The following is a 44914-nucleotide window of genomic DNA, read 5'->3' on the forward strand; positions in this document are numbered from 1 at the left end:
GAGCGATTTTGAAGCACACTTTCTAACTGGTTTTCTAACTCGGATACTTGAGATTGAAGTTGAGCTTGATTCTGATTAGCCGTCTCGATTTGACTTTGGGATTCCGAGAGTTGAGAAGTGAGTTGAGATTCCAATTCAGAGCGATTTTGAAGCACACTTTCTAACTGGTTTTCTAACTCGGATACTTGAGATTGAAGTTGAGCTTGATTCTGATTGGCCGTCTCGGCTTGACTTTGGATTTCCGAGAGTTGAGAATAAAGTTGCGAGCGTTCTGTGTTAGCAGTTTCTAGCTGAACTTCTAATTCTGAGCGAGTTTGACGCACACTATCTAGCTGAGCTTCTAAGTCGGATACCTGAGATTGAAGTTGAGTTGGGATCTGATTTGCTGTCTCGATTTGACTTTGCAATTGGGACAGTTGAGAATAAAGGTACGATCGTTCTGTGTTAGCAGTTTCTAATTCAGCTTGCAGTTCTGATAACTGAGACTGGAGTTGCGAGCTATCTCCCTCCTTGCGATGTATCTGAGACTCCAATTCTGACAACTCAGACAGCAGTCTTTCTCGCTCTACAACAACCATTTCGGATTGAAGTTGTACTTCATGAAGTTGAGAGTTTAACTGCATTTTCTCCAGATTAGCTGCGTCTAACTGTCTTTGCAGTTCTAATAATTCAAATGGAGGTTGCTTTGCTTGTTGGCGAGCGGTTTGCAATTGAGAGTTGAGTATTTCGCGTTCTTGCTCTGCACTCTCCAATTGAGCTTGTAGCTCTGACAATTCCGAAGTAAATTGCGATCGCTCTGCTTCGACTAATTGCAGTTGAGCTTGCACACCCGACAGTTGAGACTGAAGTTGCTCGCGCTCTTGAATGGAGCGATCGAACTTTATTTGAATTTCCGACAACTGGTACTGTACATGCAATCTGCTTTGAGTAGCCGTTTCCAACTGACTCTCAAATTCCGACAGCAGAGCGTGAAATTGAGAACGTTCTGCATCAACCGCCTCTAACTCTGCTTGCATTTCCAGCAATTGAGCGTTAAGTTGCGATCGCTCCTGATCCGCAACTTCTAACTGCTCTTGAAGTTCTGCCACTTCTGCTAACTGGGACTCAGCTTGTTGAGCATTTTCTAGCTGAAACTGCAAATCAGCAATCAGAGCATCAATTTGCGATCGATCCTGGGCAATTCCTGCCAAAAATTCTTCCATTTCCGACACTTGATTTTTTAACAATTCTTGCTCGCGAGTCACAGCTTCCAACCGACTTTGCAACTGAGCCAATTCTGAATTGAGCTGATTTTCATTCTGTACCTTTTGCCGCAATTCCGAAGTTCGGGCATCCAACTGAGCAGCCAAATTCGATATAGCCTCCTGCGAACCCTGCATCCGCACCAAATTGCGTGAATTTCGCTTATTCAAAATTAGCCAGCAGACTAAGGCTCCGCCTCCAAATCCTATGACTAAAAGTAATGCTTGCATTTGTTTTATCTAATTAATATAAATTGAGTGATTTTGATCCCGATCCAAAAATGGACATCCACAAATTGCTATCTTACTCAAAGCTATCACAACTTGCCAGCCTGTGTTTACTTGGCTCAACAATTTATATTTCTTTACAAATCCCTTTTGTTTACAGGTAAGGTGCAGCGCACCCTGCAAGTCCGATTAATGCAGCAAATCCACAATATGAGGAATAATTTCGATATGCTGAGTCAACAAATAATCCAACCTATCCGCCAATAAACTAAAAATTAAATCGTTATAACTCATCCCGTATTCCGCCAAACCTAAAGCTACCAAACTCGTCACATTTTCCCCCGGATGTTTCAGATCCGGTTTGGGATTTGCTTCTAAAACATAAAGCGAGCCATCAGCATCACTTCGGACATCAATCCGCACCAAGCTGTTCAAACTAAACTCCCAATAAATTTTTCTAGCTAACTCAATTAACTCTTGTTTGAGTTCAGGTTCCTCACTGCCCATCAACCGTCCTCGATCGGCCGTAATTGCTTTTTTATCCATAGAAGTAAAGATAAGTTCGTCAGGCTCCAGCACCCGCTCTATCGTGGAAAAAGCAAAAGGTTTTGTATCTTTACAAAAGCCGCCTTTAGCATATTTAACATATCCACAAGCTGCTACACAAAATTCTCGTCCCGGCAAATATTTTTCAAGTAAAGCAGTATTGTGAGTGGTTCGGTGAACTTCCGAAACCGCCTGAGACAAACCCTCAATTTTGTCTACAAAATGAACGTGCAGCGAAGCGCGACCGGATACGGGTTTAACAACAAACGGCCCTTGATAGTCACCAAAAGCAATGGCAAAACGCTGATGTAAATTAGGCTCAAAAATCCCTTGAGAAGGATGCCAAGTCATAAACGGAGCGGTTTTAATTCCGACTGATTGCAGTTCTCGTTTAAAAGCGTGTTTGTTATCTAAAGTTGAACTATTTAAAGGATTGTGACCGACATAAGGCATTCCCAACATTTCCAACAATGCGGGAGTGTGACAAACAGGATTGTAGCCCTGGACTCCGCCAGTATTCAGCCACACTAAATGAATGTTTTTTTGTTTGAGTTGTTCCGGCAAATTCATGTCATCAGGCATGACAAAGACTTGCTGAAAGCCAATTTCTGCTAAGGCTTTAGCAATCTCGCGGGCGACTACTTCGTAACTCTTCCAAGAGCGGGGATTGTGAGTTTTGTAAATCACTGAGCCGGGGCGATCGCAGTCGCCGCCGAACACCACAGCAATCCGCAATTTAGCAAACAGCACCTCCAAATATTGAGGCAGCAAACTAAAGTCGTAATGCCAGCGATTCAGGTTGATTGATGTTGGATTCATTTAAGTATTTTTTCCTTTTGGTTTCATTTTTTAGCCACAGAACCGCTAGATTTTCCCAAGTATATTCCCGCCAAAACCACACAAAAAGCAAACCAATTAAACAAGCTCAAACTTTCCGAAAACAGCACCCAAGCCATAATCGCCGTAATTACGGGTTCTAGCAGCAGGAAAAAAGCTACAAATTCCGACGACAAACTACCGAGACTGTGGATAAGCAGTCCCTGACCGAAAGCTTGGCAAATCACGGCCAAAGCAATTACAGTCAGCCATCCCTGCTCAGAATAAGGGAAAACTCGATCGCCCGCAAGCAGAACCAGTGGCAAAACCAAGATACTGCCCATAAAACAGCGCCACATCAATATAGTTGTCGCCGGAAACTTGGTTCGCAAATGTTCTGAAATTAGCAGATTTCCTGCATAAAACATCGCCGATAAAAGAGCAGCAACGTCGCCGACAAGATGGTCTCCCGCAGTTTGCAAATCGTCGATTCCGATCGCAATTGCGCCGGACAAAGCCACCGCCAGTCCCACCAAAAACCTGTTGTCAAAGCGTCGCCCCAACAGCAGCCATCCCCCCAAAGTAGTAAATAAAGGAGTTAAGTTTCGCAGTACAGTAGAATTAGCGACATTAGTCTGACTCAGTGACCAGGCCCAGAAACCCACAGAAGCAGAAGAAACCACGCCTACGGCTATTAACAGCATCACATCCTGCAGAGTGTAGTTCGATCGCTCTTTAACTTGGGCCCCAGACATTCGGCGGCGCGCAGCATCAGCACCATTCCACACTCCAAATACCACAGTTGCTATCCACAAACGGTTAAAAACAGTAGCATTCGGGCTGATTTCCCGTTCGCTCAACCTAATAAAAATCGCCGCCAGCGACACCGCTAGCAGCGCTGCCGACAGCGAAACGATCGCCCAAATTTTACCTTGACTGTCAGCTAATTCACCGTTTTTTAAACGGTCTGGCTTTCCCGAAACAATAGTTTTGTCTTCAGTTGTTAAGGCAGAGTTTAACTCGGTTTTTTCCAAAATATTGAGCTGAAGTTCAATATTTTGCTCTGGCAATCCCAGTTTTTTTGACATTATTAAAAGTTCCAATGAAGGCAGAAGGCAGTTGTGTAGGGTGCGTGATCAAAGAAAATTTGGGCGACGAATAAAGTGACTCAAAAGTCACGCACTCTACTTACTAAGGCTGCACCAACTATTTTTTATAGTTAACAGCAGCTTAGGTTGAAGGTTTAACAGAAAGCCTTGTCAAAGCCTCCTTCAGCACCGGCGGCAATTGCCGGATAATCTTGCCTTTGTCGCGATCGACACCAACCAAAGTTACCTGTGCTGTCACATATAACTCCTGAGTATCAGCCGATCGAATTTCGTAATCCCAAAGCAGCCGCACACCCTCGGTAGCAGCGATCCGCGTTCTGACTGCCACAGATTGACCCATTTGTACAGCCCGGTGGTAGCGCAGCGAAAGTTCCACCACGGGCAATTCCAAACCCTGCGCCACCCAGTCTGCATACTCGATGCCAAGAGAGCGCAAACTTTCCACCCTAGCTTCCTCCATCCAAGTAATATAAGTCCCGTGCCACACCACACCGCTGTAGTCAGTATGGTGAGGGTACACTCGCACCAAATATTCAAACCAGCCCTCAGAGTCCATCCCGCGCCGATTTTGAATAGCACCAGCCGGTGCGAGTTCTGGTTGAGTTCGATCGTTCTCTAACACTTTACAAATCGTTCCAAAACGCTACATTTCTACAAATCATAAGACAAACTTCAGGCTTATGCTTGACAGTAAGTAACTAGAGTACCAACGCCCTAGTTTAACGTCGCACAAGAAAACTCAACTGTTTTTACCGCCAAAAACCATGATAGAAAAAATTTTAGTAGCCGTCGCCGGTCGCGGCTTGTGCGAAGAGATGTTTAATATGTTGATGGACATCCCTTCCTTGCAACAAACCTCTGTCACCGTCTTGCACGTCGTGCCGCCGCAAGTAACCTCCGATGGCATGGCCGAGAAATTGGAAGAAGGAGGAAAGATTTTAGCACAAGCAGTCCAGTCTTTGAAAATAGATCCCAGCAAAGTCAATCCCCGGCTCAAACAGGGAGACCCGAAAACCACAGTTTGCCAAGTCGCAGAAGAAGAACAATCCGACTTAGTAATTATGGGTTCCCGGGGACTCGGACGGCTGCAATCGATTTTGGAAAACTCAGTCAGCCAGTACGTTTTCCAGCTAACATCCCGACCGATGTTGTTAGTAAAAGACGATATTTACGTCAAAAAAATCAAGCGCGTCATGGTGGCGGTAGACAAATCAGAAGCTGCCAAACAGTCATTACAGCTTGCGCTATCTTTGGTCAAAGAAGTCAGTGGCGGAGAGATAATTTTAGTACACGTCACCAAAGATTTGACGGGAAAATCCAGCACAGATTTAACAACAAGTGCTGAAAAAGACGCTGTATTGGCCCCAGCAGTAGCACTAACCAAACAAATGGGAGTTAGCTACCGCTGCGTGAGTGCTACAGGCAAGCCAGGGGAAGAAATTTGTCGGATTGCAGACGAGTTGAATGCCGACTTGTTGGTAATCGGTTCCCCGGATCGGCGACCCAGCGTTGCCAAAAACTTTGTGGATATCGATCGACTCCTGGGAAATTCGCTATCAGACTACGTGCGAGTTTATGCCAACTGTCCCGTCTTGCTAGCCCGCACAGTCGGCTAGAATCTCATCGTTAACAGTTAGCCGCCAACACTCAACAGTTAACAAAAAAGCGCCTCAGCAAAAAGCTGTTGGCGCTTTTTTTTGCAAGCAGCTTGCGCCAGACAGAAATAGCAGCAGTTGCTAATCTTTTCTACCTTGACGGCTAGCTGTTTGAATGTACAGAATGATTAGAAAAACACTGGGAACCAATACAAACAGAATGGTTGCCACAAACCCTAAATCGTTAACTTCCATGAAGACGCTCGCCTCTATCTAAAAATATGAAAATACACACAACCAGGATATCACTCAAAGGTAGAAGGCAAACTTGAATACAGCAGAAGCCAGCACTAGACAGTGGAATAGGTAAAAAATCAAAATTCAGAATCCAAGAATTTTTATTTCCTTTTGCCCACTGCCCAATGCCCTGTTTGCCCAATGCCCTGTTTGCCCAATGCCCTGTTTGCCCAATGCCCACTGGCAGTTAGGGTTTAGTCTTCACGCTCACCTGACCATTGACCATAGCTTGACAAGCCAAGCGATAGTTTTCGGGCTTTTTCTTGAGCTTGCGGTTCTCAAAGTCAGTGCGGGGCGACAGATTTTCACTGCCCTCGACAATTTCCACAATGCAGGTGCCGCATTGACCAATGCCCCCGCAATTCATGAGCTTGCCCGAAAAGCTGTACAAATCGATGCGGTTTTCTAGAGCTTTGAGCCTCAAATTGGCCCCGTCTGCGGCGATGACTTCCTGATTTTCCTTCACAAACTTGATATTGGCCATTGCCGATTCCTTAACGCAGTTGACATCGCATTCTATTACAAAATATTAACTAATGTGTCGGACGTTTAATACAGGATGTCCAATTGATCTGGTAATTAAAGCTCGCCCCAACCCAATCTCAAGGAGCATCCGAGAGGTTATTAGTCGGAAGATTGCTCACAGCGCGCTCAAGAGACGAAAGCCCCAGGTTGAAAGTGACAATTGCCGACAATCGGTTTCTCTGAGCCCTAGTCAAATCAGTTTCCGCCTGAATCACATCCGTCTGAGTACCCACGCCAGCTTGAAACCGCAGTCTCGCCAGACGCAGAGCTTCTATCGACTGCCTAACCCCCGCCTCAGAAGTTTCGATATTCTCAAAACTCGACTCTAAGCCAAAATAAGCTTGTTCCACTTCCCGGCGCACCTGATTGCGGAGCTGGTCGAATCGACTTTCGGCGATCGCAATATCAGCATCCCGTTGTTTTACCCTCGCGTTCGCCGCGCCCCCGTCGAAGATACTCCAAGTCAGACTCGCCCGGATCGAATAACCATCCGCCCACCCACGAGTAGCAAACGGGTTGGGGTCGTCAGGGTCTTGTCCCAGTACGTTGTAACTACCCCCAACGCTCAGTTGAGGCAAACGCCCCGCCTGAATCGATCGCCTCTGCTGCTTGCTGATATCCCTCTGCACCAACTGCTGTTCCAACTCGGGGCGATTCTTAAAAGCCTGCACGATACTCTCTTCCAAAGACAGCCTCCAAGAGCCCGCTTGCTCTACCGGGTCAGCCGCTGTCAAGTTCGCCGACTGGCTGATATTCAAAATCTCAGCCAGACGCCGCTGGGCAACTCGCTGGTCACGACGGGCAAGTGAGAGTTGTTGCTGTTCGTTAGCCAAATTTGCCTGAGCCTGCAACACCGCAAACCGGGTTCCCACCCCTGCGCGTTCCAAAGCTTCGGCATCCCGCAAACTTTGCTCGGCATTTCTCACCGAAGCTTGGCGGATGGCAACTTGTCCGTCCGCGTTTTGCAAGTTGTAGTAAGCCTCAGCAGTGTCGAAGCGCAGTTCCTCGGCTTGGCGTTCCACATCCAGTTCCCGAAGCCGCAACTGTTCCTCTGCCGCGCGAATGTTAGCCCGCCGTCTGCCGAACAAATCGATGTCATAGTTCAACTGCAAAGTGCTGTTGAGACTGTTGTTGCCTAAATTTTGCCGGGCTTGCTCGGCGGGCTGCCCGGTTCCGTTAGCCCGAGAGTTGTTGAAGCGCTGCTGAGCCCGGACTCCGAGTTCTCCGCCGGCAGTCACAGAGCGGCTGGCGTCCATTTGAAAATTCAGGTCTGGATAAAGAGCAGCTTGCTGTTCGCGCAAAGCGGATCTGCTTTGTTCCACTTGCTGTCCGGCGATTTGCAAAACTTGGCTGTTGCGGCGGGCGAGGTCGATCGCCTGTTGCAAGGTAATTGACTCTGTTTGCTCGATCCTGACATCCTCCGGGTTTGTCGGAAACAGCAGCGGATTCGGGTTGGGTTCCAGGGAAGTCGGAGGCTTGGTGTCTAAAATGCCCCTCGGAGGGAGAGGGGGGAAACTTTCGTTCGGAGTGCCCCGGAGAATTGGTACCGGGGAACTGGGCACAGGAACATTGTTGGGAGGGTTCGGGGAAGGCTGCTGAGTCTGTGTCGGTTCCAAGCCTCTAAGAGGCGTTGAACCGGCCTGAGACAGAGTTGATGGGGAAGCCGGAGCAGCCTGTTGAGGCTTTGATGCTTGCTCGTCGGGCCCGGTTGGGGGGTTAAGGGCGATCGACTGTTCGGCCTGTGATGCTGATTCTGCAGCTGTGTTCGAGGTCGATCGAACATTCTGCCCTAATTCGAGCTGATTGAAGCGGGCCAAACTGTCCTGAGATTGAGTCGGAGACTGTGCTGAAGCACTCTGTGCGGCGTTGCCCAAAGTAATTGCAGCGCCCACTCCGACTACGATGATTTGACGAAAAACACGCATAATTTTTTAATTACTCTGCAATCCTAGAGACAATTTTAGAGCAAGATTGAGGTCTCAAGTTTCTAGTCTGTAGCCTGAACTCGACGGTTACAAGTCACAATTACCATACTCATCTTAACTTTTGAATGTTCCATTCAAAATTTAGAATTTAACTTCAGCATTTGCCAGACCGATCGCCGCCGAGATTAGTTCCTCTACTCCGCTCACCGGCAAAATCCGGGTTTTTAGCGAGCTGGCGAGCTGTTCGAGGGTCATGTCGTCGAGAAAACGCGGTTCCCCCTGTTTTAGCATCACCGACGGCAGCAGGATGCCATCTTCCAAGTCTCGCCCCTGCAAAGCTTCGAGCAAATCTTGCCCGGTGAGCAAACCCGTGACAGTGATCGTTTGTCCCCAGTAGTTGCTGCACAGTGCTGCCATGTTGACGGACAAGCCGGGAATTTGGTTTAGTTGTTGTACGATCGGCTCAAAAGCTTTTTCTACAGCATTTCCCACTACCCAAACTAACTTGCGATCCGGCTCGACTTGCATCGGTTGCAGCTTCTCAAAAGCCGTTTCAAACTGCTGGATAAACTGGCGGATAGAACCCACACCATTACCAATTTGCGGATAATCTTCGTAATCAGCAGCCGACGGCAAATCTAAACCAGCTATTAAAAACCACTCATCAGCCAGCCAAATACAGCGCGATTTTGAATTCTTCCTTTTCGTCTTTGGGCTACCTTTTCCTGTACTCAAAAGCCCTTGAATTTTCTGAACTTGCTCGATTACTTCTCGCGCTTTTTCCGCAGTAACTGCGATCAGTTCATCTTCTGCAGGGCGAAAGCGAGTTAAACCCACCGGCACTACAGCCACCGATGCTACAGCCGGAATACTTCCAGTATGAAACTTGGCCAAATCTAACAAAGTGCGTTCTAAATGTTCCCCATCATTAATACCAGGACAAACAACTACTTGAGCGTGAATTTGCAAGCGGCGTTCTTGAAACCATTTGATTTGTTCGAGAATCTTCCCCGCGCGGAGATTTTTTAGCAACCGAATTCGCACTTCCGGTTCCGTAGCGTGTACGGAAACATAGAGAGGAGAAAGCCGCATTTGTTGGATTCTGTCCCACTCTTTTTGAGTCAGATTTGTGAGAGTGAGATAGCTACCATAAAGAAAGCTGAGGCGGTAGTCATCATCTTTGAGATAGAGAGTTTCCCGCTTTCCCGGTGGTTGTTGGTCAATAAAGCAAAAAGGACAGCGATTGTTGCACTGAATTAGTCCGTCAAAAAGAGCCGTCTCAAACTCTACTCCCAAGTCTTCGTCATACTCTTTTTCTATTTCTAATTTGTGACTTTTGCCTTTACTGTCTAATACTTCTAATTCGAGAAATTCATCCGCGCACAGGAATTGATAGTCAATTAAGTCGCGGGGTTTTTGACCGTTGACGGCGACGATTGAGTCTCCGGGTTCAAATCCCATTTCGGCGCAGATGCTGTCGGGGATAACTTTGGTGATTAGGGCGGGCCGGATTGATAAGTCGCTCATAAGTTCGCGATGATCTTTTTAGATTGAATAAATTATTATTTTTGAGATTTTTTGTATATTAGATCTAAATCTAATTATCATAAAAGCAGCTATTTGTCAAGTTTTTTCGCAGCATCTGGCGCAGTAATTTGTCAAAGTTTATATTTTTTTAGCGTCTTTTTTTGATTTTCACTGTACCGCTGTCTACAATCCGATCCAGGAATCATTTTGCTTGGATATTACCCGCACCAAAACGACTAACATAAGGTGAACCAACGCGCACAATCTATATCTGAGCAGTGGGGTAGTTTGTTCAGAGTCTGCTACAGGCTACTATGTCCTTACTATCTATCTCCCATGCACCTGTCGGAATATCGATCGCCACAATTTTACCTTTGTTACTCGGATCAACTTGCGATCGCACAGTACGATCGTAGATCTCATCCCCCAGTCGTGCCAACTCTTGCTTACTATAACGGGGTTTCAGAGTAGTCATCGCAGTTGCCTGTGGAACTAGACCTAATTATACACTTTTAATTTGCAATAAGGATGGTAATCAGGAGTTGGGAGCGATCGCACCTACTCGAATTCTGTCCTTGTTTGCTGCTAGCTTATAAGGCAGGAGCGATTTGAGTCACTCCTACCAAGTTTACTTCACCTATTAAATATTTTTCACTGCCCCACCTGCTATCGCCGTTAAAATGGCCACGCCAAAAGCTAGCCGATACAACACAAATATCCACATCTTTTGAGTTTGCAGGAACTTCATTAGCCACGCGATCGACAAATAAGAAAACACAAATGATGAAATCGTTCCGACTATCAAAGCTGCAACTCCAGCATCGCCGATTCCTTGTGCCAAATCACCCTTTAATTCCACTAATCCAGCCAGAGTAATTGCCGGAATTCCCAATAAAAAAGAAAACCGCGCGGCGGCAGGTCTTTCCAACCCCATAAACAATCCTGCTGTTAGGGTAGAGCCCGATCGCGAACACCCCGGAATCAATGCGATTGCTTGAGCTAATCCCATCAAAATACCGTCTAAGACAGTTAACTTTTCATAAGTGCGATTGCGCTTGCCAATTTTTTCTGCTGTTGCTAAAAGTAGCGACATCACGATCGAAGCAATGGCGATGCTGGCCAAACTCCTGAGTGGCGACTTGTCAAAATCTGGGACCAATGCCTTGATTAGCAGCCCAAAAAAGACTATAGGTATTGTTCCCAAAACCAGTGCTACCGCCATTTGAAATTCATGCGATTTGTAGTCGCGCTGCACCAGAGCTTCTACTGCACCAACAGTTATATTTGTCAAGTCTTTCCAGAAATACCAAAGCACTGCAATAATGCTGCCCAACTGAATAACAGCAGTATAAGCAACCCCCGGATCGCCCCATCCCAGGGCGATCGGCACTACCTTTAAATGAGCGCTGCTGCTGATGGGCAAAAACTCTGTTAATCCTTGTACAACTCCTAAAACAAGGGCCTGCACCAGATTGATTTGAGCTGACCCGGAAACATCAGCGGCGGGCGTTTGGGCGAAGAGTGCGTCAAGCAAAGCTATCATTAGTTGTAAATTCCCAGTTGTCAGTTTCTAGTAATCAGTTGAATTTAATATCTTGCACCCTTCTGGGAAGCTAGAAGCCTACCCCACCACAAATAAATTTTATTGTGGCGCGGACTGTTCCAGTCCGCCCCTGAAAAGGCGATCGCAAATAGTGATCTTCAGCCTGTCGAATCACCTTGTCGATCGCCACTATCAGCAATTTATGATCATCGAGCCGAAACTACTTTAACCTACTCAACAACATTTGCCTACATTTTCCTGATAAACTTAGGAAAGTTTTTGCATCTGATTTCGCTTTCCTTCCAGCAACTGCCCACAACCTATGATATTTACTGAGAACAAAAATTCAATCGTTACTGCTGCTTCTGGCATCCGCTGGCTGAGGCGAATCTTGTCAGCCACTCTTTTAACAGTGGCGATCGCATTTAGCTTCATACTGCTAAGCGGCACTGCGCCAGCCTTGGCTACTCTCACAGACGATCGCTTTGACGGTACAATATTTGCCCTCTACGCCGGCAACGGTTCCCTAGTTCCTCCTAAAGTCAAGATTACAGATTCTTTCAAACGCCATAAACCCGTACTGTTGGTTTTTTACACTGACGACAGCAGCGACTCCAAGCAATACGCGATCGTCGTCTCTCAACTCCAGGAATTTTACGGGCGCGAAGCCGATTTTATGCCCATAACAATTGACTCTTTGCCTCCGCAACCGTCACCCGAAATCACCGAACCAAGCCATTATTACGAAGGTTTCGTACCTCAAACTGTCATTTTAGACCAATCGGGAAAAGTGGTTTTCAATGAAAAAGGACAAATACCATTTGAACAGGTAGATGATGCTTTTCGGAAAGTATTTGACTTGCTGCCTAGAGAAAAATCAATTCCGCTCAAACGCCGTGTTGTGAACGAACTCAATATCGAATTGTCCAAGTAATAGGTAATGGCTAATTCCTAGTGGCTATAGCAATCTTCAATGATTCCTCAACCAGAGTTTTTCGGTCTTATATTGAATAAGGTATGCTGTGGCGCACCTTACATTGATCGTGATACTAATTGGATTGAAAAAGTGACAGGCAGAAGATAGAAGGTAGAATTAAAAATTAAGCTACGGGTAAAGACACGGCATTGCCGTGTCCCTACCAGTATCAAGGCAAAATAGATGTGAACAGTTTAAACTTTAAACAATGAGTAGAACCTTAATTCCTGTGATTCTGGCCGGCGGTAAAGGCGAACGTTTCTGGCCACTAAGTCGCAAGCAGCGGCCCAAGCAGTTTTTGAGTCTCGACGGTAGCGGCAAGAGTTTGCTGCAGGCTACTGCGGAAAGACTTTTGGAATTAGGTAACGGTTGGGACGATTTGTGGGTGGTAACGTCGGAAATGTTGGCTGCGGGGGTTCGCGAACAGTTGCCGCTGTTACCGCCGGAGAATTTACTGGCGGAACCGGAGGGCCGGGATACTGCGCCGGCGGTGGCCTGGACTGCTATAGAAACTGCGAAGCGTTACGGTGAGGATGCGGTTGTTGGTTTTTTCCCGGCGGATCACTGGATTGGGGAACCACAGGAGTTTATCAAGACTTTGGAGGCGGCGGCCGAGTTGGCGAAAAATCAGGATGCGATCGCGACTTTGGGAGTAAAACCAAGTTATGCTTCGACTGGTTACGGCTACATCGAACAAGGCGAGGAAATTGGCAGTTTTGGGGGTTTTCCCGCCTATCGGGTGGCGAGGTTTACGGAAAAGCCCGATCGCACAACTGCGGAAGAATTTGTAGCCAGCGGCAAGTTTAGCTGGAACGGCGGCATTTTTGTATTTCGAGTCGGAACAGTCTTGACAGAATTACGAAATCATGTACCGGAAATGATGGCAGCTTTGGAAGCAAAAGGCGCGCAGGCTTACTCGGAATTACCCAAAATTAGCATCGATTACGCGCTGATGGAGAAGACGCAAAAAGCCTGTGTTCTGCCCGTAGGCTTTAGCTGGGACGATTTAGGAGATTGGAATGCGATCGGCCGTTTGCTGCAAGGAGATAAGCCGAATGTCGAGTTAGCAAAACACATCGGAATTGATACCAAGGGCGGCATTTTTTATGCAGCAGATGAGAATGAGGTGATTGTCACCATTGGTTTAGAAGATGTCGTAGTTGTCAGAGATGGTAATGTGACTTTGATTGTGAAAAAAGACAGGACGCAGGAGATTAAACAGGTAATTAAGGTGTTGGGAGAAGATGAGAAATTGAAAGATTTATTGTAAGCAACCGAGGACATGGCAATGCCGTGTCCCTACCCCAAAATAATGAATTGTCGAGAAAAGGTACTGCCGTGTCCTGATTTTGGGTAATAGCCGAGCTCTGATTTTCGGTAATATATCGGGGGAGAATCTCATATTTGTAAAAACACTTCTTCTGACTCTTTCCTTCTGCCTCCTACCTCAAAACTCCAATTTCTCGCTTGACTGTAAAAGTGAGATGATCCCTATCTCGGCGGTTGAAACTGCGCCGACTAAGAAATAAAGAGCAGACTAAAGCTGAGTGCAACTTTTAGCAGCCTCCGCCTGTTGCCGCATCAGCTTAGCGGTGTTAACAACAGGTTGGGAAACTGTTAAATTCGATGTCCCTGGCCGCTCAGCCAACAACTGAGATGGTGGCTCTAAACTGATATTTTTAGGCTGTTTTTCTGCCGTTTTCGTCGAAAACTGCGGTGCTGATTGCAAAAATTTTTCGATCGGAATTCCCCAACTCGATCGCACCATTAACTCCCGCATTGGTTCACAGGGTTTCGAGCCATCCTGAAACACATATGGATCTCCCCAAAGTGGATAAGCGTGCATTCCGTTCACAGCGACCACCTCGCCACCAAAATTCAGCACAGGACCACCGCTCATGCCTTTTTCAATCTGATTGTCATAACCCAGTTGATAGCCGTCTTCGAGCGATTTTTCAGGTATGAGCGATACTCGTCCTGCAGTGAATTTCCATCCCCCTGGATTTGACTTGTCCGCGTCAAAAGGAAACCCGGCAGCATATACTTTGTCCCCTTCTTTAACCGTTGAAGAACTGCCCAATACACCTATTTTGTAGTCGGATTTGGTACTGGTAAACTGCAACAGTGCTAAATCTTTGCCTGCAAATTGAGTTGCTAAATATCGGGTAGCGGAGTAAATTTTACCGTCTGGAGTTTGGATGCGATATGTTTTTCCTGACTGCAATACGTGGTCGTTTGTGATCGCAGTATAAACTTGTGCTTGCCGCTGAATAATAATCCCCGAACCCCAACTATCTTCAGAAAGCACTTTTACCGTAATTGAACGAGCTTTTTGGAGCATTGCTTTTTCCAATAAATCTCCCGCCCTCTGGGGAATGGATTCTCCCTGGTTTTTCCCTGAGAATGGTTTTACGGGTTTTGCAGGCAAATTCAGCGGCTTAGTGGCTGGCGACTTCACAGGTGGCTTGCCTAGTTGAAATATAGATCCTTGAGGTTGCTGCGGTAAATTTGTGCGGACAATTTCTGCGACAGAGAAACCTCGATTGTGTACTTGAACTGCCACTCCGGTTAACAAACCAGCAGTACAAGTTAAGAAGGCTAGGGAAACCCAATTCATTAAAGTTACATAATTTAGGTAATACCAATTTAATAGGTCGTTGCACATATTCCGATACCCCTAAATCCCCCTTAATAAGGGGAGTAGGGGTTGACTTTGATCGGAATCTTGTCCACCCCCTACTCCCCCTTATTAAGGGGGGTTAGGGGGGATCAAATTTTATGCAGCCTCACAAAAAATTGGTATGAGTCTTACCAGACAGGAATATTATCAGATTGCGAATTTGGCTGATCTTCTACAGATGCCTGTTTGAGATATTCGCTCATATCTATATAAACACGAGATGTGCTTTCATTGAGCGGTCCAGAAGCGCGAACGCGCACAGCAAGTAGATTGTTTAATACTTGACTGGGATCGCTCCCTCGTTTTAGCGTGAACAGCAATCCAGTGCAATCACCTCCTTCTCGATCGGCAACGCAAATTACTTGCTGGTTGTTCATCATACCAGTAGTCAGGTAATTCAGTTTTTGATTTCGGAAGTATTGCTGAAATCTTGCAGATACTTCAATACAGCGCCGTTCTGGACTGTAACCTGCATCGCGGAAACGATCGGAAGTCCACCGAATCACGGGTACGTCACCCCGATTAGTCCGAGCAATGGTTGCGGGAGCGCCGTTGTTCGTGCCACAGACAAAGGATCTGGTTTGAAGGCTGGTTTGAGCGCTAGCATGAGTCCCGATCGCACTTACAGCAAGTGCGATCGATCCAGCGGCAATAATCGATCTCAATAGCTTGTATTTTTCAATCATTATCACAACTCCTTGTGTTCAAAATTAACAGTTAAAAAATTTAAGTTAGAAACAAGAGTTTTATTTAACCCTATCTTCTAAATCTCTAGTTTTATGCCTTGAAAAGTTACCATTCCTTTTCGGAAACAGGCGAGTTATTGGTTAGAGACTCAGGATTTCCTCCTGACTGCAGATTGCTCGTATCCACCGGCGACGTACCTGGGCGGCAAATCGGCTTCCCCTGAACGTAGAGGGGATCTGGCGGGCGGATGTTGCTGGCTTCATCGGTTTCGCAGACGATCGATACTGTGACAGGATTATTATTAGTAGCAGTTTCTGTCAAAAACACCGCTCCCACATAGGCTTTTTGACTGGGGTTAAGAGGAATAGCATAGTGATATGCTCCCCTAGTAGTGGTGTGAATGGCAAAGTTGAACTTCGACATCGGAAGTTGAATGTTAAAAGAGCGTTGGAGCAAACTGACAGTACCAGTAAATGCACCGTTGCGCGTGCGGAAGGTTTGCTGGCCGCGAATTAAGGATTGAATTGCTAATTCCGCTCCTGGCGATGCAGCTTGTCGCACCGCTTGAGGTGCTGGCTGACTGCGCGGCTCTGGTGTTGGCGTAGATGTGGCGGTTGGTTGCTTTGCTTCTAGGGAGTTATTGGGCGCTGGAGGTGTTTGGGGAAGAGTCGGGGTCGCCTGCTGTGGCTCCACTCTGGCAACTTGGTTTCTCGGCAAAGATATTCCCAGTCCGCTGTTGAGTGCCTGTTGGAAGCCGTCTTCATTCCCTGATGCTCCACTTAGAGATGCTGCTTTTTGAGCATCTTCATTGGCTCCTTCGCTGTCCCCGACTATGAGGCGCACTTCGCTGCGGCGGTTGTAGCCAACTGGGCTGTTGGGAGCTAGGCGGATGGCTTGGGCTATGTCGGCGTTGGCTCCTATGTAGTCTTTGATTTGAGCTCGGCTGACACCCCGCAGGCCGTAGGCATCTGCAAAGTTAGAATTGATTTGGATAGCTCGATCGAAGTCGGCGATCGCTTCTTTATGATTTCCCAATTGAGCGTTGCTAGCGCCACGAACGCGGTGAGCTTCGGCTAATTGGGGATTGTTTTGGATAGCTTTGATGGCATTTTCTAGAGCTGCTCTGTAATTTTTTTGAGCGAAGTTTGCGTAAGCTAAACCGTTGAAAACATCGGCAGAGTTTTGATTGAATCGCATTCCTTGGCTGAAGTCTGCGATCGCACCTTGATAATTTTGCCGTTTGAGTTTTTCTTTTCCCTGTTCCGCGTAAGCTTTAGGGGCGAGTTCGACAAAGGTGTTGATGGGAATTCCCAAGTTTACCCAGGCTTTCGTGATGGTATCTTCTGTGCTCCCCTCTGTACGTCCGTGAATGCCAATCACACGACCACGAAGATCAAGAATTGGCCCTCCGCTCATTCCCTGGCGAGTTGGGTTTGTATAGATTAATTCATAGCCCTCATTTACCCGTTCGCGAGCTGAAATTTGTCCTGCTGTCATCTGACGAATCTGTCTTGTAATAGTTTCGCCCGGTTTTGGCCAGCCGGAAACGTAGACTTGTTCTCCGACTGTGACTGTTTTAGAATCTCCCAATTGTGCTATCTCATAATTGTTCGAGCTGATAAATGGCACGATCGCCAAATCGACTCCCGGTAATTGGATAATGTTGTTGTTGTCCACTTGGTAGGAAGTGCGATCGGGCGCGACAATTTTTGCTTCGCCTCCTCCTGTTGTTACGTGTTTGGCAGTCAGTACATAATAGGTACTGCCTTCTCTAGCAATAATTATCCCTGAACCCTGATTTTGTCCTTCGATTAATACTGTAATTCTTTCGGCAATTTTGTTGACTTGTTCTGCTGTTTGTGCTACCGCTTTTTGCGTCTGCACGATCGCTATTGTTGCACCGATTAGCGCTGCTGAAAGTCCGTATTTAAACTTAATTGTCATAGGATGCTCCGTGTTTAATGTTAAGGAATAATTTTTGATTTTGAGCGACCTACTCATCGACATAATTTTCACCATAAAGGACGCTCCGGCTCAGGTTCGCCTTTGAGGCTACCGGGAGATGCGGGAGTCGCGAAAATATTTCGATCGCCTGGAACTGCTAGTGTCGCGGGAAATCCGTTTAGCCAAACATTCATCTGAATATAAACAGGAAATCTTGGCAATTTTTCATGGGATTGGGAAAGTTGAGTGTCCGAACCCCAAAGAGGTGGCAATTGCTCATACAAATCACTTCCTGATTCAGAATTCAACACCTTTTCTGGCGAGTAAATACCACCTTGAATGATGGTGCAACCAGCTATTTGCTGGCTGCGAGCGGTAGGTTGAATGCAATTTATTTGCAGTTTTTCAGCCATTTGTTCGCATTGCGTTCGAGAATTAATTCCTAAAACTTGCAATTCCTCGGATACCCACCTACTTACTAGTATATTGCTCTGGGCTGTTTGAGCTATGATTGCTGGCTCGTTATTAATTGTACCGCAAAAAAAACTTACTTCTTGAGCGTAGCTGGCACTACTAAAAGTAATTGTACTTGCCAATGTTAATGCTAATGTTGTCGGAATTAAATTCAATACCTGAAATTTCACAATTCACCTCCTTTCCAATCAAAAATTATCTCATGTTTCATGATTTTTGAGAAAAATTTTTTGAGGGGGCGGGTTTTTTGAAGAAGTTATCTGTTGTTGCATATCGACTTGCTCCCGTCTACCCGCCACTACCACCCAAAACTCATCTTAAAAAAGTGGGTTGCTAGCATCAGATTCCACAGACTGCGGGGATGCAGATTCGGCCGGTGGGTTTTTGAGATATTCGCCCATGTCGATGTAAAGTCGATCGTTCATTTCGACATCTACTCGGCTAGAATGCGCGCTTTCGTTGAGTGAATTTGTGCTAGCTCGATCCCGCAAATTCAACAGGCGTTTTAATGTATCTCGCGCATCGCTGCCCGGTTTAATTGTAAATAACAAGCCGTTGTTGGGCAAGTCGCGGGCACAATCGCCACCCTTGGTGTGGGCCACGCAAACTACAGGTTGTCGGTTGATAACTCCTGTTGTCAGGTATTTGAGCATTCCTGCTTTGTGATACTGTTGAAATCTGCCAGATACCAGTTCGCACCGGCGCTCAGCATCGAATCCAGAGTCTGAGAAACTATTAGAAACCCACTTAATTACTGTGACGTTGCCGCCTTCTGGTCTTTGCAAAATAGTTGCTGGCTGACCTCCACTTTTGCTACAGACGAAGCCTGTGGTTTGGGCGGCTGTCGGACTGCTAGCGACAATAGTGGTAGCAAAGGCGATCGCAGATGCAGTAATTAGCGATCTCAGTGAGTGAAGTTTCATTGGCAATTATTCCTTATTGATTTAATGGATTTCTGGGATGGAAATGATTGCTGATTCTGGGTAGGTGGATATTAAATCAAGCCGACTTGTCCCAGCGAGTTTTGGAATGGATGACTGATTCGCAGCAAACATCCTGATTCCCCCTGCTATCGTTTTCGACTGACTATTTTTGTATATCTGCCTGTTGAGTGTAATTATAAAGCAAAACTTAGAAATCAAATTTAAAGATTTAAGCAAGAACAGGACTGATATCAAGTCCGGTTGACTACTTATAAATACTGTAAGGGCATTGAACACTTGTACTGAGCGTAATATTACGCAATTCCTAAAATCCCCAATCTAAAATCCCCAATCTAAAATCCCCAATCTAAATTAGAAGAGGGGTTTGTCGTCTTTAGGAGTTGGAGAATTCGGGAGAGAGGGCGAAGGTTTTGGTGCTGGTGCGGGTTCAGTACCATCAGGTGAGAATCTAAAAAGGTCGTCTTTAGCAGTTGGTGTTACTTCGGGGCTGGGGGCTTCGGGGCTGGGGGCTTCGGGGCTTGAGGCTTCGGGGCTGGGGGCTTGGCGGAGGGAAATTTCAATGTCTTGAATTTGACGATCGCACTCTGCTAAACTAGCTTTCACTTTGTCAGCAACGAAGGAATCGGAAGCAATTGCTTTGAGTTTGTCTGCTGCTTGAGTCCACAGAGCTTTCTGTGTTGATAATTCGGTTTCTTTTGGCGCATCGGCTGCGATCGCCAGAGCTTCTTCTAATTGTTTCTGAGCTTGTTGTTCTCTTGTCAAATGCCCTTCCATCGCCGTCAGCTCGCTTTGATAGGAAGGCAAAAGCTTTTGGGCATCGGAGTATACTTTGGCCGTTGGCGGAATACTTGATAGTTGGTCGATCGCGTTTTTCAGGCGATCGCGAGCCGTCTGCAACTCTTGGTCTGTTTGAGCATTTTGCCCTAAAATACGGGCGTCAGCAGCCTGTTTGACGGCGCTGTTGTAACTTTCGTTAAAGGGTTTATCCGCTGCACAGTTGTTCACAATCCCGCACACAAAAGGGATGCGAGATGACTCCAGACTAACAATCGCACCTACTAGCAGCAGAGTTGGCAAGACAATTAGGGCGATCGTTTTCCATCGAGATGTATTATCAGGGATTGGAAGCTGTGGATTCCGATGATAATTTACAGGCTGGTATGGATTGCCTGTATTTTGACTCTCAGTAGAAAGTTGAGTCGGAGGTAGTCCAGGAGCGGAACTCACTTCAGTTTTTGATGAACTCATAATAGTTTTTCTTTGTGTTTGGCTATTATCGAGAGCATTTAATACTTCTCTCGCTGACTGATAGCGATCGCTCGGTTTGTCCTTCAACATTTTATCAAGTACCCCAGCCAGTTGGTCGTTGACATTCACGTGCGATCGCCAATCCCACTCCGAATCATAATTAATCAAATCATTCGGTTCTTTACCAGTTAACAAAACAATCGCCGTCACAGCCAAAGCATAAAGATCGCTGTTGGGGTAACACTCGCCGCCCCGCAACTGTTCAGAAGGAGCATAAGCTATTTTTCCCACCTGCGTAGGTGGATTTGAATTAGAAACACCCTGATTGCCAGTTGTGAGCTGTGTCTCCGCATATTTAACCACGCCGAAATCAATCAGAATCGGTTTGAGTTTACCATTTGGCAGCATGATATTATCCGGCGAAATATCTCGGTGAATAATCCCTTTTCCGTGAATATATTCGAGGACTTCCAGAAGATTACGCAACCATTGAACGATATCTTTTTCAGAAAAGGTTTGACTTTGCCGTAAATTCCAGTAAGTTTTACCGTTGACAAATTCCTGCACAATAAACAAGCGCCCATTTTCCTCAAACCAATCCAGAAACTCTGGGATTTGGCGGTGGTTGAGCTTAGATAAAATTTTTGCTTCTCGCTCAAATAGTTCCCGAGCTTTTTGTAATACTTCTGGCTTGGTATTGCTGGGAGCAAACTCCTTGAGAACGCAGTTATTTCCTTGTTGTTTATCTAAAGCTAAATAAGTGCGACCAAATCCACCTTGACCAATAATTCGGTCAATTAGATAGCGATTTTTAATCAAAGTTCCAGCGGATAGTTCTGGTATTATCACTATTTTATAATCCTGCTTCTATAGTTGCTTTCTCGCTCGAATTAATACCAACCTAGTCTAAATTTGTAGTAACTCATATCTTGCACCCTTTTCAAAACGTTGTAGGGGCGGGTTCACCGATAATAATTGCCTAAAACCGCCAATCTCGTAAACCCGCCCTCATATCTACTAGACATCTCCCATAATTATTTTGGAAAAGGCATCCTGCCTGTTCTTCACAGGCTTTTTGGGAGATGTCTACTAAAAAAACCTTTAACTAACTTGAGTCAGCCGCGTACCGCACTTAGCACAGAATTTCGAGCTAGTTGGATTCTTGTGTCCGCAGCTAGTACAAAATACAAAATCTTGTGCTGGTAAAGTCGGCGGTTGAATTGGCCGTGTCGAAATACCCCCAGGAGCATTAATGACAGTATCATCAGTATAAATTTTGTCCAATTCTGAACGTACTGCCATCCCATTTGGTTGAGGCTGCGAAGGAGTTACAGGATTAACTGGCGGCGGAGTTTGAATATTAAATGACCCAGGCTCCGGCTGAGGAAACTTGTAAGTTTCTATCACCTCTTGAATAATCTTCAGTTCTCGTTTATAAACTGGACTTTCATTTCCTCCCTCCTTGTCTAATTCGGTCTCCCGCGTGTCGAGATATGCCTTCAGTTGGCTGTATAACAGTTGTTTTTGCGGCACAGTTTCCGCCCCAGTCAGGATTGCTTTCACCTGTTTTTCAATCTCTTCTTTATCAGGACGACAGGCCACAACTTCCAAAAGTTGTAGCGTTTCTTCCCAGCTAGAAGCAAGATCTACATTCTCTTGACCCAGCACATTTTTTACCGTGTAGCGAATCACTTTTTCCTTGGTATTGCGGTTTTCTTCCCGTCGGACAACACCCAATGCTCGTGCTTGCACAACCAATTTTAAAATTTTTTCATCCTCTGGAAACACATCCCAAAAAGGCGCTTCTTTTTGAATGTGAACTGGAATAGGAGGATCTTTGCTTTCTCCCTTCGCTTTAGCCCGTTTTGCTTGGATTGATTGCCCTTTCCAATCTTGATAAGACTGTCGCAATTCACGCATTCCTTCAATACAGCGCAGGGAAAAACCACCGACTTCTTGCACAAAAACAATGCGGTGGCGTTCTGCTTCTCCCAGAGGAGTAATTGCATCGCTGCTACCCACCCGTTCTCGGATCAAAGGGATTAATTTGATGGCGGCTGCTTCGGTGCTGTTACGCCCGCCAACGAGGGCAGCTTTCGTGTTGAGTGCTGGCGTAAAACCTGCATCTCTGCCCCTCATTATGGGCTCAGAAAGCAGAATTAGGGGTTTAGATTTATTGTAGGCGATCGCCAATTGATTGCGGATGTCAGTTTCGTCATTTTTAAACATTTTGAACAATCCATCGCAGGCTGCCAAATCTCGCTTCAAGCGACTGCTATTAGGTACATTCTCGATCGCCAACCGCGTTTTTTGAGCGATAATTTCCTTAAAATCTGGATCTTGCACGTCCTGCAATTGCGGCAAATCAAACAGTCGCATCACCTCATCCGCCTCCCGGTTTTGTTTCCACATCGGGCTAGCTTCTGCGAGGACTTGACTCGACAAATTGCTGCAAGTTCCGTCCATCCCTAATTCATACTTGCTTTTCGCACCTTCGGAAGCACCTGCTAATTGCTCGATCGCATCTCGATACAAATCATTTAGCTGTTGGCGGTCAAATAATTTGATACCGTTAATTACCAGCACATCAGCACTGCTTGCTTGTTGGTCTGCTGCTTTTTGAAAGTCATCGCGATTTTGCCGCAACTTTTGATTTAAGCGAGCCAAACGACTTTCTAACTCTGTTAAATGCTCTTGCAGCCTGACAATTACTTCCAACCCCAAGAATCTGGATTTGCGCTGAATAATTGCGATTAAACTCCCCTCTAAGCCGCTGAGAGCCTTAGCACAATACTTTTCCATAGCATCTTGTTTGCTCAAACCAAACTGCTCTTGAAAGTGAGTAATATCTTCCAAACCCTTTTGGTATTGTTGCTGAAAACGAGCCTCATTTGGCTCCCAAATTTTTTCTGCTTCCCGGCGAAACTTCTCCACAGCATTTTCAAAAATCTGCCGCACTGTTGTGATAAAAGCATCAGCAAATTTCGGCCCTTTGTTGCGGTCTTCAAGAATCGTGTAAAACTCTGCTTCTAGGGTTTTGCGTCCTTCTTTGATAATGCGGTTGCGGTTGTCGTACATTTTTTGCAGATAATCGCCGTGCAGTCGCTCGTCGGGACTCATTTCGCGCAGGTGGTCGCTGCGATATTCCTCGACTTTTTTCTGCAAATAATTGACAAATTCCAGAATCTTGCCTTTTTCTGAGCCGAAAATACCCAAGAATCCTTGTTGGGTGCATTGCATTTTTTTATCTGCATTAATTTCGTTGCGGATGCTGCTTACCCAGTTGGAAATTTCTGCTAAATAAGATTTATCGCCCGCAGCACTCAAGTCAGTCAGCATTTCCATTTCTGTCAACCGAATCCGCTTGAGGTCACTTTGTACAACCTCCAACAAATTGGGAACTAATTGCACAGATTCGTTCAGCCACCAAGTCACAAAATCAGCAGCTAGCCGATTTGATAAAGATGTGCGAATCTGGGCGATGGGAATTTCAATTGTTGACAACCCAAAACTCATAAACTGTTTGGAATAGCCGCGACCACCGGGGTCTGCTTGGGCCCAAGAACCTTTAATGTTATCTCGGATCGATCGCTTGTGGGGAGCAAAATCTGAGGTCAAGTCCAGAAAGATATTCTGACCGATCATTTCCCGAATTTGGTCGAGGGGAAATTCAGTTTCACCGTTTTTAGTTCCGACTAAATAAGTGAAGTCAAAAGCAGGTCTTTTGTCGCGGATTTCATCGATTAAACCGGCACTGTACTGCACTGCATATTCTGTGCGGTAGTCGGAGAAATAGCTCAATTCCATTAAGGCTGCGTAACCGTTAGCTAAAACGCGATCGCCTACATTGATACCAGCAAAAGCATTAGGCATCGGCACAATCGCTGTAGTGGTAGGACTCGATTGTCCTTGCAGCCACTTGCGGACAGCATAGCCGATATCGATGAGCATTCCGCTGCCGGTACCACCAGAAATTGAGCCGGTGATAAACACGTTTACGGAGTTATTGTTTACCTTGACGTTATATTTGTCAAGCATAAAATTGTCGTGACCTTTTACGCGATCGCACGCCGCATTAAATGATTGCTTAATCTTGTGATAGTTGCAAAAAAATGCAAACCGACCGCAGGCGCGAATCTGTCCGGCTCCCGCTTCTAAAGCCGTCATGTTTCGCTCTAATTCATTGGGAAACCAAGCTTCTATCCAGGGGAAGTTGTCCATGTTGGACATGATATTTTCAACTTCATTGCCACTGACTTTAGCAAAGTATTTCTCGTTATCTTTGAACGGAGTTCCGCCCGCAGCCGGATTGTTTAGTTTGTATTCTTTGTCTGTATCAATTACCAGAAAACTAATAATCGGAAAGTTCTTCAAACTCCCGTAAGTTTCTTCTACTAAACGTCGCACTCTTGCCAGCACTTCATTTCCCGTTCCTCCTACTCCGATTAAAACAGTAGGAACCATACTTTTTTCATCAACAGCAGCCATAAAACTTCCTCCTTTTTGTTTTTAATTAACATTGTATCAACTTAAGACTGAAACCCATAAAAAATGTCGCTTGTAGTCGAGTCTCGATCCCCCTAAATCCCCCTTAATAAGGGGGACTTTGAACGGTATTGTTACTCTTATTAAGGGAGGGCGGACTTTGAATGCTCTTGTTCCCCCCTTATTAAGGGGGGCTAGGGGGGATCGAGACTCGACTACAAGCGGATATATCGTGGATTTCAGGCTTAACAACCGTCACCAAAAATTGGCAAACCAACTAATTTCCAGATAATGCTAGGCGTACTTGCAGTCCAGAAAAAAGCATTTCCCAAAGCCGCCTGACCTGCTAGAGTCATGTTCATTTTCATAGTGCCTTGAAACAACCACCGATCGAGCGGCATAGTCAGCGTCCACATCAAAGCAATCCAAGCAGCACCCAACCAAAAAATTACCCATTTAATGTTACTATTCAGTTTGGGGAATATTTTTTCTGTAAATGAAGTATTGAGATTAACATCGGCACCGGAAATATAAATTCCTCCTGTTTGTACAGTAGCTTGTTTTAGCGGCTCGAAACTTTTACCTCCGAAGGTAATGCCATTTATCTTAACTTTTTGAGCGACTGCTTCGCTGACACTTTGCGGGGAAAGTTCAATACCGGCATCGCTAACAATCACAATTTCGCGACAGCTATTTGGCACAGTTTTAAAAGCATTTAATGCCTGCCGGATGGGAACATCTAGGCTGTCTTGGGGGGGTTCTGGTTGGATAGATTTAGGCAGGTTGGGGTCTTGCAGAGCTCGGACTAATTCTGCTTCTACTTTTTTGGTATCTGAACTAAAGTTACTGGTTAATGCTGGAGCTTTCCCACCGCCAATTCCAAAGACTTGAATTGTATTTGGGTTTGTTCCTAATTTAGAATTTACCTCTAAATAGGCTTTGACTGCTGCCACTTCTTGCTGCATAATTGTGCCCGGAGCATTGAAGGCTTGGGGCTGGTAGGTGCTGCTGCTTAAATCGAGGGCGATCGCAACTGCAATATTTGGTCTACCAAACCCGAATATGCCAAACAGTGCTGAGGCAATTAAACAGAAGCACAGCACGATTAACGGTCTCTGAAATAAAGGATTTTGCCACAGCGGGCGTTGATTTCTAATCACCGATCGACCTATAGTAGTTTTAACTTTGTTAACCAACTCTTTCTTGGCAAATTATTTAACAGCATCGAACTGATATTTAGAGCCTGCAGGGCCATCTTTACCTTCCACAGCTTTCACTAACGGAATCTCTTTGAACAGGTCAAATTCCTTAGCAGTTCCCGATATCAGAGTTCCTTGGGTGAGGAACTTGACTGTTCCTTCGCGAGTAGGATTGCTGCTGATTGCTGCTGTTAAAGCTTGGGTGGCATCGAAAGCAGTTGCAGTTCGCCAACTGACTCGTCCTTTCCAAATTTCGGAGGCTTCTTTGGAAAAAGGATCGTCTTTTTCCCACCTCCAAGGAACGGCTAGCACTAAATCTTTAATGGCATCTTCTCCTTTGATTAAAGTAGTAGGATTATAAAGTTCACTGCCTCCTATTAATGCTAAAGGTGGGGATGTATCTTTGTTGGCTTGAGCGATCGCGATCGCCTGTTCTACTTGGTCTTTGCTCATCGCCATAAATACCACATTTGCTCCCGCCTGGCTAGCTGAGGCTAAAGCAGATTTAGCATCAAAAGTAGCACTAGCTTTGATGTCAACTTCTTGGACAATTTTGCCGCTAGCTTTTGGGACTTCTACAACTAATAATTCCTTGAGTTGCTTGCTGTAAACGCTGTCGGAGTTGTAGAAAATTGCGACCGCGGCGGGCGAGTGATTTTTATTAGCATAATTCGCGACAGTTTCCCCAAGTTTTTGGAGGTATGTTTTCAGCATTTCATCGGTTTTTTCCAGCAACTTTGTCAGTTTTAAGGTGGCTTTGTTGGAAGGGTCGATGGAAACGCTGGAACTGACTGGGGAAAGGGCTGCTAATCCTGCGGTTTCATAGGTTTTGATGGCATCTTGAGCACTGCTGTCTATGCCGTGTCCCAAAACTCCCAAGACGCTGGGAGAGTTAACCAAGTCCTGGGCGATCGACACAGTTTTGCCAACTTCGTCATTAACAATTACAATTTCTAATAACCGACCGGGAACAGTTGGACTTTTGTTAAATTGCTCTTGATATAAAGCTGATCCTCGGAGCACTTCTTTGGCTGCATCGGCACTGGCACCGATGGGGACCACTACGGCAATTGTCAGGGGATTTCCTGTCTTTTGAGCCGTCGCATTGTTGAGGTAAATTTTAGTTTCTGGATCGTTGGGGTCGGTTTTGGTAGCTGCTTCATATTTGGCGATCGCATCGTCCCAATTCTTGCCTACAAATGCAGCAGCCCCAGCTTGTTTCTCAGCATCAGCTTTGCCACCTGTTAACAGAATTTTTTCCCCTTGACTAATCAGTGGGGCGCTGACTGCTTTAGAACTGAGGAATTCCCCTGGTGTAGCAGGAGTTGTGGTAGTAGTCGATGTGACTTCACTCGTTGTCGGGGAAGAAGGCGGTTTGCCTGAAAAGGCTTTGTACAAACCAAATCCGCCACCACCAACGACTAATATTCCTGCTACAGCCATCAGAATTTGTTTGATTGGCGGTTGGGTTTTTGAGCCCCCATTTCCTGTAGGAACCATAGCCTCTTTCGGCAAACCGCACATCATGCAAATTGGTCCGTCGTTCTCATAGGGTGAGTGGGGGCCACTAACGTTATATGGTTCTGAACTATTTTTGGGTACGCCGTCGCAGCTCCAACTCATTTTTGCTACCTTTCTTTTTTACCCTTTTGGGTATTGTACAGCTTGACATCTGTCTTGAGAAAGGTTATCCAACCAAAAATACGAAATCTTTAAAATACGCTGCAGGGAATCGCACTCTTTGCCCCAAGTTATTCCTCAAGACAATGGTCAGCTTGGTTAACAGCGCTATCCTAGTAGTTATATAGCCCTTAAACCCGATCGACCCGGAGGCCCCTTGTTTAGCCTAGTTCAAAACAATTCTCGCAAAGGAGAAATTCTAGAGGTCGTCTTCCGCAACGGTTGGGACTACATGAAAAGCCTCCTAACCGGCCGCAAAACGGACGCACCCAGTCTCCCAACTCCAGCAGTTCTCCGCAATATCCTCGTCGAATTAGGCCCAGTATTTGTCAAATTGGGTCAATTGCTGAGCACCCGTCCTGACCTTTTACCCGCCAGCTATATCGAAACTCTCTCCACGCTACAAGCGGAAGTGCCGCCCGTACCGTGGTCGCAAGTAGAAGCAATCGTCCGCCTGGAACTCACACAATCTCTCGAAAATACCTTCGCCAAATTTAACACTGAAGCCATCGCCGCGGGTTCCATTGCCCAAACCCACAAAGCTACTTTAAAAGACGGTCGCGAAGTCGCCCTCAAAGTTCAGCGCCCCGGTATTGATATTGTCATCGAACAAGATATCGCCGTGCTCCGAGGTTTGGCAGAACTTGTCATGCTCACAGACTTCGGTCAACAATACGATATTGTCGCCTTAGCAGAAGAATTTGCGATCGCCCTGCGTGCAGAACTAGACTTCATTCAAGAAGCCAGCTACACAGACGAACTGCGCCGCAATTTATCTAAAAGTAAATGGTTTGACCCCACACAAGTTGTCCTACCAGAAATTAACTGGGAGTTAACCACAAAAAAACTCTTAGTAATGGAGTGGTTGAACGGAGTACCGATTTTGTTAGGCGACTTGCAAGGAATTCGCCACAAAGGAGATGTAAATGCCGAACGTGAAGAAATTACAACCCTGCTTTGCCGCGTTTTCTTCCAGCAGTTGTACATCGACGGATTCTTTCACGCAGACCCGCATCCCGGCAATTTATTTTATCTCAAAGACGGCCGGATAGCCTTGCTCGACTGCGGCATGGTTGGCAGATTAGACCCGCGCACTCAGCAAAATTTGACAGAAATGTTGCTGGCAATTGTCGATTTAGACGCTCAGCGCTGCACTCAATTAACATTGGAAATGGCAGAATTTGCTCAGCCGAAAAGTTTAGCTGTTCTAGAGAACGATTTAGCTCGAATGCTTCGCAAGTATTACAATGTGAGCTTGTCGCAAATGAACTTGTCGGAAATTTTTTATGAGGTGCTGGAAATCACCCGCAAAAATAAAATTCGACTGCCCAGCAATCTCGGTTTGTATGCAAAAACTCTAGCTAATTTGGAAGGACTGGCGCGCTCTTTTAATCCCAGATTCAATATTGTAGAGCAGGTGAAACCGCTGATGACCGATATGTTTCGGCGTCAGTTATTAGGAGATGACCCGGTGCAAGCTCTGCTAAGAACTGCCCTGGATATCAAAAGCTTATCTTTGCAATCTCCGCGACAGGTGGAAGTGCTTTTAGACCGAGTTACTTCAGAAACTTTGAAGTGGAACTTGACCATAAAAGAACTCGACCCGCTGCGCCGCACTCTGGGGGATTCTGCGAACCGACTTTCTTTTAGTATTGTCGTGGGTTCGCTGATTGTGGGGGCGGCAATTATTTCTTCTAACGCACAAACTCCTCAGCTATCTTTTCTGAGCACTGGTTTGTTTGGGGCGGCGAGTTTTTTGGGTTTTTGGTTGATTATTAGTATTCTCAGGTCAGGGCGTTTGCGGAGTTGATTGAAAAGGGGAAATGGGGAAAATCAGGAGATATAGCAATCCTTTCGGGAAACGCGCAACAGGCTTTTTTGTGAAGGAACCGCGAAGACTCTCTTGACGCGAATGTTGAGAAGAGAAGAGAAAGATTTCACAATTGATGCCAGGAGTGCTAGAGCATCCTCAACTATTAAGCAACATCTCTGACTTAAGATAGGCGATCGCCCGCAGCAGCTAAGTCTAAGCTAGAAATTGTTTGATCGACCTAATTGAGGAAAAAAAGATGAGTAGCGGTCACGCCAGCCATAAAGGTTCTTCCACAAAACCCAATACCAACACTAAACGGTCAAATTACATCCCCTGACGACCAGCCCGCTGACCCGCTAAATGCAAGAAACATCCGGTTATCCGTTCCATAACGAAGCAATGGAAAATCCTGTTGCCACCGCGCGGCCCGACGAAGAGGCTGAGTCTGGCGAAGAACAGCAATAGTTATATCGATTAAATAGGCATCGATATGCTATCTGCGACGCGGTTGATTAGAGGTTTGATAAAAATTAGGTTTGTACTAATTACAGCACCTGTCCCCATAGTCCGCCTGGGATTTCAATCTCTGCCGGACTATGGGGGCAGGTTGAGTAGTACATCAAATATTCAAAAAAAAGGACTAAAGTCCTTACCACAAAACTATTTAACCTAAAATTCAAGTTAGGAATTATTGATAAATGAGCGAGATTAACCAAGTATTGGAAAAGGACAAATTGCCGGAATTGGGGTTAGTCTGCATTACAACATCCGATGCAGTTCGCTTTCGCACTGTCACGCGGAAGCGACTTTTACAGCTTTCGGAAACTGAACAAGAAACAGTATTGCGCGAGCTTTATACAGATAACTTAAAGCGGCTTGACAAAGCGATCGACTTCTGTTCCATTAATCACATTAAGCTCTACCGCATGACTTCTGCACTGTTCCCCTTTGCAGATACAGATTTGGGGGAAGCAGTGCTACACTCAATGACTGAGGAATTGCGGACTACGGGCGATCGCGCAATTTCCCTCAACATCCGTTTGGTACTCCACCCCGATCAATTTGTCGTCCTCAGTTCCGACAAGCTTTCTGTGGTTGAAAACAGCATTAAAATTCTCGCGACTCATGCTTTAATTATGGACAAGTTGGGACAGCCCCGATCGCCCCAGGCACTGATGAACATTCACGGCGGCAAGAGCGATCGCACTTCGCAACTCAAGTCTGTCATCCGCGATTTACCCGAATCAATTCGATCGCGCTTAACCTTTGAAAATGACGAATACGCTTACAGTTCCTCAGAACTGGTAGAAGTGTGTCTCGATACTGGCGTAGCAATGGTTTTTGATGCCCATCACCACGTCATTCACGAACATTTAGAAACTTACGACGATCCCAGCGTTGCCGAAATGCTCGCAGCAGCCCGCACAACTTGGTCTGTTCCTGAATGGCAATTAGTGCACATATCGAATGGCAGAGAATTTTTTGCCGATCCGCGCCACAGCGATTTAATTACAGAAATGCCTAATTGCTATTATCAAGCTCCTTGGATTGAAGTAGAAGCTAAATTTAAAGAATTAGCTATTGAAAAGTTGCGCGCCGAATGGTTGTCTGCCAATGTTCCACAATTTAGCAATGTCTCGTAGGGTGGGGTTTTACCAACAATAATTGCCTAAAACCAATCATCTCGAAAATTCGCCCCCACCCAAATGTAAATCGCAAGAACAGGCAAGATGCCTGTTCCACAAAGAAGGAATTTTCTTGTGGGGTTTCCCGCAAGAACAGGCAAGATGCCTGTTCCACAAAAAATGAATTTTCTTGTGGGGTGGGCGTCTCGCCCGCCCGGTTTATTGTGACAGTCCGAGAGGGTTTTTAAGGGTAAATTGCAAGAACAGGCAAGATGCCTGTTCCACAAAGAAGGAATTTTCTTGTGGGGTGTCCCGCAAGAACAGGCAAGATGCCTGTTCCACAAAAAATGAATTTTCTTGTGGGGTGGGCGTCTCGCCCGCCCGCTTTAGTCCGACAATCCGACAGGGGTTTTTAACCCCTGTCTCATAGCTAAAGTCCTCTAAAAGAGGAGTAAAATAGATAGATATAGAGCTCGTATTTCCAGTCGGTTTTAACCGACTTTAGCTTTGAGGCAGGGGTTTCAACCCCTGCCGGACTGCCGGATTACCCGACTGTCGAACTGCCGGAATCAATAAAAACCGCGTTAATACAACTATAAAATTATGTGCGGAAGATTCACTTTAACTACTTCAGGTCAAATCATCGCCGAATTCTTCAAACTGTCGCAAGTTCCCGACATCAAACCGCGATACAATATCGCCCCAACTCAATCAGTTGCCACAGTCACAGTTGCTGCAAAAAAAATGCAGCGACAGTTCCAATTTATGCGCTGGGGTTTAATTCCAAGTTGGGCAAAAGACATGAAAATAGGCAGCCGCATGATTAACGCGCGATCGGAAACGGTAGCCGAAAAACCTGCTTTTCGCAGCGCCATCAAGCACAGGCGATGTTTGATAGTCGCTGACGGCTTCTACGAATGGCAACAGCAGGGAAAGAACAAACAGCCTTACTATTTTCAAAAGGCAGACGGCGAACCTTTTGCTTTTGCCGGTTTGTGGGAAAATTGGGAATCTCCTGAAAAAGAAAACATTGTATCTTGCAGTATAATTACTACCGCTGCTAACGAAACAGTGCAGCCTCTGCACGATCGAATGCCAGTGATTCTCCCCGACAGCGATTGGGAACAGTGGCTCGATCCTGCTGTTAAAAATGCTCAGGAAGTTTTGCCCTTGTTAAAGCCCTATGCTTCCGAAGCCATGAAAGCAAAAGCGGTAAGTGCGATCGTCAACAGTCCAACTAGAGACAGTCCCGAATGTATTAGCGATCGGCAATAAATCATTGGATCGGATAAAACCGAGATAGTTTGAGTTATGATGTAAAAATGATGTTTGAGCTGTAGCTTGGGTTTTCTACGTCGCAGTTTAAGTCTGTTGTTAATTGCTCAAACATTTTTTAAATCTTAACATCAGTTAGAAGACAAAAAATATGATCGGATACGTTACACTGGGTACCAACGATATTGAAAGTGCAGCAAAGTTTTATGATGCTTTGCTTGCTGAAATTGGCGCTCGACGATTCATGGAATTCGACGGATTTATCGCATGGAGTGTTTCTCCCGATCGACCAGCACTTGCTATTACAAAACCATTTGATGGTAACACAGCAACTGTTGGCAATGGAGTAATGATAGCTCTTCAAGTTGACAGTCCCGAAAAAGTTAACTTAGTTTATAACAAAGCGATCGAACTTGGGGCTAAGGATGAAGGAGCAGCAGGACCAAGAGGCGTGTTGCCGGGGTTTTATGCGGGATATTTTCGGGATCTTGAGGGGAACAAGCTGAACGTGTTTTGTATGATGGGCCCAAACACTTAAGATTTTTATTTTTCGTGAAGCTCGCAGAAAAAAAGCTATTTCCTGTCGTTAGCTATTAGTTATCAATTCCTAAATAAGAGTTGATAACTAATAACTAATGGTTAATGACTAATAACTAAATTAACTGTCGTATATCCGCGCTTCAGCAGCCTCTGGATTTTCCTCGCAATACTCGTCAAAAGCCGTTTTTTCAAGCTTCATCGATCGCTGGTGAGAAGCCTCAGCCTGCATTTCCTCTACAATATCCCACGCTACCGCGCACTCTCTAGAGGTAGCGCCTTTCTCGGCACAGATAGTTCTGGCATCCGCGATCGCCTGTTCGATTTCTTCGTCAAATAAAACACTCTTCGGCTTCTCAAGAAAATCGCTTTTTGTCAATATATCCGTGACAGAAATAATGCCCACTAGCTCGTCCTTAATCACCGGCGCCCGGCGGATGCGGGTATTCGCGAACAACCTAGCCACATATTCCACGCCCAAGTCTGGATTCACCGTGATGCAAGGTTTGGTCATAATCTCGAAGACGCGGACTTTTTTCGGGTCTACTCCGTAGGCTGCTACTTTATAGACAATATCCGTTTCTGTCACAATGCCGTAGGCATCTTGTTCGTGGCGACGTTCCACAATCAACGCGCGCAAACACAGATCGTTCATCATCGCCACCGCTTCAGCTACGGTTGCCGAACCGCGAATGGTAACAACTTCTGTTGTCATAATATCTTGGGCTTTCATCATCATTTTTTATTCCTTCCCGCTGATAAAGTCTACTGCGTCCCGATTTGGGGCTGTCCATTTGATTTGTGATCATCATTAGGACTTACCCTTAGAAACCCGGTTTCTACCAAAATGTTGGGTTTAGTAACGATAAATCCGGTCTAGCAACCAGGTTTCTGAGAAATCGTGCATCGCAAACTAATCATAAAACCTTTAACGGCACTCGGAATGACAAGTTGCCTGAAACAGCCCCTCGCTCCCCCGGAAGCCCTGGAGTCCGCGATTTAGCGATCGGACGGCAGGGCTGTTTCATTCTCTTGTAGGGGCCGTGCTACCCCTACTCCCCGTGCCGGCCCTCTTGGTCGGATCTTTGAGCTGGTTGGACTCAGATTTTCCAGCCCCAGTATCAAAGAAGCAAAAGTTAACACAAACTAAGCAACTGCTTGCGCTCGCACAGATCCCCGCCTCTGATAAACTTGATGGCTGGGAGTGCAAAAGAGCACAAGGCACGCATCAGCAGTTGGGAGGATCTAGTTCGTGGACAATGTAATCGGTTTAGAGATTATCGAAGTAGTTGAGCAGGCAGCCATCGCCTCCGCTCGCTTGATGGGCAAAGGCGAGAAAGATGAAGCCGACAGAGTGGCTGTAGAAGCCATGCGGGAGCGCATGAACAAAATTCATATGCGCGGCCGCATCGTCATCGGCGAAGGCGAACGCGATGACGCACCCATGCTTTACATCGGTGAACAAGTAGGTATTTGTACCCGCGAAGATGCCAAAGATGTCTGCAACATAGATGAATTGATCGAAATTGACATCGCTGTTGACCCCTGCGAAGGTACTAACCTGGTGGCTTACGGTCAAAACGGTTCGATGGCAGTTTTGGCAATCTCTGAAAAAGGTGGTTTGTTTGCGGCACCGGATTTCTACATGAACAAATTGGCTGCTCCTGCGGCTGCTAAGAATCATGTAGATATTCGCAAAACGCCCACTCAAAACCTCAAAATTATCTCTGATTGTCTCGGCCGCAGTATTGAAGATTTGGTGGTGGTGGTCATGGATCGCCCCCGGCACAAAGATTTAATTAATGAAATTCGGCAAGCGGGTGCAAGAGTTCGGCTGATCAGCGACGGCGACGTTTCGGCAGCGATTTCTTGCGCGTTTTCTGGTTCCAACATCCACGCACTTATGGGTATTGGTGCTGCACCCGAAGGTGTGATTTCCGCAGCAGCAATGCGCTGCTTGGGCGGTCACTTCCAAGGGCAGTTAATTTACGATCCGGCTGTTGTAAAAACTGGTTTGATCGGTGAAAGCAAAGAGAGCAATATCGCCCGCCTGAAAGAGATGGGCATCACAGACCCAGACAAGATTTACAATGCTGAAGAGCTGGCATCGGGAGAAACAGTTCTGTTTGCAGCTTGCGGGATTACTCCCGGAACGCTGATGAATGGAGTTCGCTTCTTTGGCGGCGGCGCTCGCACTGAAAGTTTGGTAATTTCTTCTCAGTCGAAAACTGCTCGGTTTGTGGATACAATCCATATGTTTGACCAGCCGAAATCTCTGCAATTGAATTAGTGATTAGTTAGTGGTTAACAGTTAAATGTTAACAATTAACAGTTAACTGTTAACAGTCACCGATGATTAGCAATTAGCGATAAACTAAGAACTAATAACAGGTGACTGTTAACAACTAAGAAAGAAATAGTGACAAATCACAGATATGAATATTGCAGTCATAGGTCTTAGCCACAAAACAGCGCCGGTAGAAGTTCGCGAAAAACTGAGCATTCCAGAACAGAAAGTTGAAGCGGCGATCGCCCAATTGCGCGGCTACCCGCACGTCCAAGAGGTTGCCATCCTCAGCACTTGCAACCGCTTAGAGATTTATATTGTTACCAGCGAGTCGGAACCGGGTGTGCGAGAGGTTATTCAGTTCCTTTCAGAATGCAGTAAAGTTCCTTTGCAGTCTTTGCGCCCTCACCTGTTTATTTTGCTGCACGAAGATGCGGTGATGCACTTGATGCGAGTGGCTTCTGGCCTCGATAGTTTGGTGCTCGGAGAAGGACAAATTTTGGCTCAGGTGAAACAAACTCACAAACTCGCCCAGCAGTACAAAGGTGTAGGCAGAATTTTAGAGCGCTTGTTCAAGCAAGCTCTCACAGCAGGGAAGCGAGTTCGCACGGAAACTAGCATCGGTACCGGTGCAGTTTCTATCAGTTCGGCGGCGGCAGAATTGGCTCAAATGAAGGGTCAGCATTTAGCAAGCAGCAAAATTGCAATTATCGGTGCTGGCAAAATGTCGCGGCTTTTGGTGCAGCATTTGCTCTCCAAGGGAGCTAGCCATATTTCAATCGTTAACCGCTCTGTGCGGGGCGCGCTGGAGTTGGCAGGCCAGTTTAAAGATGCTGAACTGCACCTGTATCAGCTATCGGAAATGATGCAGGTAATTTCCAGTTCTGACTTGGTTTTTACCAGTACCGCAGCTACCGAGCCACTGTTAAATAAAGCTAAATTGGAAGCTGTTTTAGACCCGAATCGCCCTTTGATGTTGGTGGATATTTCTGTACCTCGCAACATTGACTCGGATGCGAATGAACTCGCTAATGTGCGATCGTTTAATGTGGACGACTTGAAAGCAGTGGTAGCTCAAAATCACGAAAGCCGCCGCAAAATGGCAATGGAAGCTCAGGGCTTGCTGGAACAGGAAGTAGAGGCTTTTGATCTCTGGTGGCGCAGTCTGGAAACGGTTCCTACTATTAGCTGTTTGCGGGATAAGATAGAATTGATTCGGGAACAAGAGTTAGAAAAAGCTTTATCACGTCTGGGTTCGGAATTTTCGGAGAAACATCAAGACGTGATTGAATCTTTAACAAGGGGGATTGTGAATAAGATTTTGCACGATCCGATGGTACAGTTACGCGCTCAGCAGGATATTGAGGCGCGGCGGCAAGCGATGCAAACTTTGCAAACACTGTTTAATTTGGATGTTGATGTCAATCAGCAGTACAGCTAGTTGACAGTTGACAGTTGACAGTTGACGGTTGTCATTGGTGATGTTTTGCATCAGCTTTTAATGTAATTAGGACTTACCCATTTGGTCACCAAGCAACGGGGTTTCTTAACTCGAATTTAGGGTTTTACGTGTTACCAGGCTCTGCCTGGTAACGCAGATTAGGAGGCTCTGCCTCCATTTTTGGATGAGGCAGAGCCTCTGGATATCGCTTCCCTGGCTCTGCCAGGGAACAAGTTTAATGACTAACAACTAATGACTAATGACTCATGACTAATGACTCATGACTCTTCCCAACTAATGACTAATGACTATTAAGCGAATTTATAAATTAATTTTATTGCTTGTAGGGCTATGGCTGGTTTTTGAATTTGCCTCCCGCATTGCGGCAGAAATTCTCTGGTTTCAGGAAGTTGGATATCTTCAGGTTTTTTTGTTAAAGCTGAAAACTCAAGGGTTGCTGGGGACGATCGCAATTGCTGTTTCTTCTGTATTTTTGCTCGGAAATTTGGCTTTAGCCCGCCGCCTGCAACATCCCCCAGAGGAAATGAAATCGCCGGTTGCGGGGGCGCTATTCGCTTCACTGAGGGCGAACAAAACTGGGAAGAATTACGAATTACCTGTTGCTAAATCCCAAATAACCTTTTCCTGGCTGCTGTTGGCGGTATTCGGATTGACTTCGAGCGCAGCTTTGACAGTCATTCAGTGCGGGCTGTTAGCTGCAAACAGCCTCACCTATTTCGGTATAGCTGACAATTTACCTCTACCGCCCGTGCAGTTTGGAATTGAGTCAATCCAGCATGGGGCGGTGCAGCTATTTTCTCACTGGTGGCAGTTGGGCTTGCTGCTGGGGACAATGTTAGCTGTGGTAATTAAGCCGGATTTTTGGCTGCGGGCGATCGCCCTTTTTCTCAGTTTGGCGATCGGGCTGATTGCCGCCAGTCGCTGGACAAATATTTTGCAATATTTTCACCCTATTAATTTTAACACAACCGACCCTCTTTTCAATCAAAATATTAGCTTTTATGTATTTATTTTGCCAATCTTAGATTTGCTAGGATTCGGGCTGACAGTTGTATTTTTGTACAGTTTAGTATCCTGTACTTTAACATATTTGCTGTCAGGAAATAGCCTGAGTCAAGGGATATTTTTGGGATTTTCTCGATCGCAGCAGCGGCACTTGTACGGGTTGGGTGCAGCTTCCATGCTAGCCGTTGCATTCCGCTACTGGTTGGGGCGCTACTCATTGCTGTATTCGCGGGGAGACGTTACTTACGGGGCGAATTATGCTGACGTGACGGTGCGGCTGCCCTTCTATGGATTTTTGAGTATTTTGGCGGGGGCGATCGCAGTTTTGATGCTGTGCCGGGTTTACCAATTCAAAATTAAAAATGAACTCATAAAAAAGATTATTGTAGCGTGGCTAACTTTAATTTTTTTGGGAGGTTGGCTGCTGCCACAAATTGTGCAGCAACTTCTAGTTAGACCAAACGAACTAGCACGAGAAAAGCCGTATCTCCAGCGCAGCATTGCCTTTACTCAAGAAGCCTTTGACCTCAACAATATAGAAATAAAAACTTTCGATCCCGCCGGAAAACTTACTTATGCCGACTTAGAAAAAAATCAACTTACTATTAGCAACATCCGGCTGTGGGACAAGCGACCGCTGCTGCAAACTACCCGACAGTTACAGCAAATCCGACCCTATTATACATTTCCTGATGCCGATATCGAGCGCTACACAATCAAAAATGAAAAAGCAAAAAAGGGAGATTCTGAAAGCCAACAAGTGTTTCTGGCAGCGCGGGAATTAGATTACACGGCAGTTGCCCCCGAAGCTCAAACTTGGGTGAACAAACACCTGGTTTACACCCACGGTTACGGCTTTACTCTTTCTCCGGTAAATACAGTCGGTGTCGGCGGTTTACCAGATTATTTTGTCAAAGATATTGGAGTGGCAGCCCAGAAAGGAGAGACTGCTTTGGAAGTCACTAGCGATCGAATTCGGGCGAGTATTCCGATCGGCTACCCGCGAATTTACTACGGCGAAATCACCGATACAGACGCGATGGCGCCTACAAAAGTCGAAGAATTCGACTATCCCAGCGGCGAAGAAAATGTTTACAATACTTACAGCGGTAGGGGCGGGATTGCGATCGGTTCTATGTGGCGGCGCTGGCTGTTTGCTAATTATCTCAAAAATTGGCAAATGGCACTTACCCGCAATTTTACGCCTGAAACTAGATTGCTGTACCGCCGAAATATTAACAAAAGAGTCCGGGCGATCGCTCCTTTTTTGCGCTACGATTCTGACCCGTATTTAGTAGTAGCCAACGCCAATCTTAGCAATGATGATATAGAAAAAGAAAAAGATGAAAATGGCAACGAGATTAAACCTTCACCCTCGGCCACTGATAAATCTCCCAACTATCTTTACTGGATTATCGATGCCTATACAGCGAGCGATCGCTATCCGTATTCTGACCCCGGAAATCATGAGTTTAACTACATCCGCAACTCCGTTAAAGTAGTGATTGATGCCTACAACGGGTCTGTTGACTTCTACGTTGCCAATCCCTCCGATCCGATTATTAACAGTTGGATGGCTATCTTTCCCGGACTCTTCAAACCCCTTGACAAAATGCCTCCGGCTCTCCGCAAACATATCAGATATCCAGTAGATTTATTGAGCATTCAATCAGAACGCTTGCTAACTTATCATATGGAAGACCCACAAGTATTTTACAATCGGGAGGATTTGTGGCGAGTTCCCAATGAAATTTATGGCAGCGAACAGCAGCCCGTATCACCCTATTATTTGATCATGAAGCTGCCAACTGAAAAAGCCGAAGAATTTATTTTGCTGCTGCCATTTACACCAGTAAGTCGTAACAATTTAATTGCTTGGATTGCAGGGCGCTCGGATGGTAGCGAGTACGGAAAATTGCTGCTGTATTTATTCCCCAAACAGCGATTAGTTTACGGCCCGGAACAAATAGAAGCTTTAATTAACCAAGATCCGGTTATTTCCGAACAAATATCTCTCTGGAATCGCCAGGGTTCCAAAGCAATTCAAGGAAACTTATTAGTAATTCCCATTGAACAATCTTTACTGTATGTGGAACCTCTTTACTTAGAAGCCGAACGCAATAGTTTGCCGACTTTAATCAGAGTTATTGCTGCCTACGAAAACCGCATCGTCATGGCAGAAACTCTTGACTTGGCACTCAAGGCACTTTTTCAGCAACAATCTACTAATAAATCGGTCATTATTCGACCTGTGGAAGGAACAGCACCAGCTTTAAATAGTGAATGATATCAATTTCGGTTGCACTCATCATGATTGTTGACTGTTGACTGTTGACTGCTGGCTGTTGACTGTTTACTAGGGGTCGAAAAACTGAATGGTTGAGTGTTACAGCCTGTTCCAGGTTCATGAAGTACACTATAAAGCTATATTGTGTGGCGTTAATCTGTAGGGTGCGGATCTGCGAAATATTGGTCGATAAAACTTATAGATTGACGGGTGTATCCGCACCTTACACGGGCGATCGCTCTTCTTGTGTGTACCACATCTACATGGAATATGCTGTAAGTGTTGACTCTATTTTATTATTCCGCTCCCAGCGAAAACGATATAAATTACTGCGATTTCTGTTCGCTAGTAGCCTTGATATCCTGCCACCAAACATTGACATAGGGCCACATCAATCTCTCGTCTCCTGCAGAATCTAGTTTCACAGTCACCTCATAACGGTCAATATGCGTGAGCTCGCCAGTTTTACCATTCAAATAAAATTGTTTGGGATTGTCGGTGATAATTTCTACCCTTTGATTCAACAGCGGCCGCATCTGGGTAGAAGAACCCTGAAACGGATTTTTGCCTTTGATCACATAACCGCCCATCAAAAATAAGTACATTGAAGCTAGGAAAAATACTGTACATAAACCCACAATTACCAGTGTTTTTTGTTGTGAAAAACTGGTATAAACGCTCGCATATCCTACGCACATAGTTCCAAAAAACAACAAATTTGGGAGGTACAGCCCATCTTCCAGAAACACGCTACCAAAAAACATCAGGGCTACTTGAAAACCAAATAATGCAGCCACCCAACTCCAGCCAGTTAGCAACGATGCAGATAGTAGCCAATTCATTGCTATAGTAAGGGCGATCGCCATTGCTATAGCCCCAAGGGGTGCTGCATAATCGTACTGTCTGAAGGGAAGAATAACAAAAAATACTAAAGCATACGCAAAACCCGCAAAAGCCAGTGCTAATCCACTAATTATTTCGTTCCCGTTCAGCATGGCGATGGATTTTTGGAGCACTAAAGTGAAGCGTTCGTCTTCTGTTGTGATAGTAGCAGTTGAAAATTCCCAGCGGACTAAGGTCAGAAATTCTAACCGTAGGGTGCGCCACAAGCAGCTTACCGCTATATTTAGGGGAGCGAACTGATTTGTTAACCAAGCGTGCTATCCCAGTTTCCGAAGGCAGAAGTCAGCCGGATCTGAAGGTAGAATTTTCAGCAAACTAGATTATTTAGGGTCGATCGATCGACTTAACAAATTGTTGCACAGGCTGTGGTAGAGCCGGCACAAAAGTCTTTCTAAAACCCCTAACATCGAACACTCGCCACAAAATACCTACCGCTACCGTCAAGAAAAATAACGCTCCCAAAAAATTGAACACAGTTGACAGAAAACTGCTGTCCCTTTTTTTCGGAGGTGTAATATGTTTCATGCGATATACAGCCGGCTCGTAATCTCTCGACTCCTCGCGATTGCGGGGCGGCGTTTTGGGGCGCGAACTCGCACTGCGCTTCTGAGTCAAACCCGTTTTATTAGTTTTAGTAAAACTGCTGGGCGACTTTAGCTCAGAAGCGCCGCGGGTTCCCGTTAACTTGCTAGCAGAAGCCCCCGTTTGGCCAACAGCAGCATCCTGAATTCTGCTGTTAGGGCGCTGAGTCGATTTGCGTTCGGCGAGGGTACGCATCAAAGTTTGCAATTGGTGAGTCGCCGCCGGCGGGCGTTCCCCTTTCCTCGCCCAATTTAACAGCATCGCCCCGGTAATCCCGCAGAGATTCGTAGCGCCTACAGAAGCCAGCCGCTTCAGCAGAGGCTGGCTGTTGGACACAAAAATAACCAATGCCTCCGGGTGTTCCTGAGCCAAACCGTAAACGCACTGAGCCGTCGCCACTACCAGCATTGCTGGCTTGCTTTGATTTTTGATCGAAGGTTCGAGAGCTCGGTGTGTTTCCTGAGCGTCAGTTGCAATCCAACCACTGTCGGCAAAAAATCGCATAAACTCTCTAGCTACTTGCTCTTGAGCTTTTTCCACCGCTTGCCCTGTCAGACGATCTATTTCGTCGTACACTACTTCCGGGATATAGCAAGTTCCCACCTTGGCATATTCTTGCCACACTTGGGTTCTGCCTGTCATTAAAACATCTGCATCAAAAGTTACCAATACAGGAGGAAGTTGATTAGCCATGACTTTATCCTATAGGCTTAGATAAGTTATTTAAACTTAATCGCTCAAGTTTAAACAAATTTTGGGATATAAAAAAATCAACTTTTGGTAATAGATAAATTGCCCCGGGCGGGGGTTTTAATTGGAAATTAGTAGTTAGGAACCCGATCGCCCTTCAGTTCCCAGTTCGATCGCTCAATTCCTATATTCCACTAATTTACCGCAACCCAAGAGCCTATTACCACAGCCACGCTGCTACTGTTAGTTCCCGATTCCCAGACGACCAGCCAAAGCCGGAGTCAACGGCAACAGGGCAGCAATCATCAAGAACAAAGCTAGCAAACCTAAAGCCGCGCGAGCGTCGTCAGGCTCAGTCAGCTCGTTGAGGCTCGGCCGCTCCAGATTCCGCTGTAAAATCAGAATCACGATCGCCCAATACAGAGCCAAAGGATTAACTAAAGAAACGATAGCCAGCACCACAAAAGTCGCCAAAGTAGTGCGACTGGCTATTTTCCGACCGTAGATGGCTTGCACGATTCTACCCCCGTCCAACTGTCCCGCCGGCATCAAATTAATCGCCGTTATTACCAAGCCCAACCAACCGATAACTACCAGCGGGTGAACGTCAACAATCTGCTGCTGCAACGCCGAACCCAAAACCACTTTTGCCAAAGTTCCCACCAAAACCGAGCCCTTGAAAAATTCTGCAGGAATTTGAAACAAACTGCCGGGGTGAGACAGCAGCAAACCCGTTACCAGCATTAGCAAAGAAACTATTCCCCCAGCCGCTGACCCGGCAAAAGCGATGTCAAACAAAACTTTACGGTTGGGCAGCAGCGACTCAAAACGGTCGATCGCTCCAAAACAACCTATCTGCAAAGTTGGTATAAAAAACGGCCAACTCAAGCCAACCTTGTACCGATTTGCCAGCACTCGGCGAGCAATTTCGCCAGAGCCTAAAACCGCCCAAATTCCGACGGCAATTGGCAGAACTTCTAGATATCTAGCCGGCGAGTTAAAGAAATCGAAACCTAGCAGCAAACCGCCTGTCTCTAAGCTAGTAGCAATTGTTGCCAGCAGCAGCACGACTGCTAGGATTTTTTGAGACACGGTTGTTGGCTGCGGGTCGTTGGTGCTGGGCAAGATAATAACTACGGGCTTGTCGTCCTGATTTTCTACTAAAAATAGGCGGTAGCGATCGTTTAATCTTTCTTCCAAACTTACCGTCAAACGTGAGTGTACTTGTTCTGGGTCTCCCCGGAGATTCCCTTTGAGAATTACCCCATCTTGATAGGGAATCGTTTCTGTGGCAAAGAAAGTATCAATTCCAAAGATGCCTTTAATTGCCTTGAGGTCTTCCACTGGAACGGGAATAATTTGTAATTCATTATTCGCAGGCGACGAGGTGACGATCTTAATGGTTTCTGGGCCTGGTGTTCGCTGCGACTCAGGGGCCGAGAAAGCATCGCTTTGGGACTTTACCTCAGCAGCATCCGGCCGCGGCAGCACTGCATCAGATGCAGCCTTACGCAATTGCCGGCCCAGATAAATGTACAATCCCGTCGATGCCACTAGCAGCAACAATACCGCCACTAGATTGAGGTAAATTCCGGCGGCGAACAAACCAAAGAACAGCAGCCAGGGACTCATCAGCGCAACAGACTGCAACCAAGCCAAAATTCCCAGTTTGCCAAAAGGTCTGGCGCGATAAAATCCCCAACCCAGAATTCCCAGAGCAACCAATACGAGCGCAATTGTTGCCGTATTTTCCGATGCAACTATAGGCATTCCGGTTGCTTGCGCCAATAGGGGCTTTAATTGGTCGATCGCGCTGCGGTCGAGTAATAGCATTAAATTTTGGGGAACATGAAATAGAGTTGTTGGGAACATATCCAAACCTGTCGGAAACTAGCCTGATTACTAAGGATAACCTCTGAGGGCTACTCGGCCCACAACCTGCTGCTTGTGCTGTTTGAACATCGCAGGATCTCGGCTATTGACACAATAGACTTTTTATGATATCACATCGGCTGTGGCAAACCTATACTCAGAAGAGTACCAGTGTCGATCGGCCAGAAGCCGGCAGATTCGCCCAGTTTTGCAGGTGGGGCCTTTTTAAGGATTTGTTTCGGATGCCAGACGCCGAAAATAAAAACTCGGCTCCGACCGTCGCAGAATTTCCAGAGCCGGCCGACCTGCTTAACAAGTTGAAAGCGCAGCGCAAAAAGTCGAGGGCCGACTTGGCAGATGTGGAGGCGCTTTTGAAAATACTTGGCTCGCAGAGTTGACCCGTGTCTACCGGCAGGATGGCGGGATACCCCCTGACCCAGATAGGCAGTTGTTTCGCATTTGTTGTGCGAAACAAAATGCGAAACAACTGCGAAACAAATAAGGTTTGAGCCGCTCTCTACTTTGCGGTAAAGAACGGCTCAAAGCGTTGATGCTATTAGGTTTAGTTAACGGGTACGGCAGGACTTGAATCAAAGCCTCGCTCTTGAATTACGAATTTCCGTCGTTCTAGCCATTTTTTGCACCCACTCTGAAAGTCCTGTTTTTGATTTGAGCGAACACTGAGCGAGTTGCTGTAGGCTGAGTGCATCAGTCGAAATCAGCACTATCAGAGTAGGGAGCGAGAGATGAGCGAAAAATCTAATCCACTCACAGCAAGTACCACCGCAGACCACCTTATTGGCTACGAGCGGATTCTAGACTACTTCCAACAAGCACAGAAAGAATGCCCGTGCGATTCGTTGAAGCGTGAATCACGGTGAAAGCCCGTACATAGCCCTTCCAGCCA

The 44914-nt window shown here is 46.0% G+C and carries 33 protein-coding genes and 1 pseudogene; 11 read left to right on the forward strand and 23 right to left on the reverse strand.

The window, feature by feature from the left end; translation table 11 throughout:
- From QUB08_RS21230 to QUB08_RS21245, 4 genes and pseudogenes are all read right to left on the reverse strand, one after another.
- A pseudogene (locus QUB08_RS21230) lies at window positions 1-1472 on the reverse strand (hypothetical protein); the annotation flags it as partial.
- Between the two features lie 186 nt (window positions 1473-1658).
- Entirely contained in the window at window positions 1659-2834 is a 1176-nt protein-coding gene (locus QUB08_RS21235) for a D-alanyl-alanine synthetase (protein ID WP_333226829.1), read from the reverse strand.
- Between the two features lie 23 nt (window positions 2835-2857).
- On the reverse strand, window positions 2858-3919 hold the full coding sequence (locus tag QUB08_RS21240; protein WP_333226831.1) for a DMT family transporter: 1062 nt from the start codon (window positions 3917-3919) through the stop codon (window positions 2858-2860).
- Window positions 3920-4061: 142 nt separating this feature from the next.
- The gene (locus QUB08_RS21245) at window positions 4062-4562 is read right to left on the reverse strand and encodes a thioesterase family protein (protein WP_333226833.1); all 501 of its coding nucleotides are present in this window, start codon (window positions 4560-4562) and stop codon (window positions 4062-4064) included.
- 142 nt (window positions 4563-4704) lie between these two features.
- Here QUB08_RS21245 and QUB08_RS21250 point away from each other — a divergent pair, with 142 nt between their 5' ends.
- Window positions 4705-5556: a universal stress protein gene (locus QUB08_RS21250; protein WP_333155994.1), complete on the forward strand. Its 852-nt coding sequence runs from the start codon at window positions 4705-4707 to the stop codon at window positions 5554-5556.
- Between the two features lie 120 nt (window positions 5557-5676).
- Here QUB08_RS21250 and psbM read toward each other — a convergent pair whose 3' ends face one another.
- From psbM to QUB08_RS21280, 6 genes are all read right to left on the reverse strand, one after another.
- Complete coding sequence (psbM, locus tag QUB08_RS21255; protein WP_015177760.1) at window positions 5677-5790, reverse strand: photosystem II reaction center protein PsbM; 114 nt, start codon at window positions 5788-5790, stop codon at window positions 5677-5679.
- 229 nt (window positions 5791-6019) lie between these two features.
- Window positions 6020-6316: a 2Fe-2S iron-sulfur cluster-binding protein gene (locus QUB08_RS21260; protein ID WP_333155992.1), complete on the reverse strand. Its 297-nt coding sequence runs from the start codon at window positions 6314-6316 to the stop codon at window positions 6020-6022.
- Window positions 6317-6434: 118 nt separating this feature from the next.
- On the reverse strand, window positions 6435-8282 hold the full coding sequence (locus QUB08_RS21265; protein ID WP_333226836.1) for a TolC family protein: 1848 nt from the start codon (window positions 8280-8282) through the stop codon (window positions 6435-6437).
- Between the two features lie 141 nt (window positions 8283-8423).
- Window positions 8424-9809 (reverse strand): TIGR03279 family radical SAM protein, encoded by a 1386-nt coding sequence (locus QUB08_RS21270; protein WP_333226838.1) that lies wholly within the window; start codon window positions 9807-9809, stop codon window positions 8424-8426.
- 292 nt (window positions 9810-10101) lie between these two features.
- On the reverse strand, window positions 10102-10284 hold the full coding sequence (locus QUB08_RS21275; RefSeq protein ID WP_333226840.1) for a hypothetical protein: 183 nt from the start codon (window positions 10282-10284) through the stop codon (window positions 10102-10104).
- 165 nt (window positions 10285-10449) lie between these two features.
- Window positions 10450-11352, reverse strand: coding sequence for an undecaprenyl-diphosphate phosphatase (locus tag QUB08_RS21280; protein ID WP_333226842.1), 903 nt, complete (start codon window positions 11350-11352; stop codon window positions 10450-10452).
- 322 nt (window positions 11353-11674) lie between these two features.
- Between QUB08_RS21280 and QUB08_RS21285 the strand changes: the two genes are divergently transcribed.
- Window positions 11675-12286 carry a thylakoid membrane photosystem I accumulation factor gene (locus tag QUB08_RS21285; RefSeq protein ID WP_333226844.1) on the forward strand — a complete coding sequence of 204 codons (612 nt, stop codon included), beginning with the start codon at window positions 11675-11677 and terminating at the stop codon, window positions 12284-12286.
- A gap of 250 nt (window positions 12287-12536) precedes the next feature.
- Window positions 12537-13598 (forward strand): mannose-1-phosphate guanylyltransferase, encoded by a 1062-nt coding sequence (locus tag QUB08_RS21290; protein ID WP_333226846.1) that lies wholly within the window; start codon window positions 12537-12539, stop codon window positions 13596-13598.
- Between the two features lie 267 nt (window positions 13599-13865).
- Here QUB08_RS21290 and QUB08_RS21295 read toward each other — a convergent pair whose 3' ends face one another.
- The 9 genes from QUB08_RS21295 to QUB08_RS21335 form a co-directional block, all read right to left on the reverse strand.
- The gene (locus QUB08_RS21295) at window positions 13866-14993 is read right to left on the reverse strand and encodes a serine protease (RefSeq protein WP_333226848.1); all 1128 of its coding nucleotides are present in this window, start codon (window positions 14991-14993) and stop codon (window positions 13866-13868) included.
- 143 nt (window positions 14994-15136) lie between these two features.
- Window positions 15137-15694 (reverse strand): COP23 domain-containing protein, encoded by a 558-nt coding sequence (locus tag QUB08_RS21300; RefSeq protein WP_333226850.1) that lies wholly within the window; start codon window positions 15692-15694, stop codon window positions 15137-15139.
- 106 nt (window positions 15695-15800) lie between these two features.
- A complete protein-coding gene (locus tag QUB08_RS21305) occupies window positions 15801-17639 on the reverse strand; it encodes a trypsin-like peptidase domain-containing protein (protein ID WP_333226852.1) in 1839 nt (612 codons plus the stop codon).
- A gap of 68 nt (window positions 17640-17707) precedes the next feature.
- Window positions 17708-18283: a hypothetical protein gene (locus tag QUB08_RS21310; protein WP_333226854.1), complete on the reverse strand. Its 576-nt coding sequence runs from the start codon at window positions 18281-18283 to the stop codon at window positions 17708-17710.
- Window positions 18284-18430: 147 nt separating this feature from the next.
- Window positions 18431-19036 carry a COP23 domain-containing protein gene (locus QUB08_RS21315; RefSeq protein ID WP_333226856.1) on the reverse strand — a complete coding sequence of 202 codons (606 nt, stop codon included), beginning with the start codon at window positions 19034-19036 and terminating at the stop codon, window positions 18431-18433.
- 372 nt (window positions 19037-19408) lie between these two features.
- Window positions 19409-21154, reverse strand: a complete 1746-nt coding sequence (locus tag QUB08_RS21320; protein WP_333226858.1) for a serine/threonine-protein kinase — start codon at window positions 21152-21154, stop codon at window positions 19409-19411.
- 252 nt (window positions 21155-21406) lie between these two features.
- Window positions 21407-24793, reverse strand: a complete 3387-nt coding sequence (locus QUB08_RS21325; RefSeq protein WP_333226860.1) for a tubulin-like doman-containing protein — start codon at window positions 24791-24793, stop codon at window positions 21407-21409.
- A gap of 242 nt (window positions 24794-25035) precedes the next feature.
- Complete coding sequence (locus QUB08_RS21330; RefSeq protein WP_333226862.1) at window positions 25036-25986, reverse strand: VWA domain-containing protein; 951 nt, start codon at window positions 25984-25986, stop codon at window positions 25036-25038.
- Between the two features lie 15 nt (window positions 25987-26001).
- Complete coding sequence (locus QUB08_RS21335) at window positions 26002-27612, reverse strand: ABC transporter substrate-binding protein (RefSeq protein ID WP_333226864.1); 1611 nt, start codon at window positions 27610-27612, stop codon at window positions 26002-26004.
- 214 nt (window positions 27613-27826) lie between these two features.
- Here QUB08_RS21335 and QUB08_RS21340 point away from each other — a divergent pair, with 214 nt between their 5' ends.
- The 4 genes from QUB08_RS21340 to QUB08_RS21355 all read left to right on the forward strand — a co-directional run bounded on the left by QUB08_RS21340 (window position 27827) and on the right by QUB08_RS21355 (window position 32920).
- Window positions 27827-29479 carry an AarF/ABC1/UbiB kinase family protein gene (locus QUB08_RS21340; protein WP_333226866.1) on the forward strand — a complete coding sequence of 551 codons (1653 nt, stop codon included), beginning with the start codon at window positions 27827-27829 and terminating at the stop codon, window positions 29477-29479.
- A gap of 701 nt (window positions 29480-30180) precedes the next feature.
- Window positions 30181-31125 (forward strand): UV DNA damage repair endonuclease UvsE, encoded by a 945-nt coding sequence (uvsE, locus tag QUB08_RS21345; protein WP_333226868.1) that lies wholly within the window; start codon window positions 30181-30183, stop codon window positions 31123-31125.
- Between the two features lie 585 nt (window positions 31126-31710).
- The gene (locus QUB08_RS21350; RefSeq protein WP_333226870.1) at window positions 31711-32382 is read left to right on the forward strand and encodes an SOS response-associated peptidase; all 672 of its coding nucleotides are present in this window, start codon (window positions 31711-31713) and stop codon (window positions 32380-32382) included.
- A gap of 151 nt (window positions 32383-32533) precedes the next feature.
- Entirely contained in the window at window positions 32534-32920 is a 387-nt protein-coding gene (locus QUB08_RS21355) for a VOC family protein (RefSeq protein WP_333226872.1), read from the forward strand.
- Window positions 32921-33040: 120 nt separating this feature from the next.
- Here QUB08_RS21355 and QUB08_RS21360 read toward each other — a convergent pair whose 3' ends face one another.
- Complete coding sequence (locus tag QUB08_RS21360) at window positions 33041-33658, reverse strand: CP12 domain-containing protein (protein WP_333226874.1); 618 nt, start codon at window positions 33656-33658, stop codon at window positions 33041-33043.
- 513 nt (window positions 33659-34171) lie between these two features.
- On the opposite strand from QUB08_RS21360, the gene glpX reads away from it, so the two are divergent.
- From glpX to QUB08_RS21375, 3 genes are all read left to right on the forward strand, one after another.
- Window positions 34172-35209 carry a class II fructose-bisphosphatase gene (gene glpX / locus QUB08_RS21365; RefSeq protein WP_333155966.1) on the forward strand — a complete coding sequence of 346 codons (1038 nt, stop codon included), beginning with the start codon at window positions 34172-34174 and terminating at the stop codon, window positions 35207-35209.
- A 145-nt stretch (window positions 35210-35354) separates the two neighbouring features.
- The gene (locus QUB08_RS21370; RefSeq protein ID WP_333226877.1) at window positions 35355-36647 is read left to right on the forward strand and encodes a glutamyl-tRNA reductase; all 1293 of its coding nucleotides are present in this window, start codon (window positions 35355-35357) and stop codon (window positions 36645-36647) included.
- A gap of 304 nt (window positions 36648-36951) precedes the next feature.
- Entirely contained in the window at window positions 36952-39960 is a 3009-nt protein-coding gene (locus tag QUB08_RS21375) for a UPF0182 family protein (RefSeq protein ID WP_333226879.1), read from the forward strand.
- Window positions 39961-40286: 326 nt separating this feature from the next.
- Here QUB08_RS21375 and QUB08_RS21380 read toward each other — a convergent pair whose 3' ends face one another.
- The 3 genes from QUB08_RS21380 to QUB08_RS21390 all read right to left on the reverse strand — a co-directional run bounded on the left by QUB08_RS21380 (window position 40287) and on the right by QUB08_RS21390 (window position 43905).
- Entirely contained in the window at window positions 40287-41069 is a 783-nt protein-coding gene (locus QUB08_RS21380; protein WP_333226880.1) for a hypothetical protein, read from the reverse strand.
- Between the two features lie 118 nt (window positions 41070-41187).
- Complete coding sequence (locus QUB08_RS21385; RefSeq protein WP_333226882.1) at window positions 41188-42138, reverse strand: PIN domain-containing protein; 951 nt, start codon at window positions 42136-42138, stop codon at window positions 41188-41190.
- A 240-nt stretch (window positions 42139-42378) separates the two neighbouring features.
- Entirely contained in the window at window positions 42379-43905 is a 1527-nt protein-coding gene (locus QUB08_RS21390; protein ID WP_445300941.1) for a site-2 protease family protein, read from the reverse strand.
- 227 nt (window positions 43906-44132) lie between these two features.
- Here QUB08_RS21390 and QUB08_RS21395 point away from each other — a divergent pair, with 227 nt between their 5' ends.
- Window positions 44133-44405 carry a hypothetical protein gene (locus QUB08_RS21395; protein ID WP_333226886.1) on the forward strand — a complete coding sequence of 91 codons (273 nt, stop codon included), beginning with the start codon at window positions 44133-44135 and terminating at the stop codon, window positions 44403-44405.
- Window positions 44406-44914: the final 509 nt, after the last annotated feature.

The sequence above is a fragment of the Microcoleus sp. BR0-C5 genome (assembly GCF_036705045.1).
Classification (GTDB): Bacteria; Cyanobacteriota; Cyanobacteriia; order Cyanobacteriales; family Microcoleaceae; genus Microcoleus.

Excerpts from the sequence above, each read along its gene's own strand:
- QUB08_RS21235 (WP_333226829.1), bottom strand. The coding sequence starts at position 2,834 with ATGAATCCAACATCAATCAACCTGAATCGCTGGCATTACGACTTTAGT.
- QUB08_RS21240 (WP_333226831.1), bottom strand. The coding sequence starts at position 3,919 with ATGTCAAAAAAACTGGGATTGCCAGAGCAAAATATTGAACTTCAGCTC.
- QUB08_RS21250 (WP_333155994.1), top strand. The coding sequence starts at position 4,705 with ATGATAGAAAAAATTTTAGTAGCCGTCGCCGGTCGCGGCTTGTGCGAA.
- psbM (WP_015177760.1), bottom strand. The coding sequence starts at position 5,790 with ATGGAAGTTAACGATTTAGGGTTTGTGGCAACCATTCTGTTTGTATTG.
- QUB08_RS21260 (WP_333155992.1), bottom strand. The coding sequence starts at position 6,316 with ATGGCCAATATCAAGTTTGTGAAGGAAAATCAGGAAGTCATCGCCGCA.
- QUB08_RS21265 (WP_333226836.1), bottom strand. The coding sequence starts at position 8,282 with ATGCGTGTTTTTCGTCAAATCATCGTAGTCGGAGTGGGCGCTGCAATT.
- QUB08_RS21270 (WP_333226838.1), bottom strand. The coding sequence starts at position 9,809 with ATGAGCGACTTATCAATCCGGCCCGCCCTAATCACCAAAGTTATCCCC.
- QUB08_RS21275 (WP_333226840.1), bottom strand. The coding sequence starts at position 10,284 with ATGACTACTCTGAAACCCCGTTATAGTAAGCAAGAGTTGGCACGACTG.
- QUB08_RS21280 (WP_333226842.1), bottom strand. The coding sequence starts at position 11,352 with ATGATAGCTTTGCTTGACGCACTCTTCGCCCAAACGCCCGCCGCTGAT.
- QUB08_RS21285 (WP_333226844.1), top strand. The coding sequence starts at position 11,675 with ATGATATTTACTGAGAACAAAAATTCAATCGTTACTGCTGCTTCTGGC.
- QUB08_RS21290 (WP_333226846.1), top strand. The coding sequence starts at position 12,537 with ATGAGTAGAACCTTAATTCCTGTGATTCTGGCCGGCGGTAAAGGCGAA.
- QUB08_RS21295 (WP_333226848.1), bottom strand. The coding sequence starts at position 14,993 with ATGTGCAACGACCTATTAAATTGGTATTACCTAAATTATGTAACTTTA.
- QUB08_RS21300 (WP_333226850.1), bottom strand. The coding sequence starts at position 15,694 with ATGATTGAAAAATACAAGCTATTGAGATCGATTATTGCCGCTGGATCG.
- QUB08_RS21305 (WP_333226852.1), bottom strand. The coding sequence starts at position 17,639 with ATGACAATTAAGTTTAAATACGGACTTTCAGCAGCGCTAATCGGTGCA.
- QUB08_RS21315 (WP_333226856.1), bottom strand. The coding sequence starts at position 19,036 with ATGAAACTTCACTCACTGAGATCGCTAATTACTGCATCTGCGATCGCC.
- QUB08_RS21325 (WP_333226860.1), bottom strand. The coding sequence starts at position 24,793 with ATGGCTGCTGTTGATGAAAAAAGTATGGTTCCTACTGTTTTAATCGGA.
- QUB08_RS21335 (WP_333226864.1), bottom strand. The coding sequence starts at position 27,612 with ATGAGTTGGAGCTGCGACGGCGTACCCAAAAATAGTTCAGAACCATAT.
- uvsE (WP_333226868.1), top strand. The coding sequence starts at position 30,181 with ATGAGCGAGATTAACCAAGTATTGGAAAAGGACAAATTGCCGGAATTG.
- QUB08_RS21350 (WP_333226870.1), top strand. The coding sequence starts at position 31,711 with ATGTGCGGAAGATTCACTTTAACTACTTCAGGTCAAATCATCGCCGAA.
- QUB08_RS21355 (WP_333226872.1), top strand. The coding sequence starts at position 32,534 with ATGATCGGATACGTTACACTGGGTACCAACGATATTGAAAGTGCAGCA.
- QUB08_RS21360 (WP_333226874.1), bottom strand. The coding sequence starts at position 33,658 with ATGATGATGAAAGCCCAAGATATTATGACAACAGAAGTTGTTACCATT.
- QUB08_RS21370 (WP_333226877.1), top strand. The coding sequence starts at position 35,355 with ATGAATATTGCAGTCATAGGTCTTAGCCACAAAACAGCGCCGGTAGAA.
- QUB08_RS21375 (WP_333226879.1), top strand. The coding sequence starts at position 36,952 with ATGACTATTAAGCGAATTTATAAATTAATTTTATTGCTTGTAGGGCTA.
- QUB08_RS21385 (WP_333226882.1), bottom strand. The coding sequence starts at position 42,138 with ATGGCTAATCAACTTCCTCCTGTATTGGTAACTTTTGATGCAGATGTT.
- QUB08_RS21390 (WP_445300941.1), bottom strand. The coding sequence starts at position 43,905 with ATGCCTATAGTTGCATCGGAAAATACGGCAACAATTGCGCTCGTATTG.
- QUB08_RS21395 (WP_333226886.1), top strand. The coding sequence starts at position 44,133 with ATGATATCACATCGGCTGTGGCAAACCTATACTCAGAAGAGTACCAGT.